This window comes from Trinickia sp. LjRoot230, assembly GCF_964253315.1.
Classification (GTDB): domain Bacteria; phylum Pseudomonadota; class Gammaproteobacteria; order Burkholderiales; family Burkholderiaceae; genus Trinickia.
The window spans coordinates 3,081,948-3,137,637 of sequence record NZ_CAXUQX020000001.1 but is presented as its reverse complement, the minus strand read 5'-3'; the positions used below and the strand labels follow the sequence as shown (position 1 = coordinate 3,137,637).

Annotated in this window: 52 protein-coding genes, 2 tRNA genes and 3 rRNA genes (2 of these 57 only partly in view); 36 read left to right on the top strand and 21 right to left on the bottom strand. The window is 61.2% G+C overall.

Features of this window, described 5'->3' with window-relative positions; genetic code table 11:
- The 16 genes from ACSQ20_RS14295 to ACSQ20_RS14220 all read left to right on the top strand — a co-directional run.
- Positions 1–73, top strand: the final stretch of a protein-coding gene (locus ACSQ20_RS14295) for an NADH-quinone oxidoreductase subunit D (protein ID WP_436020995.1). 1,181 nt of this gene lie to the left of the window's left edge; only the last 73 of its 1,254 coding nucleotides appear in the window; its start codon lies beyond the left edge, outside the window; it ends in the stop codon at positions 71–73.
- A gap of 79 nt (positions 74–152) precedes the next feature.
- The gene (gene nuoE, locus ACSQ20_RS14290; RefSeq protein WP_436020993.1) at positions 153–638 is read left to right on the top strand and encodes an NADH-quinone oxidoreductase subunit NuoE; all 486 of its coding nucleotides are present in this window, start codon (positions 153–155) and stop codon (positions 636–638) included.
- Positions 635–1,963 carry an NADH-quinone oxidoreductase subunit NuoF gene (nuoF, locus tag ACSQ20_RS14285; RefSeq protein ID WP_436020991.1) on the top strand — a complete coding sequence of 443 codons (1,329 nt, stop codon included), beginning with the start codon at positions 635–637 and terminating at the stop codon, positions 1,961–1,963. The genes nuoE and nuoF overlap by 4 nt, the downstream gene beginning before the upstream one ends.
- Before the next feature lie 109 nt (positions 1,964–2,072).
- Positions 2,073–4,427 carry an NADH-quinone oxidoreductase subunit NuoG gene (nuoG, locus tag ACSQ20_RS14280; RefSeq protein ID WP_436020989.1) on the top strand — a complete coding sequence of 785 codons (2,355 nt, stop codon included), beginning with the start codon at positions 2,073–2,075 and terminating at the stop codon, positions 4,425–4,427.
- The gene (gene nuoH / locus ACSQ20_RS14275) at positions 4,428–5,492 is read left to right on the top strand and encodes an NADH-quinone oxidoreductase subunit NuoH (protein ID WP_436020987.1); all 1,065 of its coding nucleotides are present in this window, start codon (positions 4,428–4,430) and stop codon (positions 5,490–5,492) included. It abuts the gene before it with no gap.
- Positions 5,493–5,505: 13 nt separating this feature from the next.
- Positions 5,506–5,994, top strand: a complete 489-nt coding sequence (nuoI, locus tag ACSQ20_RS14270; RefSeq protein ID WP_436020985.1) for an NADH-quinone oxidoreductase subunit NuoI — start codon at positions 5,506–5,508, stop codon at positions 5,992–5,994.
- Positions 5,995–6,105: 111 nt separating this feature from the next.
- On the top strand, positions 6,106–6,804 hold the full coding sequence (locus ACSQ20_RS14265; RefSeq protein WP_436020983.1) for an NADH-quinone oxidoreductase subunit J: 699 nt from the start codon (positions 6,106–6,108) through the stop codon (positions 6,802–6,804).
- A gap of 17 nt (positions 6,805–6,821) precedes the next feature.
- Positions 6,822–7,127, top strand: coding sequence for an NADH-quinone oxidoreductase subunit NuoK (nuoK, locus tag ACSQ20_RS14260; protein ID WP_436020981.1), 306 nt, complete (start codon positions 6,822–6,824; stop codon positions 7,125–7,127).
- A gap of 17 nt (positions 7,128–7,144) precedes the next feature.
- Positions 7,145–9,187 carry an NADH-quinone oxidoreductase subunit L gene (gene nuoL, locus ACSQ20_RS14255; protein WP_436020979.1) on the top strand — a complete coding sequence of 681 codons (2,043 nt, stop codon included), beginning with the start codon at positions 7,145–7,147 and terminating at the stop codon, positions 9,185–9,187.
- Positions 9,188–9,201: 14 nt separating this feature from the next.
- Entirely contained in the window at positions 9,202–10,692 is a 1,491-nt protein-coding gene (locus tag ACSQ20_RS14250; protein WP_436020977.1) for an NADH-quinone oxidoreductase subunit M, read from the top strand.
- Between the two features lie 25 nt (positions 10,693–10,717).
- Positions 10,718–12,199, top strand: a complete 1,482-nt coding sequence (gene nuoN / locus ACSQ20_RS14245) for an NADH-quinone oxidoreductase subunit NuoN (protein WP_436020975.1) — start codon at positions 10,718–10,720, stop codon at positions 12,197–12,199.
- Positions 12,199–12,495 carry a DUF2818 family protein gene (locus ACSQ20_RS14240; RefSeq protein ID WP_436020973.1) on the top strand — a complete coding sequence of 99 codons (297 nt, stop codon included), beginning with the start codon at positions 12,199–12,201 and terminating at the stop codon, positions 12,493–12,495. Before nuoN ends, ACSQ20_RS14240 begins: the two co-directional genes overlap by 1 nt.
- 44 nt (positions 12,496–12,539) lie before the next feature.
- The gene (locus ACSQ20_RS14235; RefSeq protein ID WP_436020971.1) at positions 12,540–13,145 is read left to right on the top strand and encodes an NUDIX domain-containing protein; all 606 of its coding nucleotides are present in this window, start codon (positions 12,540–12,542) and stop codon (positions 13,143–13,145) included.
- A 61-nt stretch (positions 13,146–13,206) separates the two neighbouring features.
- Positions 13,207–13,689 carry a DUF1178 family protein gene (locus tag ACSQ20_RS14230; protein WP_436020969.1) on the top strand — a complete coding sequence of 161 codons (483 nt, stop codon included), beginning with the start codon at positions 13,207–13,209 and terminating at the stop codon, positions 13,687–13,689.
- Between the two features lie 90 nt (positions 13,690–13,779).
- A complete protein-coding gene (locus ACSQ20_RS14225) occupies positions 13,780–14,253 on the top strand; it encodes a MaoC family dehydratase (protein ID WP_436020967.1) in 474 nt (157 codons plus the stop codon).
- Positions 14,250–14,714: a MaoC family dehydratase gene (locus tag ACSQ20_RS14220; RefSeq protein WP_436020965.1), complete on the top strand. Its 465-nt coding sequence runs from the start codon at positions 14,250–14,252 to the stop codon at positions 14,712–14,714. The genes ACSQ20_RS14225 and ACSQ20_RS14220 overlap by 4 nt, the downstream gene beginning before the upstream one ends.
- 25 nt (positions 14,715–14,739) lie before the next feature.
- On the opposite strand, the gene ACSQ20_RS14215 is transcribed toward ACSQ20_RS14220, so the two are convergent.
- From ACSQ20_RS14215 to ACSQ20_RS14185, 7 genes are all read right to left on the bottom strand, one after another.
- Positions 14,740–15,432 (bottom strand): glutathione binding-like protein, encoded by a 693-nt coding sequence (locus ACSQ20_RS14215; protein ID WP_436020963.1) that lies wholly within the window; start codon positions 15,430–15,432, stop codon positions 14,740–14,742.
- Positions 15,433–15,573: 141 nt separating this feature from the next.
- Positions 15,574–16,809 (bottom strand): acyl-CoA dehydrogenase family protein, encoded by a 1,236-nt coding sequence (locus ACSQ20_RS14210; RefSeq protein ID WP_436020961.1) that lies wholly within the window; start codon positions 16,807–16,809, stop codon positions 15,574–15,576.
- Positions 16,810–16,832: 23 nt separating this feature from the next.
- On the bottom strand, positions 16,833–17,945 hold the full coding sequence (locus ACSQ20_RS14205; RefSeq protein ID WP_436020959.1) for a phosphotransferase: 1,113 nt from the start codon (positions 17,943–17,945) through the stop codon (positions 16,833–16,835).
- A 67-nt stretch (positions 17,946–18,012) separates the two neighbouring features.
- Positions 18,013–18,732 (bottom strand): histidine phosphatase family protein, encoded by a 720-nt coding sequence (locus tag ACSQ20_RS14200; RefSeq protein WP_436020957.1) that lies wholly within the window; start codon positions 18,730–18,732, stop codon positions 18,013–18,015.
- 12 nt (positions 18,733–18,744) lie between these two features.
- The gene (locus ACSQ20_RS14195; protein ID WP_436020955.1) at positions 18,745–19,533 is read right to left on the bottom strand and encodes an oxepin-CoA hydrolase, alternative type; all 789 of its coding nucleotides are present in this window, start codon (positions 19,531–19,533) and stop codon (positions 18,745–18,747) included.
- Positions 19,534–19,616: 83 nt separating this feature from the next.
- Positions 19,617–20,795 carry a pyridoxal phosphate-dependent aminotransferase gene (locus ACSQ20_RS14190; protein WP_436020953.1) on the bottom strand — a complete coding sequence of 393 codons (1,179 nt, stop codon included), beginning with the start codon at positions 20,793–20,795 and terminating at the stop codon, positions 19,617–19,619.
- A complete protein-coding gene (locus ACSQ20_RS14185; RefSeq protein ID WP_436020952.1) occupies positions 20,792–21,301 on the bottom strand; it encodes a putative toxin-antitoxin system toxin component, PIN family in 510 nt (169 codons plus the stop codon). Before ACSQ20_RS14185 ends, ACSQ20_RS14190 begins: the two co-directional genes overlap by 4 nt.
- 57 nt (positions 21,302–21,358) lie before the next feature.
- Between ACSQ20_RS14185 and yaaA the strand changes: the two genes are divergently transcribed.
- On the top strand, positions 21,359–22,141 hold the full coding sequence (gene yaaA / locus ACSQ20_RS14180) for a peroxide stress protein YaaA (RefSeq protein ID WP_436020950.1): 783 nt from the start codon (positions 21,359–21,361) through the stop codon (positions 22,139–22,141).
- A gap of 45 nt (positions 22,142–22,186) precedes the next feature.
- Positions 22,187–23,350, top strand: coding sequence for a M14 family metallopeptidase (locus ACSQ20_RS14175; protein ID WP_436020948.1), 1,164 nt, complete (start codon positions 22,187–22,189; stop codon positions 23,348–23,350).
- Positions 23,351–23,477: 127 nt separating this feature from the next.
- On the opposite strand, the gene ACSQ20_RS14170 is transcribed toward ACSQ20_RS14175, so the two are convergent.
- The 4 genes from ACSQ20_RS14170 to ACSQ20_RS14155 all read right to left on the bottom strand — a co-directional run bounded on the left by ACSQ20_RS14170 (position 23,478) and on the right by ACSQ20_RS14155 (position 27,145).
- Positions 23,478–24,014 (bottom strand): BspC domain-containing protein, encoded by a 537-nt coding sequence (locus ACSQ20_RS14170; protein WP_436020946.1) that lies wholly within the window; start codon positions 24,012–24,014, stop codon positions 23,478–23,480.
- A 137-nt stretch (positions 24,015–24,151) separates the two neighbouring features.
- Positions 24,152–24,826 carry an energy-coupling factor ABC transporter permease gene (locus ACSQ20_RS14165; protein WP_436023114.1) on the bottom strand — a complete coding sequence of 225 codons (675 nt, stop codon included), beginning with the start codon at positions 24,824–24,826 and terminating at the stop codon, positions 24,152–24,154.
- A gap of 65 nt (positions 24,827–24,891) precedes the next feature.
- Positions 24,892–25,749, bottom strand: a complete 858-nt coding sequence (locus ACSQ20_RS14160; protein WP_436020944.1) for a LuxR C-terminal-related transcriptional regulator — start codon at positions 25,747–25,749, stop codon at positions 24,892–24,894.
- A 190-nt stretch (positions 25,750–25,939) separates the two neighbouring features.
- Complete coding sequence (locus ACSQ20_RS14155; protein ID WP_436020942.1) at positions 25,940–27,145, bottom strand: DUF2863 family protein; 1,206 nt, start codon at positions 27,143–27,145, stop codon at positions 25,940–25,942.
- Positions 27,146–27,745: 600 nt separating this feature from the next.
- Here ACSQ20_RS14155 and ACSQ20_RS14150 point away from each other — a divergent pair.
- The 6 genes from ACSQ20_RS14150 to ACSQ20_RS14125 all read left to right on the top strand — a co-directional run bounded on the left by ACSQ20_RS14150 (position 27,746) and on the right by ACSQ20_RS14125 (position 34,493).
- A 16S ribosomal RNA gene (locus ACSQ20_RS14150) occupies positions 27,746–29,276 on the top strand.
- Positions 29,277–29,341: 65 nt separating this feature from the next.
- Positions 29,342–29,418 (top strand) — tRNA-Ile (locus tag ACSQ20_RS14145).
- Between the two features lie 88 nt (positions 29,419–29,506).
- Positions 29,507–29,582 (top strand) — tRNA-Ala (locus ACSQ20_RS14140).
- 409 nt (positions 29,583–29,991) lie between these two features.
- Positions 29,992–32,875 (top strand): 23S ribosomal RNA (locus ACSQ20_RS14135).
- Between the two features lie 191 nt (positions 32,876–33,066).
- Positions 33,067–33,180: ribosomal RNA gene (gene rrf / locus ACSQ20_RS14130) — 5S ribosomal RNA — on the top strand.
- The 16S, 23S and 5S rRNA genes sit together here with 2 tRNA genes alongside, the layout of an rRNA operon.
- A gap of 206 nt (positions 33,181–33,386) precedes the next feature.
- Complete coding sequence (locus tag ACSQ20_RS14125) at positions 33,387–34,493, top strand: PA0069 family radical SAM protein (protein WP_436020940.1); 1,107 nt, start codon at positions 33,387–33,389, stop codon at positions 34,491–34,493.
- Between the two features lie 33 nt (positions 34,494–34,526).
- Here ACSQ20_RS14125 and ACSQ20_RS14120 read toward each other — a convergent pair whose 3' ends face one another.
- Positions 34,527–34,997: a hypothetical protein gene (locus ACSQ20_RS14120; protein ID WP_436020938.1), complete on the bottom strand. Its 471-nt coding sequence runs from the start codon at positions 34,995–34,997 to the stop codon at positions 34,527–34,529.
- Between the two features lie 207 nt (positions 34,998–35,204).
- Between ACSQ20_RS14120 and rpsP the strand changes: the two genes are divergently transcribed.
- The 6 genes from rpsP to ACSQ20_RS14090 all read left to right on the top strand — a co-directional run bounded on the left by rpsP (position 35,205) and on the right by ACSQ20_RS14090 (position 39,483).
- Complete coding sequence (gene rpsP / locus ACSQ20_RS14115) at positions 35,205–35,459, top strand: 30S ribosomal protein S16 (RefSeq protein WP_018441513.1); 255 nt, start codon at positions 35,205–35,207, stop codon at positions 35,457–35,459.
- A 71-nt stretch (positions 35,460–35,530) separates the two neighbouring features.
- On the top strand, positions 35,531–36,229 hold the full coding sequence (gene rimM, locus ACSQ20_RS14110; RefSeq protein ID WP_436020936.1) for a ribosome maturation factor RimM: 699 nt from the start codon (positions 35,531–35,533) through the stop codon (positions 36,227–36,229).
- A gap of 30 nt (positions 36,230–36,259) precedes the next feature.
- Positions 36,260–37,027 (top strand): tRNA (guanosine(37)-N1)-methyltransferase TrmD, encoded by a 768-nt coding sequence (trmD, locus tag ACSQ20_RS14105; RefSeq protein WP_436020934.1) that lies wholly within the window; start codon positions 36,260–36,262, stop codon positions 37,025–37,027.
- Between the two features lie 165 nt (positions 37,028–37,192).
- Positions 37,193–37,573 carry a 50S ribosomal protein L19 gene (gene rplS / locus ACSQ20_RS14100; RefSeq protein ID WP_436023112.1) on the top strand — a complete coding sequence of 127 codons (381 nt, stop codon included), beginning with the start codon at positions 37,193–37,195 and terminating at the stop codon, positions 37,571–37,573.
- Positions 37,574–37,746: 173 nt separating this feature from the next.
- Complete coding sequence (locus tag ACSQ20_RS14095; RefSeq protein WP_436020932.1) at positions 37,747–38,427, top strand: CoA pyrophosphatase; 681 nt, start codon at positions 37,747–37,749, stop codon at positions 38,425–38,427.
- 117 nt (positions 38,428–38,544) lie between these two features.
- On the top strand, positions 38,545–39,483 hold the full coding sequence (locus tag ACSQ20_RS14090) for a CobD/CbiB family protein (protein WP_436020930.1): 939 nt from the start codon (positions 38,545–38,547) through the stop codon (positions 39,481–39,483).
- A gap of 40 nt (positions 39,484–39,523) precedes the next feature.
- Here ACSQ20_RS14090 and ACSQ20_RS14085 read toward each other — a convergent pair whose 3' ends face one another.
- From ACSQ20_RS14085 to ACSQ20_RS14075, 3 genes are read right to left on the bottom strand one after another with little or no spacing between them, the layout of a single operon-like run.
- Positions 39,524–39,844 carry a DUF2007 domain-containing protein gene (locus ACSQ20_RS14085; RefSeq protein ID WP_436023110.1) on the bottom strand — a complete coding sequence of 107 codons (321 nt, stop codon included), beginning with the start codon at positions 39,842–39,844 and terminating at the stop codon, positions 39,524–39,526.
- Positions 39,845–39,874: 30 nt separating this feature from the next.
- Entirely contained in the window at positions 39,875–40,816 is a 942-nt protein-coding gene (rsgA, locus tag ACSQ20_RS14080) for a ribosome small subunit-dependent GTPase A (protein ID WP_436020928.1), read from the bottom strand.
- Entirely contained in the window at positions 40,813–42,072 is a 1,260-nt protein-coding gene (locus tag ACSQ20_RS14075; RefSeq protein WP_436020926.1) for a M48 family metallopeptidase, read from the bottom strand. The genes rsgA and ACSQ20_RS14075 overlap by 4 nt, the downstream gene beginning before the upstream one ends.
- Before the next feature lie 112 nt (positions 42,073–42,184).
- Here ACSQ20_RS14075 and orn point away from each other — a divergent pair, with 112 nt between their 5' ends.
- The gene (orn, locus tag ACSQ20_RS14070) at positions 42,185–42,796 is read left to right on the top strand and encodes an oligoribonuclease (protein ID WP_436020924.1); all 612 of its coding nucleotides are present in this window, start codon (positions 42,185–42,187) and stop codon (positions 42,794–42,796) included.
- 48 nt (positions 42,797–42,844) lie between these two features.
- Here orn and mog read toward each other — a convergent pair whose 3' ends face one another.
- Together mog and yjgA are read right to left on the bottom strand one after the other, a co-directional pair.
- Complete coding sequence (mog, locus tag ACSQ20_RS14065; RefSeq protein WP_436023108.1) at positions 42,845–43,468, bottom strand: molybdopterin adenylyltransferase; 624 nt, start codon at positions 43,466–43,468, stop codon at positions 42,845–42,847.
- Complete coding sequence (gene yjgA / locus ACSQ20_RS14060; protein ID WP_436020922.1) at positions 43,449–44,075, bottom strand: ribosome biogenesis factor YjgA; 627 nt, start codon at positions 44,073–44,075, stop codon at positions 43,449–43,451. Before yjgA ends, mog begins: the two co-directional genes overlap by 20 nt.
- Positions 44,076–44,236: 161 nt before the next feature.
- Here yjgA and pmbA point away from each other — a divergent pair, with 161 nt between their 5' ends.
- Positions 44,237–45,607, top strand: coding sequence for a metalloprotease PmbA (gene pmbA, locus ACSQ20_RS14055; protein WP_436023106.1), 1,371 nt, complete (start codon positions 44,237–44,239; stop codon positions 45,605–45,607).
- Positions 45,608–45,681: 74 nt separating this feature from the next.
- Here the strand turns inward: pmbA and ACSQ20_RS14050 are convergent, their stop codons facing one another.
- The gene (locus tag ACSQ20_RS14050) at positions 45,682–46,185 is read right to left on the bottom strand and encodes a dihydrofolate reductase (protein ID WP_436020920.1); all 504 of its coding nucleotides are present in this window, start codon (positions 46,183–46,185) and stop codon (positions 45,682–45,684) included.
- Between the two features lie 58 nt (positions 46,186–46,243).
- Positions 46,244–47,701 (bottom strand): sigma 54-interacting transcriptional regulator, encoded by a 1,458-nt coding sequence (locus ACSQ20_RS14045; RefSeq protein ID WP_436020918.1) that lies wholly within the window; start codon positions 47,699–47,701, stop codon positions 46,244–46,246.
- Positions 47,702–49,069: 1,368 nt separating this feature from the next.
- Between ACSQ20_RS14045 and ACSQ20_RS14040 the strand changes: the two genes are divergently transcribed.
- Both ACSQ20_RS14040 and ACSQ20_RS14035 read left to right on the top strand, forming a co-directional pair.
- A complete protein-coding gene (locus ACSQ20_RS14040) occupies positions 49,070–50,440 on the top strand; it encodes a sigma 54-interacting transcriptional regulator (RefSeq protein ID WP_436020916.1) in 1,371 nt (456 codons plus the stop codon).
- Positions 50,441–50,555: 115 nt separating this feature from the next.
- The gene (locus tag ACSQ20_RS14035) at positions 50,556–51,527 is read left to right on the top strand and encodes a thymidylate synthase (protein WP_436020914.1); all 972 of its coding nucleotides are present in this window, start codon (positions 50,556–50,558) and stop codon (positions 51,525–51,527) included.
- A gap of 101 nt (positions 51,528–51,628) precedes the next feature.
- Here ACSQ20_RS14035 and ACSQ20_RS14030 read toward each other — a convergent pair whose 3' ends face one another.
- Together ACSQ20_RS14030 and ACSQ20_RS14025 are read right to left on the bottom strand one after the other, a co-directional pair.
- Complete coding sequence (locus ACSQ20_RS14030; protein ID WP_436020912.1) at positions 51,629–54,109, bottom strand: DUF6600 domain-containing protein; 2,481 nt, start codon at positions 54,107–54,109, stop codon at positions 51,629–51,631.
- A gap of 163 nt (positions 54,110–54,272) precedes the next feature.
- Positions 54,273–54,995 (bottom strand): ArsR/SmtB family transcription factor, encoded by a 723-nt coding sequence (locus tag ACSQ20_RS14025; RefSeq protein WP_436020910.1) that lies wholly within the window; start codon positions 54,993–54,995, stop codon positions 54,273–54,275.
- A gap of 142 nt (positions 54,996–55,137) precedes the next feature.
- Here ACSQ20_RS14025 and ACSQ20_RS14020 point away from each other — a divergent pair, with 142 nt between their 5' ends.
- Positions 55,138–55,281, top strand: coding sequence for a hypothetical protein (locus ACSQ20_RS14020; protein WP_436020908.1), 144 nt, complete (start codon positions 55,138–55,140; stop codon positions 55,279–55,281).
- Between the two features lie 111 nt (positions 55,282–55,392).
- Positions 55,393–55,690, top strand: the 5' portion of a protein-coding gene (locus ACSQ20_RS14015; protein ID WP_436020906.1) for an acyl-CoA thioesterase. 206 nt of this gene lie beyond the right edge of the window; only the first 298 of its 504 coding nucleotides appear in the window; it begins with the start codon at positions 55,393–55,395; the stop codon falls past the right edge of the window.

Below are 55,690 nucleotides of genomic sequence, written 5' to 3'. Positions count from 1 at the left end.
TGGCCACATGATTGCCGACGCGGTCACGATCATCGGCACGCAGGACATCGTGTTCGGTGAAGTCGACCGCTAGCGTCAAGCGCCGTGCCTGCCGCCCTGAACATGGGTGGTGGGTTTTCGTTCGGTAGGTATTGAAAGAGTCGTGTCTGAAAATGATCTCAGCTGAAGGCCTGAAAGAAATCGATCGCGCGGTCGCGAAGTATCCCGCCGATCAGAAACAGTCCGCCGTGATGTCGGCGTTGGCCGTCGCTCAAGAAGAGCATGGCTGGCTGTCGCCCGAGCTCATGCAGTTCGTCGCCGACTACCTCGGCATGCCGGCAGTGGCCGTGCAGGAGGTCGCGACGTTCTACACGATGTACGAGACCCGGCCCGTCGGCAAGCACAAGATCACGCTCTGCACCAATTTGCCGTGCCAGCTCGGCCCCGCCGGCGGCGCCGATAGCGCGGCCGAATACTTGAAGCAAAAGCTCGGCATCGACTTCGGCGAAACGACGTCCGACGGCAGATTCACGCTGAAGGAAGGCGAATGCATGGGCGCGTGCGGAGATGCCCCCGTCATGCTCGTGAACAATCACCGCATGTGCAGCTTCATGAGTCGCGAGAAGATCGACCAGCTGCTCGAGGAGCTTTCGAAATGACGTCATTGCACGATCGTCACATCAAACCGTTGATTCTCGCGGGCCTCACCGGCGAGAACTGGCATCTCGAAGATTACGTCGCGCGCGGCGGCTACAAGCAGTTGCGGCGCATTCTCGAAGAGAAAATTCCCCCCGAACAGGTTATTGCCGATGTAAAAGCGTCGGGGCTGCGCGGCCGTGGCGGCGCGGGCTTTCCGACCGGTCTTAAATGGAGCTTCATGCCGCGCCAGTTCCCGGGCCAGAAGTATCTGGTCTGCAACTCGGACGAAGGCGAACCGGGCACGTTCAAAGACCGCGATATCCTGCGCTGGAACCCACACTCGCTGATCGAGGGCATGGCTATCGGCGCTTACGCGATGGGCATTACGGTCGGCTACAACTACATCCACGGCGAGATCTGGGAAGTCTACAAGCGTTTCGAAGAGGCGCTCGACGAAGCGCGCCGTGCGGGCTTGTTGGGCGCGAACATTCTCGGTACCGGTTTCTCGTTCGAGCTGTACGCGCATCACGGCTACGGCGCCTATATCTGCGGCGAAGAAACGGCGTTGCTCGAGTCTCTCGAAGGCAAGAAAGGTCAGCCGCGCTTCAAGCCGCCGTTCCCGGCGAGCTTCGGTGTGTACGGCAAGCCGACGACGATCAACAACACCGAAACATTCGCAGCGGTGCCGTTCCTGCTCGAGATCGGGCCGCAGGCTTACCTCGAACTCGGCAAACCGAACAACGGCGGCACGAAGATTTTCTCGATCTCCGGTGACGTCGAGCGTCCCGGCAATTACGAAGTGCCGCTCGGTACGCCGTTCCCCACACTGATGGAACTCGCCGGAGGCATGCGCGGCGGCAAGAAGCTCAAGGCCGTCATTCCGGGCGGCTCATCGGCGCCTGTCGTGCCGGGAGACATCATGATGCAAACCGATCTCGACTACGATTCGATCGCGAAGGCCGGCTCGATGCTCGGCTCGGGTGCGGTCATCGTGATGGACGAGACGCGCTGCATGGTGCGCTCGCTGTTGCGTCTGTCGTATTTCTACTATGAAGAGTCCTGCGGTCAATGCACGCCATGCCGCGAAGGCACCGGGTGGCTGTGGCGCGTCGTGAACCGCATCGAGCATGGAGAAGGGCGCCAGGAAGATCTGGATCTGCTGAATTCGGTTGCCGAGAACATCATGGGCCGAACCATCTGCGCGCTGGGCGACGCAGCGGCTATGCCGGTGCGCGGCATGCTCAAGCACTACTGGGACGAATTCGCCTATCACGTCGAGCACAAGCACTGTCTGGTCGGCCCGCACGCGGGTGCGCTGGCGGGGGCCGATGCGGTGCTCGCCTGACGCGGCGCGACAGCGCCAAGTATTTCATCGCCTCATCGAACGCGAGCGAACGATCGAGCGGTAATAGAGCGGTAATCGAGCGGTAATAGGTTAAGGACCATTCACCATCATGGTTGAACTTGAAATAGACGGGAAGAAGGTCGAAGTGCCCGAAGGCAGCATGGTGATCCAGGCTGCGCATAAGGTCGACACGTACATTCCTCACTTCTGCTATCACAAGAAGCTTTCGATCGCGGCCAACTGCCGGATGTGCCTCGTCGAAGTCGAAAAAATGCCGAAGGCCGTTCCCGCCTGCGCGACGCCGGTGTCGTCCGGCATGGTCGTGCGCACGACGTCCGACAAAGCTGTCAAGGCGCAGCAATCGGTGATGGAATTCCTGCTCATCAATCATCCGCTGGATTGTCCGATTTGCGACCAGGGCGGCGAATGCCAGTTGCAGGATTTGGCTGTCGGCTACGGTAAATCGGCCTCGCGCTACAGCGAGGAAAAGCGGGTGGTATTCCATAAGAATGTCGGCCCGCTGATCTCGATGGAAGAGATGACGCGCTGCATTCACTGCACGCGTTGCGTGCGGTTCGGCCAGGAAGTGGCGGGTGTCATGGAGCTCGGCATGCTGGGCCGCGGCGAGCATGCGGAGATCACGACGTTCGTCGGCAAGACGGTCGATTCCGAACTGTCGGGCAATATGATCGACCTGTGCCCGGTTGGCGCGTTGACGAGCAAGCCGTTTCGCTACAGCGCCCGCACCTGGGAGCTCTCGCGGAGTAAATCGGTGAGCCCGCATGACTCGGTCGGTGCCAACCTCATCGTGCAGGTCAAAAACAATCGCGTGATGCGCGTGCTGCCGCTCGAAAACGAAGCGGTCAACGAGTGCTGGATTTCCGATAAGGATCGCTTTTCGTACGAAGGGCTCAACAGCGAAGAGCGCCTCACGCAGCCGATGATCAAGCAAGGCGGGGAGTGGATCGAAACGGATTGGCAAACGGCGCTCGAATACGTCGCCAAGGCGATGAAGGGTATCGCCGCCGATCACGGGGCGAATGCGCTCGCCATGCTGGGCAGCCCGCACAGTTCGGTCGAAGAACTGTTCCTGCTCAAGCAGCTCGGAAAATCGCTCGGTACGCCGAACGTCGATTTCCGTTTGCGCCAGTCCGACTTTTCGGAGGCGCCCGCGGGCGCGCCGTGGCTCGGCATGCCGATCGCCGCGCTTTCGACGCTCGACGCTGCGTTCGTGATCGGTTCGTTCCTGCGTCGTGATCATCCGCTGCTGGCGGCTCGTTTGCGCTTCGCTGCGAAGACGGGCGCGCAACTGCATTTGCTGCAAGCGAGCGCCGACAATTCGTTGATTCCCACCGCGAAGACGATCGTCGCCGCGCCGTCGGCATGGCTCGATGCGCTCGCCGGCGTGGCCGCTGCGGTTTCGCAAGCACGTGGCGTCGCACTGCCCGAGGGCTTCGGCGGCGTCGAAGCCTCGGCCGAGGCGCAAGCGGTTGCTGCCGCGCTGACGAATGGCGAGCGCCGTGCGGTGCTGCTGGGCAACGCGGCCGTGCAGCATCCTGATTTCGCCAGCATTCATGCGCTGGCCCAATGGATCGCCGAACACACCGGCGCGACACTCGGCTTTTTGACGGAAGCGGCCAACACGGTTGGCGCGCACGTTGTCGGCGCATTGCCCGACGCGGGTGGTCTGAATGCACGCGAGGTATTCGCGCAACCGCGCAAGGGCTATGTGCTGCTCAACGTCGAGGCCGAGTTCGATACGGCCGACCCGATCCGAGCACTGGCTGCGCTGACGCAGGCGGAGACGGTCGTCATGTTGTCGGCGTTCAAGACGGGCATGGAGTACGCGGACGTGCTGCTGCCGATTGCGCCGTTCAGCGAGACTGCCGGCGCATTCGTGAATGCCGAAGGCACGGTGCAAGCATTTAACGGCGTGGTGCGCCCGCTTGGCGAAGCGCGCCCTGCGTGGAAAGTGCTGCGTGTACTCGGCAATGTGCTTGGCCTGCCCGGCTTCGAATACGACACGGTCGAAGATGTGCGTCGCGCGGCATTGCCCGAAGGGCTGAGCGGCCCTGAAGGCGCGCTCTCGGCGCGGCTGTCGAATTACACGGGCGGCACGCCGAAGCGCGCTGCGCGCGCGTTGGCAACACGCGCGGGCGCGCTCGAGCGCGTCGCCGATGTGCCGATCTACCACGCTGATCCGCTCGTGCGCCGTGCGCCGTCGCTGCATCTGACGTCGGCAGCACGCGTGGCGAACTCGGTCGGCTTGCCGGCCACGCTTTTCGATACGCTCGGATTGAAAGAAGGCGACGCGGTGCGTGTGCGGCAAGGCGAGCGCGTGATGCTCGCTGCGGCAACGCGCGATGCGGATCTGGCGCCGACGGTGGTGCGCGTTTCGGCGGCAACGCCCGCCGGCGCGGCACTCGGCGGCCTGTTCGGTGAACTGGTGGTGGAGAAGGCGTAAATGAGCTTGTTCGATACGATCAACGCGGGCGGCACTCAGGTGCTCGGTGCGGCATGGCCGACGGTATGGGCGCTCGTGCGCATTGTCGTGGTCTCCGTTGCCATCTTGCTGTGCGTGGCTTATCTGATTCTCTGGGAGCGCAAGCTCATCGGCTGGATGCACGTACGTCTCGGGCCGAACCGCGTCGGCCCCGCGGGTTTGCTGCAGCCGATTGCCGACGTGCTCAAGCTGCTGCTCAAGGAAGTCATTCAACCGAGCGCCGCGAGCCGCTGGCTTTATGTCATCGCGCCAATCATGACGGTCGTGCCGGCCTTCGCTGTGTGGGCGGTAATTCCATTCCAGGCGAAGGCGGTGCTCGGCGACATCAACGCGGGGCTGCTCTATGCGATCGCCATTTCGTCGGTCGGTGTATACGGCGTGATTCTCGCGGGCTGGGCGTCGAATTCGAAATACGCGTTTCTCGGTGCGATGCGCGCGGCGGCGCAAATGGTGTCTTACGAAGTGTCGATGGGCTTCGCGCTCGTCGTCGTGCTGATGACCTCGGGCAGTTTGAATCTGTCCGACATCGTCGGCTCGCAAGAGCGCGGCTTTTTCGCGGGCTACGGTATCAACTTTCTTTCGTGGAATTGGTTGCCGCTCTTGCCTGTGTTCGTCGTTTATTTCATTTCGGGCATTGCCGAAACGAACCGCCACCCGTTCGACGTCGTGGAAGGCGAATCGGAGATCGTCGCGGGCCACATGATCGATTACTCGGGGATGGGGTTCGCGCTCTTTTTCCTCGCCGAGTACATCAACATGATCGTGATTTCGGCACTGGCGGCGACGCTGTTTCTCGGCGGCTGGAGCGCGCCGTTCGGCTTCTTGTCCTTCATCCCGGGCATCTTCTGGCTCGTTCTGAAGGTGTTTTTCCTGTTGTCGGTGTTCATTTGGGCGCGCGCCACGTTCCCGCGTTACCGCTACGACCAGATCATGCGTCTCGGTTGGAAGATCTTCCTGCCCGTGTGCATTTTGTGGGTCGTCGTGGTCGGGTTCTGGATCATGTCGCCTCTGAACATCTGGAAATAATGGGCGAGCGAACATGAACGCAATCCAAAACTTCTTCAAGACGTTTTTTCTGATCGAGCTGCTAAAAGGGCTCGCGCTGACGGGCCGTTACACGTTCAAGCGCAAGTTCACCGTGCAGTTCCCCGAAGAAAAGACACCGATTTCGCCGCGCTTTCGTGGCCTGCATGCGCTGCGCCGTTACGAAAACGGTGAGGAGCGCTGCATCGCCTGCAAACTGTGCGAAGCCGTGTGCCCGGCGCTGGCCATTACGATTGAGTCCGAAACGCGCGCGGACAACACGCGCCGCACGACGCGCTACGACATCGATCTCACGAAGTGCATCTTTTGCGGTTTTTGCGAGGAAAGCTGCCCCGTCGATTCGATCGTCGAGACGCACATCCTTGAGTATCACGGCGAAAAGCGCGGCGACCTCTATTTCACGAAGGACATGCTGCTCGCGGTGGGCGATCGCTACGAGGCACAAATCGCTGCTTCGAAGGCGGCAGACGCGCCGTATCGGTAATACGCATTGAGGTTGGCCGTTGTTTTGTTGGTCTGATGCAACGCCATGCAACGCAACGTGCCGTCTCAGTAACCCGATGCCTGACGATGGGCTAACGATGAACCGGTAATCATGGAATTCACGACCGTACTGTTTTATGTCTTCGCGCTGCTTCTGACAGTGTCCGCGCTGAAGGTGATCACGTCGCGCAACCCGGTTGGGTCCGCGCTCTTTCTCGTGCTCGCGTTTTTCAACGCCGCGGCCATCTGGATGCTGCTCGAGGCTGAATTCCTCGCGATCCTGCTGGTGCTGCTTTATGTCGGCGCGGTGATGGTGCTGTTCCTGTTCGTCGTGATGATGCTCGACATCAATCTCGACGTCCTGCGCCGCGACTTCCGCCGCTTCGTGCCGATGGCGACGATCGTCGGCGCGATCATCGTGATCGAGACGGCGCTGATTCTCTGGCGCGGCTACGGCGCGACGACGACGCCCCTGCACGAAGCAACCGCTGCCGGCAGAGTAGGGGCAGCGGCGGCCATGCCGAACACCTACCTGATCGGCAAGGCCATCTATACCGAGTACATCTTTGCATTCGAAGTGGCCGGCCTTGTGTTGCTGGTGGCGATCATCGCGGCGATTGCGCTCACCGCGCGCAAGGGCAAGGACAGCAAGCGCCAGCGCGTGTCCGATCAAGTCAAGGTGCGCGCCAAAGATCGCGTGCGTCTTGTGAAGATGCCGTCCGAAAAGGCGCTCGAAACCGGCAAGGGCGCCGACGCGCCCGGCGAGGTGGGCGCGAACGTCGGCGCCGGCTCTGTCGGCAACAACGTTTGAGCGTCGAGGAGAAAAATATGTTGACCCTGGCTCATTATCTCGTGCTCGGCGCGATCCTTTTTTCGATCGGCGTCGTCGGCATTTTCCTGAATCGTCGCAACGTCATCATCATTCTGATGGCGATCGAACTGATACTGCTCGCCGTGAACACGAACTTCATCGCGTTCTCGCATTACCTCGGCGACGTGCATGGGCAGATTTTCGTGTTCTTCGTGCTGACCGTGGCGGCAGCCGAAGCGGCGATCGGCCTTGCGATTCTGGTGACTCTGTTCCGTACCCTCGACACGATCAATGTCGAGGATCTCGATCAGCTCAAAGGTTAAATTCAGGCACTGCGGTTATGTCCACGACACTCAATGAAAACCTGCTGCTGGCCATCCCGCTCGCACCGCTCGCCGGCTCGCTGATTGCCGGGCTCGCGGGCAAGGCGGTCGGGCGCAAGGGAAGCCACCGGGTCACGATTCTCGGCGTGCTGATCTCGTTCATCCTCTCGTCGATCGTTCTGGTCGATGTGATGAAGGGCGCAAGCTTCAACGCGACCATTTACGAATGGATGCGCGTCGGCACGCTCAAGTTCGAAGTCGGCTTTCTCGTCGATTCGCTCACGGCGATGATGATGTGCGTCGTGACCTTCGTGTCGCTGATGGTGCACATCTACACGATCGGCTACATGGCCGACGACGACGGCTACGAGCGCTTCTTCTCGTACATTTCGCTCTTCACGTTCTCGATGCTGATGCTCGTAATGAGCAACAACTTCTTGCAGCTCTTTTTCGGTTGGGAAGCGGTGGGTCTCGTGTCGTATCTGCTGATCGGCTTTTACTTCACCCGTGAAAGCGCGATCTACGCGAACATGAAGGCGTTCCTCGTGAACCGCGTAGGCGACTTCGGCTTCCTGCTCGGCATTGGCCTGTTGCTCGCGTTCGCCGGTTCGATGAACTACGGCGACGTCTTCGCCAAGCGCGCCGAACTCGCCGCGCTGAGCTTTCCGGGTACGCACTGGGGGCTCTTGACGGTGGCCTGCATTTGCCTGTTCATCGGCGCGATGGGTAAGTCGGCGCAGTTCCCGCTACATGTTTGGCTGCCCGATTCGATGGAAGGCCCGACGCCGATTTCCGCACTGATTCACGCGGCGACGATGGTGACGGCCGGCATCTTCATGGTCACGCGCATGTCGCCGCTGTTCGAATTGTCGGATGCGGCGCTCTCGTTCGTCATGGTGATCGGCGCGATCACGGCGCTCTTCATGGGCTTTCTCGGCATCGTCCAGAACGACATCAAGCGCGTGGTTGCTTACTCGACGCTCTCTCAGTTGGGCTACATGACCGTGGCACTCGGCGCGTCGGCCTATCCGGTCGCGGTCTTCCATTTGATGACGCACGCGTTCTTCAAGGCGCTGCTCTTTTTGGGCGCGGGCTCGGTCATCATCGGCATGCATCACGATCAGGACATGCGCAACATGGGCGGGTTGCGCAAGTACATGCCGATCACCTGGATCACGTCGCTCGTCGGTTCGCTCGCGCTGATCGGCACGCCGTTTTTCTCGGGCTTTTACTCGAAGGATTCGATTATCGACGTCGTGGGCCTCTCGCATCTGCCGGGAGCGGGCTTCGCGTACTTCGCGGTGGTCGCGAGTGTCTTCGTGACGGCACTCTATTCGTTCCGGATGTACTTCCTCGTCTTCCACGGCGAAGAGCGCTTCCGTCATCCGCGCGATTTTGGCAATGGCCACGGCGCGGAGTCGGCCGCACACGGCGACGAGCACGGTGACCATGCTCACGCGCACGAGCCGCATGAAACGCCGTGGGTTGTCTGGTTGCCGCTCGTGCTGTTGGCCATTCCGTCGGTCGTCATCGGCGCAATCGCAATCGGCCCGATGCAGTTCGGCGACTTTTTCGAGCATGGCGTGGCGTTCGAGAAGGTGATCTTCATCGGCGCGAATCACCCGGGCCTCGAGGAAATGGGCAAGGAGTTCCAAGGATGGTTCGCGATGGGGCTGCATTCGGTCTCCGCGCTGCCGTTGTGGCTGGCGCTCGCCGGCATCGTGACCGCTTGGTTCTTGTATCTGAAGCGTCCTGACTTGGCCGAAACGATCAAGCGGGCGTTCGGCCCGATCTACACGCTGCTCGATAACAAGTACTACATGGACAAGATCAACGAAGTCGTCTTCGCGAAGGGCGCGGTGCTGCTTGGCCGCGGGCTCTGGAAGGAAGGCGACGTCGTGGTCATCGACGGTATCGTCAACGGAAGCGCGCGCTTCATCGGCTGGTTCGCGAGCGTCATCCGCTTCTTGCAATCGGGTTATATCTATCACTACGCGTTCGCCATGATCATCGGCATGCTGGGGCTCCTTACCCTGTTTGTAACGCTCGGCGGCAAATAAGGCGGGGACACTTAATGCACTCTTTTCCGATTCTTAGCACAGCGATCTGGTTGCCGATCGTCTTCGGCTTGGCCGTTCTCGCTATCGGTTCCGACAAGAACCCCGCCCCTGCGCGGTGGCTTTCGCTGATCGGTTCGATTCTCAGTTTGCTCGTGACGCTGCCGCTGATCAGCGGCTTCGATTCATCGAGCGGCGAATTGCAGTTCGTCGAACAAGCGAACTGGATCGAACGCTTTCATATCACCTACCACCTCGGCGTGGACGGCATCTCGATGTGGTTCGTCGTGCTGACGGCGCTGATCACCGTGATCGTCGTCATCGCCGGCTGGGAGGTCATTACCGAGCACGTGGCGCAATATATGGCCGCGTTCCTGATTCTTTCGGGAATCATGGTCGGCGTGTTCTCATCGGCCGATGGTTTGCTCTTTTACGTCTTCTTCGAAGCGACGCTGATTCCGATGTACCTGATCATCGGCGTGTGGGGCGGACCCAACCGGATTTACGCGGCGTTCAAGTTCTTCCTCTATACGCTGGCCGGCTCGCTGTTGATGCTGGTGGCGCTGATTTACCTCTACGTTCACACCGGCACGTTCGATCTCGCCACGTGGCAAAAGGCGCCGATCGCGATGACGCCACAGGTGCTTATCTTCATTGCATTTTTCCTCGCGTTCGCGGTGAAGGTGCCGATGTGGCCGGTTCACACGTGGTTGCCTGATGCGCACGTTGAGGCGCCGACGGGCGGCTCCGTGGTACTGGCCGCGATCATGCTCAAGCTCGGTGCGTACGGTTTTCTGCGCTTTTCGTTGCCGATCGCGCCGGACGCGAGCCATGCACTTGCACCGGTCATCATCGCGCTGTCGCTGACGGCGGTGATCTACATCGGGCTCGTTGCGATGGTGCAGGCTGACATGAAAAAGCTCGTCGCCTATTCGTCGATCGCGCACATGGGTTTCGTCACGCTAGGCTTTTTCATCTTCAACGACCTCGGCATGGAAGGCGCGATTGTGCAGATGATCTCGCACGGTTTCGTTTCAGGCGCCATGTTCCTTTGCATCGGTGTGCTCTACGACCGGATGCATTCGCGTCAGATCGCCGATTACGGCGGCGTGGTCAACGTCATGCCGAAGTTCGCCGCGCTGGTGATGCTGTTCTCGATGGCCAATTGCGGCTTGCCGGGCACATCCGGTTTCGTCGGCGAATTCATGGTGATTCTGGCCACCGTTCAATACAACTTTTGGATTGCGTTCGGCGCGGCGTTCACGCTGATTCTGGGCGCCGCATACACGCTCTGGATGTATAAGCGGGTGTACTTCGGCGCAGTGACGAACGATCACGTGAAGTCGCTGACCGATATCAACAGCCGCGAGTTTCTGATTCTTGGCGTGCTTGCGGCACTGACGCTGTTCATGGGCCTGTATCCGAAGCCCTTTACCGATGTGATGCACGTGTCCGTGCAAAACCTCCTCTCCCACGTCGCGGCCTCGAAGCTGCCGCTGGCACAGTAACGCAGAGCGGAGGAACGAAACGATCATGCAAAACGCCTCTATGTCACTCCTGTTGCCCGACGCGCTGATCATGGCCGCCGCCGTTTTGGCGTGGCTGAACGAAACGTTCGTCGGCGATCGCGGCCGCCGCGTCACGTATCTGATTGCGGTGCTCGCGTCGCTCGTCTCGGGCATCTGGTTCGCGACGCTCGTCTTCAATCCGGCCGCGCAGTCGCAGTACTTCTTCTCGCGCATGTTCGTCGTCGACGGCTTTGCCAGCGCGATGAAGGCGGTGGTCTCGCTCGGCTACGCCGTGACGATGATCTACTCGCGCAAGTATCTCGAAGATCGCGACCTGTTTCGCGGCGATTACATGCTGCTCGGGATGTTCGCGTTGCTCGGCCAGCTCGTGATGATCTCGGGCAACAACTTCCTGACGCTCTATCTCGGCCTCGAGCTGATGTCGCTGTCGCTGTACGCGGCAATCGCGCTGCGTCGCGATGCCTCGCAGTCGAACGAGGCGGCGATGAAGTATTACGTGCTGGGCGCGCTGGCCTCGGGTTTCCTGCTGTACGGCATCTCGATGCTGTATGGTGCGACCGGCTCGCTCGATCTCGGCGAGGTGCTCAAGGCCGTGGCCACCGGGCGCATCAACGATGCGGTGCTGTTGTTCGGGGTGATCTTCGTCGTGGCGGGTATCGCGTTCAAGATGGGCGCCGTGCCGTTTCATATGTGGGTGCCGGACGTGTATCACGGCGCGCCGACCGCCATGACGCTGCTCGTCGGCGGCGGGCCGAAGGTGGCGGCGTTCGCGTGGGGTGTGCGCTTTCTCGTGATGGGACTCCTGCCGCTCGCAGTCGACTGGCAGGAAATGCTCGTGATTCTGGCGGCGCTTTCGCTGATCGTCGGCAACATTACCGGTATTGCGCAGCGCAACGTGAAGCGCATGCTTGCCTACTCGGCAATCTCGAATATGGGCTTTGTATTGCTCGGCTTGTTGGCGGGCGTCGTCGACGGCAAGGCCGAGGGGATGGCCAACGCTTACAGCGCGGCCATGTTCTACAGCATCATCTACTTCCTCACGACGCTAGGCTCGTTCGGCATCGTGATGCTGCTCGCCCGGCGCGACTTCGAAGCCGAAACGCTGGACGACTTCAAAGGCTTGAACAAGCGCAGCCCGGTGTTTGCGTTCGTGATGATGGCGATGATGTTCTCGCTCGCCGGTATTCCGCCGACGGTCGGCTTTTACGCGAAGCTCGCCGTGCTCGAGGCGACGATGAACGCCGGTCTGACGTGGCTGACGGTGCTGGCCGTCATTACCTCGCTGTTCGGCGCGTTTTACTACCTGCGTATCGTCAAGCTGATGTATTTCGATGCACCGCAGGACAACACGCCGATCGCAAGCCCGATTGCGAACCGCTGGCTGCTGACCGCCAATGGTGTCGTGGTGCTGATGCTCGGTATCATCCCGGGCCCGCTGATGACGCTCTGCCTGAACGCAGTCGCGCATACGCTGCCGGCGCTCTGATGTCCGCAGCCGGTTGGTTCATCGTGCTGTTGGCGTTCGTGTCCGCCAACCTGCCGTTTCTGAATCAGCGGCTCTTTGCGCTCGTGCCGCTCGGCGCGGCGAGAAAGGGCGGCTGGATTCGCATCGGCGAATTGATCGTCCTTTATTTTGTCGTGGGCGCGCTCGGCTTTATGCTGGAAGCGCGCGCCGGCAACCGCTTCGACCAGGGCTGGCAGTTCTACGCGATCACGTTTTGCCTGTTTCTCGTGTTCGCGTTTCCCGGCTTCACGTTTCAATATCTCGTCAAGCGCCGCTGACGGCCCTCATGGCCGTACTGCGGCCGGTTTCCGGAGGACCGCAGATGGCCCAATTGCCCGATCACGATCACGATGCATCGCTGACGGAAGCACGCATCGCCAGTCAAACCATCCACGAGGGCTCGTTTTTACTCGTCAAACGCGACACGGTGCGCTTGCCCGACGGCAAGACAGCGACGCGCGAGTACATCGAGCATCCCGGCGCCGTGATGGTCATTCCAATGTTCGACGATGGGCGCGTGTTGCTCGAACGCCAGTATCGCTACCCGATCGGCCGCGTGATGATCGAGTATCCAGCCGGCAAGCTCGATCCTGAAGAGGGTTCCCTCGCTTGCGCCAAGCGCGAACTGCAGGAGGAAACCGGCTATACGGCGCGCGATTTCCTGTTCCTCACCCGCATCCATCCGATCATTTCGTATTCCACCGAATTCATCGACCTTTATTTGGCGCGCGGGTTGACGGCCGGCGAGGCGACGCTCGATGAAGGCGAGTTTCTCGATACGTTCGTGACTGACGTGCCGCAGATGCTCGAATGGGTCCGCACGGGCGCCATTAGTGACGTGAAAACGATCATTGGCACGATGTGGCTCGACAAGTTGCTCTCGGGGGCGTGGCAGCCCGACGAGGCGCTGCCGTCGGCCGTCCCGTGAACGTTATTCGCCGATAACGATTTCGCGCTACACTTAGCCCGATATTCGCTCACGATTCCGTATGAAGGTCCTCGATTTGCAATGCCCGCATTGCCATCGGTTCGAAGGCTGGTTTGCCTCCGTCGATGACTTCGAATCTCAGTTGTCGCGCAAATTGATCGAATGCCCGATTTGCGCGGCTACTGCGGTGAGCCGTGTGCCGTCCGCACCACGGTTGAACTTGTCCGGTGCGACCAGTGCACCTAACGAGGCGCGGCGGAGGACCGACGAATCTGGCGCACCAGCGGACCCGCGCGGGATGCCCGCCGAGCGAATGCGCGAGATCGAGGCGAAGGCACTCCGCGCGTTGCGCGAGGTGCTCGAAAAGACGGAGAACGTCGGCGAGCGCTTTGCCGAAGAGGCACGACGGATTCACTATAACGAGGCACCGGCTCGCAGCATCCGCGGCGTGGCATCGCCTGACGATGCGCGTTCGCTGGCGGAAGAAGGCATCGATGTCTTGCCGCTGCCAGGGCCGTGGGTGCCCAAAGAGTCGCTGCAGTAGGCCGTTCGGTATGTTGCGCATTAGCGCAGCCCTGTTCCATACTGTTTCCCGATATTGGCAGTGAGCCTTCGGCCACGGGAGACAAAAGAAATGGGCTTCAGCTTTGAAGATTTGGAAGTCGGCTCGCGCGCCGAAGTCGGCGCGCATACGTTCACGGCCGAAGAAATCGTCGAATTTGCCACGCAGTACGATCCCCAACCGTTTCATCTCGACGAAATTGCCGCGCGCGCGTCACCGTTTTGCGGACTGATCGCGAGTGGATGGCACACGTGCTCGGTGCTGATGGGCATATTTGTGCGCAAGATGCTGGCGGGGTCCACATCGATGGGCTCGCCCGGCATCGACGAAATTCGATGGCTCAAGCCGGTCCGCCCCGGCGACACGCTCCATCTGTTCAACTCGGTGGTCGACAAGCGCATCTTGTCAAGCCGTGCTGACTGCGGCATCGCGACGCTGCTGTGGGAGGGCATTAACCAGAACGGGGAAACGGTGGTCACCGTTCGTTCAAAGGTGTTGTTCGGTTTGCGCGATGTCGATCAGGCGTCGTCTGGAGCGGCGACGTGACAGGCGCCGTGGGAATTACCAACGCGGAGCAACTGCGCGCGCTCGTTGGTGGCGAGCCCTTCGTCAGCGCAGCGTTCACCGTCGATCAAACACGCATCGACGCATTCGCCGAAGCGACGGGCGATCATCAATGGATTCACGTCGACCCCGAGCGCGCGCGTCGCGAATCGCCTTTCGGCGGGCCGATCGCACATGGCTTCCTGACCCTATCGCTGATACCGGCGCTGCTGATGGCTACCGTGGATATTCGCCAGCGCTTGGGGCTCAACTACGGCATGAATCGCGTCCGATTCACGGCGCCCGTGCCGGCCGGCTCACGCGTGCAAGCATGTTTTCGCGTTGCGCAGACGAATGATCTGCCGGACGGCGGTGTGCAAGTGACGTGGGACGTCGCGCTGACGATTGAAGGGGCGGCCAAACCCGCATGCGTTGCCGAGTTCATCACCCGGCATTACTTCTAGCTTCTAGCCGCGCCCTGCTCGCGACTCAATGCTTGGCGTATTGGGTCGCGCCGAACAGCATCTCTCTCGCCTTGTCGTCCGTCAGCGCTTGCCGCGCCGATGCAAGGACGTCGACGCCGCGTATCACAGCCGGGCGCGCCGCGATCGCCTCGTGCCAGCGCTTGACGTTCGGGAATTCGGCAAGCTCGATGCCTTGGTTTTGCCACGAGCGCGTCCACGGGAAGCTCGCGATATCGGCAATCGTGTAGTCGTTGCCTGCCATGTACTGTGTTTTGCCGAGTTGCGTGTCCATCACGCCATAAAGCCGCTTTGCTTCGTTCGTATAGCGGTTGATGGCGTAGTCGATCTTCTCGGGCGCATAAATACGAAAATGATGCGTCTGGCCGAGCATCGGGCCTAGCCCGCCCATCTGGAACATCAGCCACTGCAAGGTCGCATAGCGTGCGCCGGCCTCGGTCGGCAAGAACTTAGCCGTTTTCTCGGCGAGGTAGATCAGGATCGCGCCTGATTCGAACAGTGACAGCGGCTTTCCACCGGGGCCGTCGGAATCGACGATGGCGGGAATCTTGTTGTTCGGACTGATACCGAGAAAATCGGGTTTAAATTGATCTCCGGCGCCGATGTTGACCGGATGGACACGATACTCGAGGCCCGTCTCCTCGAGCATGATGTGAACTTTATGGCCGTTCGGGGTGGCCCAGCTGTACACGTCGATCATTGCCGCTCCTTCATGAGGCTGGCGCCGCAACAAGCGGCACCGGACTGCGGCAAATTAGCATAGAACCCGCAGCGTCGCAGGGCGCCGGGCATTGCCCATAACGCCAACGCGGATCTCGGCGTTGAGCGTTGGCGCGCGCATTCATGCCGACTCACGTGGCCGTGGCGCGTGGCGAGCCAGCTCGAGCTTGGCGATGGCGTTGCGATGTACCTCGTCCGGCCCGTCCGCGAAACGCAGCGTGCGGGCGCAGGCATAGGCGTAGGCGAGTGGAAAGTCGCCGCTCACACCGCCGCCGCCATGAGCTTGAATCGCCCAATCGATGACCTGGCACGCCATATTCGGCGCGATGACCTTGATCATCGCGATTTCAGCGCGCGCTGCCTTGTTGCCGACGGTATCCATCATGTACGCCGCTTTGAGCGTGAGCAGGCGCGCCTGTTCGATCGCGCAACGGGCGTCGGCGATGCGCTCTTGCGTGATGGTTTGTGCAGCGATCGGCTTGCCGAATGCGACGCGTTCGGCCGTGCGCCGGCACATTAGTTCGAGCGCGCGCTCTGCCAGCCCGACGAGACGCATGCAGTGATGAATGCGGCCTGGCCCGAGACGCCCTTGCGCGATCTCGAAGCCGCGGCCTTCTCCGAGCAGGACGTTGCTCGCCGGTACCCGCACGTTGTCGAGCGAGATCTCCATATGGCCATGCGGGGCGTCGTCGTAGCCGAACACGCTGAGCGGTCGATGGACGGTGACACCCGGTGTATCGGCGGGCACAAGCACCATTGATTGCTGCGCGTGCCGGTCCGCGTCCGGGTTCGTCTTGCCCATTACGATATAGAGCTTGCAGCGCGGGTCCCCCGCGCCCGAAGACCACCATTTGCGGCCATCGATGACGTAGTCGTCCCCGTCACGCACGATGCGCGTGCGGATATTGGTTGCGTCCGAGGAAGCCACTTCGGGCTCGGTCATCAGAAACGCCGAGCGGATCTCGCCGGCGAGCAGCGGCTCGAGCCATGTACGTTTGTGGTCGTCCGTGCCATAGCGCTCGAGCGTTTCCATGTTGCCGGTATCGGGCGCATTGCAGTTGAATGCTTCCGGTGCCCAGGGCACGCGCCCCATGATTTCGGCGAGCGGTGCGTATTCGAGATTAGTGAGCCCGGCGCCGCGCGCGGAGGCGGGAAGAAAGAGGTTCCACAGTCCGGCGTCACGCGCATGTCCCTTTAACGTTTCGATGAGCCGCGTCGGCACCCATGGGTCGCCGTTGAGGCGGTTTTGCGCCACTTCGTCGAGAAACGCTTGCTCATTCGGATAGATATGAGCGTCGAAGAACGCGAGCAGCTTCGCGCGCAACGCTTGAACTTTCGGGGAGTAGTCGAAGTTCATCAAGACCTCGCGTAAATCATCAGTTAACGGACCTTCTGTGCGTATGACCAGGCCAACTCGGCCATTGGCTGTGCTCGCCGGCCGGCGTCGATGGCCTGCGCGCTCGCGGCTGTGCCGAGCGCCACGCGTTTCATGATGCCCTGCAGGATTGCCGCAATGCGGAACATGTTGAAGGCGAGATAGAAGTTCCAGTCGCCGGCAATCGAAAAACCTGTTCGTTCACAGTAGCGTTCGACGTAGCTGCGCTCGTCGGGGATGCCGAGCGCCGCCCAGTCCAGTCCCGCGATGCCGCGAAATGCGTGCGGGTCCACGTGCCAGGTCATGACGTGATAGGCGAAGTCGACGATCGGGTCGCCGAGTGTCGACAGCTCCCAGTCGAGCACAGCCAGCACGCGCGGTTCGCTCGGGTGGAAGATCAGGTTATCGAGCCGGTAGTCGCCATGCACGATTGCGAGCGGCGCTTCACTGCCGCCGCCGGCCGGTATGTGAAGCGGCAGCCATTCGATGAGCCGATGCATCGCCGCAATCGGAACCGTCTCCGACGCCTGGTACTGCTTGCTCCAACGCGCGATCTGACGGGCGAGATAGTTGCCGGCCTTGCCGAAATCGGCCAGCCCGGCGGCGTCTATATCGACCTTGTGCAGCGTGGCAATCACTCGGTTCATCTCGTCGTAGATCGCACCTCGCTGCGCGGCAGACATGCCAGGCAGCGATGGGTCCCACAGCACGCGGCCTTCAACATACTCCATCACATAAAAAGCCCGGCCGATCACCGCTTCGTCCTCGCACAGCGCGAGCATTCGGGCAACGGGCACACCGTGCTCAACAAGCGCGTGCATCACGCGGTACTCCCGCTCGATTGCATGTGCGGAAGGCAGCAGCTTCGCGGAGGGGCCGGGTTTCGCACGCATGACATAGCTTCGCCCGGGCGTCACGAGCCTAAAGGTCGGATTCGATTGCCCGCCAGCGAATTGTTCGACTGAAAGGGGGCCGCTAAAGCCGTCCAGATGTGCGCGCAGCCACGCGGCGAGGGCATCGATATCGAAACGCTGACGCTCGGCGACCTCGTGTGTGCCGGTGAAGGCCGAATAGTCCTGTTGTTGAGTGGAGCGCTCATGTTGCGGGCTGGTTTCCATCTCTGTCTCCCTTTCCCTCTCCTTCGATCGGTGGGCACCGCGCTTCGCTTCGCGCTGCCGGGTCGGCTTAGTCGCTTGATCGATAGCGCAAATACTGCGCGTAGAGCATTTCCATCGTCGTATGCCGTACCTCTCGAAAAAGCGGCGTGGGCGGCGAGTAGTTGAGTGCGCGAATAACCCAATCGCGCGGCTCGCTGCCGACATCGAGCGCGTTGATGCAGCCCGTTGCCTGGGCAAGATGGCCGAAAAAAGGGCGGCCGCCCGCGGTGATGGCATGCGAGAGCAGCGCGCGATTCACGCCGCCGTGCAAGACGAGCAGTACCGTATCCCACGACGTGTCGGCGCGCAGCCGGGCGAGTGCGGGGAGCACGCGGTCGAGCAGCTCGCCTATCGTCTCGCCGCCTAGAAAGCGCGTTTGCTCGGGCACAACGCCGTCGAAGATGCTGAGAAAGGCGCGTTCGAGTTCGGCCGGCGCAAGATCGGGCAGACGTCCCGAACGAATCTCGCGCCATTCGGGCCAGGCTTCGATCTCGACTCGCTGGCCCGTTCTCTCGAGCACGCATTGCGCGGTTTCGATCGTGCGCGGCAGGCCGCTTACGATCACACGATCGAACCGGACGGCGTCCGCTGCAAATGCTTCACCCGCCGCGCCAGCCTGCGCACGGCCGTGCTCGTTGAGAGGCACCGTGTCGGGGTCGATCGCACGCGCGGTGTCGTCGAAATAGGTCACGTCGCCATGGCGCATCAGGAAGATGCGTCGACGTTTGGGCAGCGCGAATTCGGCCATCGTGGTGCTCGCTTATCGATAGCGCGGCGCGCGCTTTTCCAGGAAGGCATGGATGCCTTCGAGCGCATCGCTGTGCTGCAGCGATGCGATGAAATGATCGCGCTCGTCGCTCAGATGATCGGCAAGCGGCTGTTCGCGAGCGGCAGCGACGAGTGTTTTAATGCGTGCGAACGCGTTGGGAGAGCCTCGGCCGAGTTCGTCGGCCCAGGCAAGCGCCGTGTCGCGCGCCTTGCCCGGCTTGACGAGCCGGTTGACGACACCCAGCGCGTGCAGGCGCTCAGCGGCGATCGGCTTTGCCTCCAGCAGCATTTCGGTGGCCAGCTGCCGCGGCAGCGCTTGCGCGAGAAACCACGAGCCACCGCCGTCGGGCGTGAGCCCCACGCGCGCATACGACATCACGAATTTCGCATCCTCGGCCGCGACGATCAGGTCGCAGGCGAGCGCCAGCGAAAAGCCGGCGCCGGCAGCCGCGCCTTCGACCGCGGCGATAACCGGCTTCGTGCACGTGCGCAGCGCGACAATCCACTGGGCCAGCAGGTCGATGCTCTGCGCCTGGACTGACGCATCCTTCGCGCGGTTTTCGAGCAACCGGTGCAGATTGCCGCCTGCGCAGAAGAAATCGTCAGCGCCGGTCAGCACGACAGCGCGGATCGACGTGTCGCGCTCGGCAGTCTCGAGTGCAACGATGCCGGCCGCGTACATATCGGGGTGCAGCGCGTTGCGGGCGCCGGGATTCGACAAGGTGAGAACGAGCGTCGACTCGCTTTCGGGCGGCCGCGACGCCAGCAATTCTGCGCTCATGAAGTCTCCTTTGAACGGATCCAACGGTACGCCGGCGCGGGTGGTTCAACCCATCGCCAAGACAAGACCTTTGCGTGGCAGCGCTAAAGGCGCGCCAAGCGCTCGAGGGCGGTCGCGAGCGTCGTCTCGCGCTTGGCGAAGCAAAATCGCACGATGCCCGACTCGTGCGGTTCGTGATAGAAGGCCGAAACCGGGATCGCCGCAACGCCGATCTCACGTGTCAACCAAGTCGAAAACTCGGCTTCGGGCAAGTCGCTGATGGCCGAATAATCGACGCACTGGAAATACGTCCCCTCGCACGGCAGCAACTTGAAGCGGGTGTGCGCCAAGCCTGCCCGAAAAAAGTCACGTTTGCGCTGATAGAAGGCAGCAAGCTCGAGGTAAGGCGCCGGGTCTTGGAGATAATTGGCAAGCCCGATCTGCATCGGCGTGTTTACCGTGAACACATTGAATTGATGGACTTTGCGGAATTCCTCCGTGAGCGCGGCGGGGGCGGCGACATAGCCGACTTTCCATCCCGTGACGTGAAACGTCTTGCCAAAGCTCGATACCACGAAGCTGCGCGCGGCGAGTTCCGAATAACGCGCGACGCTTTCGTGCGGGGCGCCGTCATAGACCATATGCTCGTAGACTTCATCCGCGACGATCAACACGCGCGTATCGCGCACGATGGCTTCGAGCTTGCGCATGTCGTCGGCGTGCCAGACTCTGCCGGTCGGATTGTGCGGCGAGTTGATGATCAAGAGCCGTGTGCGGGGCGTGATGGCGGCCGCAAGCGCGTCGAATGGAATCGCGTAGTCGGGCGCGTTGAGCGTGACGAACACGGGTTTGCCGCCCGCCAACTCGATCGAGGGCACATAGCTGTCGTAGGTCGGCTCCAGAACGATGACCTCGTCGCCGGGGTGCACGGTCGAGAGAATTGCCGTCAGCAGCGCTTGCGTCGCGCCTGCCGTGACGGTGATCTCGGCTTGCGCGTCGTAGCGGCGCCCGTGGACTGCCTCGATCTTGCCGGCGATGGCCTCGCGCAGCGCGAGCGTGCCCGCCATCGGCGGATATTGATTGTGGCCGTCGCGCATGGCCTTGGTCACGGCGTCGATGATGCGGGCGTCACACTCGAAATCGGGAAACCCCTGGCCGAGATTGACCGCACCATGTTGTGCAGCCAGCGCGCTCATCACGGTGAAGATCGTCGTGCCGACATTCGGCAGACGCGAGGCAAGCGCGAAGGGCGCGGGGTTCGTCGATTCGGGGAGAGCGTTCATGGCGCGATCGGAAAAAGAGGCGATGGCTGCTGCTGCAGGACACAGGCCACGGTGAACGGCTCGGGTGGCGTGATCCTGAAGCCGAAATCACGTGAGGTGCGCTTGTCGAGCTTGAGCAACGCGCGGTCCTTTGAGACGAGCCAGCTTGCGCCGCTGGCGTAGGCGAGTTCGAGGAATTTCTGATCGTCGCGGTCCTTGCATTTGGGCAGCATTGCGGCGCCTTCCGGCGACGCGGCGAGCTCGGTCATCGAGCAAAGCTGCCCGACCGACGCGAGCAAGGCAGCCTTGTCGAGCACCCGAGAGGCGAATTGCGGGTAATCGAGCACACGTGAAAGCTCAGCCAGACAGCGCGCGTTGATGACGGCATCAAGCGCACCGCCGGTCAATGCCGCATGGATGGGCCGCGTGGCAGGGTCGTCGAAGACGAGGATGTCGATCCACACATTGGAGTCGAGCACCACGCGCTGCGCGCCGCGCGCACTACGGGAATCAGGAACACTAGGCATTCGCTACAATCGGGGTTTTCGCTTTCAACGTTCGGCACGGCGTGCCGTCAAGGCTCCATGATAATTGTTTTGTCTCCGGCGAAGTCGCTCGACTACGAGACGCCACCTCACATCGAACATCACACGATTCCCCATTTTATCGACGATGCCAGCGAACTCATCGACGATTTGCGTCGTCTATCGCCGCAGCAATTGGCGTCGCTAATGGGCATTTCGGACTCACTCGCCCGCTTGAATTTTCAGCGTTACGTCGATTGGTCGCCCCGTTTTGGCAAGCACAACGCGAAGCAAGCCGTACTGGCATTCAACGGTGACGTGTACGAAGGATTTGACGCGAAGTCGCTTGGTGCGGCCGAACTCGAGTACGCGCAACATCACGTTCGCGTGCTGTCGGGGCTATATGGCGTCTTGAGGCCGCTCGATTTGCTGCAGCCGTACCGCCTCGAAATGGGCACGCGCCTGCCGAATGCGCGCGGTAAGGATCTCTACGCGTTTTGGGGCGGGCGTATCACCGACGCGCTCAACGCGCAGTTGCGAAAAAACGAGCACGCCGCGCGCGTGCTCGTCAACTGCGCGTCGGGCGAATATTTCAAGTCGGTGAAGGTCCGTCAACTGGACGGCTCGGTGATTACGCCCGTGTTCCAAGACTGGAAGGGCGGGCGCTACAAGATCATCAGCTTTTACGCCAAACGCGCACGCGGGCTGATGGCGCGCTTTGCGGTCGAGCATCGGCTCGATACTCCCGAAGCGCTGAAGGCGTTTGCCGTCGAAGGTTATACCTTCGACAAAGCCGCATCGAACGATGCCACCTATGTATTTCGCCGCCGAGTCGGCGGTTGAAGCCGTAACACGGTTATTGCCCTGCACACCGGGCCGAGGAAAACCATGACGCTTTCGATTACGAGCAATTTTGACGGTGGTGCCATCGAGGTGCTGGCCTGCGAGCAGGCTGCCGATATCCGCTTGCGCATTCGCCCCGACAGCCACAGCGATTTCGCGCAGTGGTTCTATTTCAGGCTTTCGGGCGCGCGTGACGAGCTTTGCTCGATGACGTTCGAGAATGCGTCCCAATGTGCGTTCGAGCAGGGCTGGGTCGACTATCGCGCGGTGGCGAGCTACGACCGCGTGCATTGGTTCCGCGTGCCCACTCGCTACGATGGGCATGTGCTGACCATCGAGCACACGCCGGAGTTCGATGCGGTGTACTACGCTTACTTCGAGCCCTACTCGGAGCAAAGACACGCGGAGTTTCTCGGCACGGTTCAGCAAATGCCGCATGCCACGCTGGTCGAGCTCGGTACGACGGTCGAGGGGCGCCCCGTTTCGCTGCTGACGCTGGGCACAACAGAGCAAGCTGAAAGCGGGTTACCGCCAAAAAAGAAGGTGTGGATCATCGCACGCCAGCATCCGGGCGAAACGATGGCCGAATGGTTTGTCGAGGGGCTCGTGAAACGGCTTCTTGGATGGGGCGACTGGGCGGGCGACCCGGTGGCGCGCAAGCTGTACGAGCACGCGGCGTTTTACATCGTGCCCAATATGAATCCGGACGGTAGCGTTCACGGCAATCTGCGGACCAATGCTGCTGGTGCCAATCTGAACCGCGAATGGATGGAGCTCGACGCCGGGCGCAGTCCCGAAGTGCTGGCCGTGCGCAATGCGATTCACGCGAGCGGCTGCGACCTGTTCTTCGATATTCACGGAGACGAGGCATTGCCGTATGTGTTCGTCGCCGGTTGCGAGATGTTGCCGGGCTTCACGCCACGCCAAGCGGCCGAGCAAAAAGCGTTTATCGACGCGTTCAAGCTCGCAAGCCCGGACTTCCAGGATACGTACGGCTACGAGTCCGGGAAATACCGGGAAGACGCGCTCAAGCTCGCGTCAAAGTACGTGGGCCACGCGTTTGGGTGTCTGTCGCTGACGCTCGAGATGCCGTTCAAGGACAACGCGAACCTGCCAGACGAGCGCGTTGGATGGAGCGGCGAGCGCAGCGCTGCGCTCGGTGCGGCGATGCTCGGTGCCGTGCTGCATCATCTCGAAGCGTTTCCCTGAGACCCAGGAGGCCCGAAAGCGGAGGGCGCTGCGAGGTTGCGTTTCGCGGCGCAGCTGACCTCGTAGGCGCAGGCGAATTCGATGGCGGCTTCCCGTTTGCGGCGGGTTGCCGTTTCCATCGCAGCGCCTATTGGTTTGTCGACTTCTTCACGGCGCGCGTCTTAGCGCCGTGCTTCGTCTTGCCTTTCTTGGTCGAGCGCTCGGCGCGCGGTTTAGCGGATGGAACTGGATCGTTCCAGTTGAACGCGAGCATTTGCGAGCCCACATAGCCGCAGCGAAACGTGAGCGCATAAGGCGCACGGTTTTTATCGCGCGCGATGCCCTGGCCGTCGACCGTGACGACGTTGTCCACTTTCACGCGCTGCTTGCCTTCGTCGAACGGCTCGTTCCATGGCTTGATTGAGGCGTGGGCGCTATCGAAGGCGTCGGGCGGGAATTCGACGCGTTCGATCACGCTCGAAGTGCTTGCGACGAATTGGCCATGCGCCGCGCAATCCGCGACGAGCGGATCGGCGTGCATTTCGTTGATGAATTTGGCGACCATTTCGTTGCGATCGTCGATGAGATCTGCTCGGGCCGGAAGGGCGAGGGGCAGGCTGGCCACCGCTGCCGTCAGCCAGCGAACGAGCTGCCGCAGGCGGCGCGAGGTGTTGGAGCTATCCATCCAAATGTTATTAAACGAGACATCAGGCACGTAAGATGCCGTATTCCGTTGCGGAGTTCAATCGGCGCGTAAATATTTCGGCCGATCGGATGCGGCCAGCGGAGCAATGGGACACATGTTGCGTGCGAGCGGCTCGCTCAGGTGCGCGGTCCGCCGAGGCGGTAGCGTCGCACATCATTGGTCGTCACCCACGCCGGCCGGTAGACGGCGATCAGCGCAGTGGCCATACCGGTAAACCATGCTTCGCCCAACGCCAGCAGAAGCACGCTGAAAGCATAGCCGGCCGGCACGACTGAGTCGGAGCCACCCGCAAGCGCGATGTGTGCTCCGGCCGCGGCGCCCGATGCAAGCGCCACGGCGATAGTCGGTGATACGAAGCCTTGCGCACCGATGAAGACGAACAAATTGCGCGGTAGCCATGCGCTCGAGGCACGCTGAAAAAGCGCGGAAATGCCCACGGGCATTGCGCCGTAGATGAGGAACGTCAGCGCGACCCCGAGCCAAGCCGCATCGAACACAACGGCGGCGATTCCCGAAATGACCGCCATCGCGATAAGCGCGAGCGCCCAGTCGAACAGCGTGACGAACAGCGTTGCGCCGAGCAGATGCATGACCGGCCCGTCGTCCAGCCAGGCGTTGGTTGCCCAAAGCACCGAGATGGCGACGGTAATGGCGAGCCATACGTGCTGAAGCGTCGCATCCTGCAGACGCCTGAACGGCCTGCGCATCAGTGCGAGCGCGAGCAACCCCGCCGCGGTGATCCAGGCACCGACGGCAACCCATATCGGAAGCGGCGTATAAAGGAAACCCATATCGTCCATATTACTCGTTGGAATGCCGAACGTGGGAACGCTGCGCGCGGATGACCGCGTTGCCGTCAGCCGGCACGCGATATCGTCTTGCGAAACGGCGTCTCCGGTTCGGCGGCGATTGGCAAAGCGCTCGCCTCCTCGGTCCCCGGCATTGCATATGGGTACGTCGCGCCCGGGCGCAGCGGAACCGGTCCGCTTTGTCCGAGCGCGGGCCTTGGCGCGCGCTCGCCCTCGCGGCGTAGCACCTCCAGGTGTGGCGTCAGCCAGCCGTTGTAAATCGCCACTGCGGCTGCGCGATTGGGTGCGCCCAGTTGTTGGAAGATGCTAGCCAGATGAATCTTGACCGTGCCTTCGCTGATGCCGAGCGTGCGCGCGATCATCTTGTTGGTGCTGCCCATGTGAACGCAACGCATAATTTGCTCCTGACGTGGCGACAGCATTGATGAAAGTCGCATACGACGTGCCGGCGGTGTGAGCTCCCGCACGCGTGCCGGGGTGGGCACCGGTACTGGCGCCGAGTTCGGATTGTGCTCGCGCAAGAACGCGGTATGCGGCGCGTAAGAGCCGCCGGCCAAGACGAGTTCGAGCAGCCGTACGATCAGCTTCGGGTTGGTCGTGCGCGGAATGACGCCATGTGCGCGACCTTCGTCCATGAGCGGGCGCACGCGGCCGGGTGAGGCGTCGTCGACGAATATCGCCACCCGCATCCCGGGGTGCTCCACGATTACCGCGCGAACGTCTGACACGCGCATTCCGTCGTGCCAGTCGATGACCAGCAGCTCTGCGGGCATGCGCCGCAATGCTCGGCACGACTGTGCCCAATCCCTTGCTTCACAAAAACGCGCCTGCCGATTGATTTGTCGCAACAACGCCTTAAGGCCATCGCGTCGTTCTGCTTCTGCACTGAGAACTGCGAACCGCATGCTTGCCTCCGTATAGTCCGATGAGGCGGTGCGGGTGCAGCATGCCGGATAAGCCGGCTGGGCTTGGCGCACCGCCGACGCAATAATGACAAATTCCTTACGTCGAGGCGGCTAGCCTGATGGCATAGGACGGACGGCGACTGCCGCCGCGCGAGGCGGAGGCGCGTTCAAAAGCAGACGCGGCCGTGAATCAATGAAAGTGCGGTTGCGCCGGCTCGGCGTCTTCGGGCATCTCGGCGTGAACGATTTCGCCGAGCGGATCGGCGTATAGCGGCACGCCGCAATCGTCGCAATATTCCGGTTCGAAGCGTCCCGCGTGGCGCCGAATCTCCGTCACGCCTACTTCCTTGAGCAGCGCGATGATCTCTTCGAGCGGGCCGTCGATTTCTTCGGCGTCCTCGTCCATTGCGAGTTCGCCGTTTTCTCGCCCGTAAAGCGGCCACACGACGCCGTAGATGACGTCATTGCTGCCGCGACGCGTGAATCCGATCCGGTATTCGTCAACGCGCCGCTCGCCGAAGCCGGCCACGACAGCCCGCAGTTCCTGCGGTGCTGCGCCTGTGGTGTCGAACAGATAGCGGATGGCCGTGCGCACGGTATGCGGGCGCACGCGCTCGTCGGCGTCACGACAGGCCGAATAGTACGCGTCGGGCAACAGCGATTCGAATTCGCAACCGGGCAGCACGAGCGCCAGATTGGCGCCGCCTTGCTCGGCCCATTGCTCGAGGCACTGACCGCGCTCGATACGCGTGCCGTTTTCTTCTTCTTGCCAGCGAAAAAGCGGCGCGCCCACAGGCGCCAGCACCACTGCCAGCAAAAAGCGCGGATCGGCGAGGATTGGCGATGTTTCGGGTAGATCGCCAAAATTGATTTTAGCGGCGGCACCGTTGACGGCGGCTTGAATGAGTTGCTGGGCGACACGATAGGTTTCGACGTGATGCCGTGGCAACTGATCGATGCTGTAGAGAAATGGCGCGAGCGCGACACGCGTATCGGCGGCGAGCACATGCGCTTGAAGGTGGGCGCGCAGCGCGTCGACCGAATCCGCCTTGAGCGGGCCGGACGGTATCGCGTAGCGAGTCCAGGCCAATACGGGCGCGGCGATTAGCAGCGCTTCGTATGGCGTGCCTTCGTGTTCTATGACGAACGATTCGCTGTGTGTTTCGGCCATGTCGGCCAGCGCGCCATAAGCGTCGGGATGGTTCTGCTGGAGGTGATCGAGCGCGGCGTCGAGCGTGGTCTGGTTACCGTTGCGGACGATTTTCGCCAGCAAGGTATCGAGCTTCACTTCCCAAAAACGGTCTTCGACGCGGCTGCCCGACGCAAAAAGTGCCAGGGACAGACCGACGAGCTTATCGGCATCGGGGGGAAGGCGTTTGGCGATTCGCGAGCGCATAAGGGGGCTGGAAACACGTGGTTGGATTCGATGAACCCTCCATTCTAGACGCTTCCGCCGCGCTTTTAATTCAGGCGTGCAGCCGGGCGTCGACGGCAGCGCCAAACCCCGATGCGCGCCCGCGTTTTTCACTTGCGCGGCTGCGGGAAGGGCACTAGAATTGCGCCCTTTCGCGCGTTCGTCAGGGCGCGGGGGAAGAAGGGAAGCGAGGCTGCGGTGCGTGTTGGATAGTTGTCGGGTGGGGAGCGCGAGAGTTCAGGAAGCGCTAAAAACCAGTTGACGATAGTAGTAACGGGCCGCATAATCTCGCTTCTGTGCTGCAAACGCAGCGACGCAAGACAGGCAAGGCGCTGGAGGGGCAACCCGAAGGAGGGCTGGGCTGGTTAAGCGGTGCGATCTTTAACAATTCACAGTCGATAAGTGTGGGCGCTTGATGGCGAGTGCGCAGTTGGGCCTTTCGGGGTTCGACGGTAAAGCGAAAGCATCAAGTCTCACACAGTATTGAGGAAGGTTTAGAGCCGTTGAAAGACGGTTCGAGAACTGTCAGTACGTTGAGTGAGCGACCGATTCTGAGAAGAATCGAAAACAGTAACAGGTATTGAACTGAAGAGTTTGATCCTGGCTCAGATTGAACGCTGGCGGCATGCCTTACACATGCAAGTCGAACGGCAGCACGGGGGCAACCCTGGTGGCGAGTGGCGAACGGGTGAGTAATACATCGGAACGTGTCCTGGAGTGGGGGATAGCCCGGCGAAAGCCGGATTAATACCGCATACGCTCTGAGGAGGAAAGCGGGGGATCTTCGGACCTCGCGCTCAAGGGGCGGCCGATGGCGGATTAGCTAGTTGGTAGGGTAAAGGCCTACCAAGGCGACGATCCGTAGCTGGTCTGAGAGGACGACCAGCCACACTGGGACTGAGACACGGCCCAGACTCCTACGGGAGGCAGCAGTGGGGAATTTTGGACAATGGGGGCAACCCTGATCCAGCAATGCCGCGTGTGTGAAGAAGGCCTTCGGGTTGTAAAGCACTTTTGTCCGGAAAGAAAACCTTTGCCCTAATACGGTGGAGGGATGACGGTACCGGAAGAATAAGCACCGGCTAACTACGTGCCAGCAGCCGCGGTAATACGTAGGGTGCAAGCGTTAATCGGAATTACTGGGCGTAAAGCGTGCGCAGGCGGTTTGCTAAGACCGATGTGAAATCCCCGGGCTTAACCTGGGAACTGCATTGGTGACTGGCAGGCTAGAGTATGGCAGAGGGGGGTAGAATTCCACGTGTAGCAGTGAAATGCGTAGAGATGTGGAGGAATACCGATGGCGAAGGCAGCCCCCTGGGCCAATACTGACGCTCATGCACGAAAGCGTGGGGAGCAAACAGGATTAGATACCCTGGTAGTCCACGCCCTAAACGATGTCAACTAGTTGTTGGGGATTCATTTCCTTAGTAACGAAGCTAACGCGTGAAGTTGACCGCCTGGGGAGTACGGTCGCAAGATTAAAACTCAAAGGAATTGACGGGGACCCGCACAAGCGGTGGATGATGTGGATTAATTCGATGCAACGCGAAAAACCTTACCTACCCTTGACATGGACGGAATCCTGCTGAGAAGTGGGAGTGCTCGAAAGAGAACCGTCGCACAGGTGCTGCATGGCTGTCGTCAGCTCGTGTCGTGAGATGTTGGGTTAAGTCCCGCAACGAGCGCAACCCTTGTCCTTAGTTGCTACGCAAGAGCACTCTAAGGAGACTGCCGGTGACAAACCGGAGGAAGGTGGGGATGACGTCAAGTCCTCATGGCCCTTATGGGTAGGGCTTCACACGTCATACAATGGTCGGAACAGAGGGTTGCCAACCCGCGAGGGGGAGCTAATCCCAGAAAACCGATCGTAGTCCGGATTGCACTCTGCAACTCGAGTGCATGAAGCTGGAATCGCTAGTAATCGCGGATCAGCATGCCGCGGTGAATACGTTCCCGGGTCTTGTACACACCGCCCGTCACACCATGGGAGTGGGTTTTACCAGAAGTGGCTAGTCTAACCTTCGGGAGGACGGTCACCACGGTAGGATTCATGACTGGGGTGAAGTCGTAACAAGGTAGCCGTATCGGAAGGTGCGGCTGGATCACCTCCTTTCTCGAGCGAAGTGCGCTTAAAGTTGAGCGCTCACGCTTATCGACTGTGAAGATAGACAGACTCAGGGGTCTGTAGCTCAGTCGGTTAGAGCACCGTCTTGATAAGGCGGGGGTCGTTGGTTCGAATCCAACCAGACCCACCATGTCGATGATCGTTAGTGCTTTAGCACTTGCGAGCATCCCATCCCCGTAGGGGGTGCGGCGGATGCCCTGGGAATGCATTGGTTATGCGGGGGCATAGCTCAGCTGGGAGAGCACCTGCTTTGCAAGCAGGGGGTCGTCGGTTCGATCCCGTCTGCCTCCACCACCCCCTCTATCGTTAGCGCTTTAGCGCTTACGAGAGCGCGGTCCCCGAAGGGGATGGGGCGTCTCCAATGACAAGTGTTTGTGCCAAGTGCGGCCCGAGTCTTTGTCATTGGCGATTGAGCCATTGAGTACGGCACGCGAGTGTCGACTGTCGATCTTTAACAATCTGGAAGAAGAAGTAATGGATATTGGACGCATCTATGAGATGGATGCGAAAGATATCAGGGTAGTGATTGTATCAGTATGAAAAGTTATCGAAAGATGGCTTGGAATACGGCAAACGCAAAACTCAAACCTGTAGCGAAGTGGTTCTCACCCCGCAGGTGGTACCTCATAGGTGCCCCGCAAGGGGGCGGGCTCAGCGTAAGCGCTAAAGCGCTAACGCTGAGCGCGAAACGCTCTCGTTATAGGGTCAAGCGAACAAGTGCATGTGGTGGATGCCTTGGCGATCACAGGCGATGAAGGACGCGGTAGCCTGCGAAAAGCTTCGGGGAGCTGGCAAACGAGCATTGATCCGAAGATGTCCGAATGGGGAAACCCACTCCGAATGGAGTATCCATGACTGAATCCATAGGTCATGAGAAGCGAACGCGGCGAACTGAAACATCTAAGTAGCCGCAGGAAAAGAAATCAACCGAGATTCCCAGAGTAGTGGCGAGCGAAATGGGATCAGCCGGTACACGTTATCTTCGACGTTAGCCGAACGCTCTGGAAAGTGCGGCCATAGCAGGTGATAGCCCTGTAGGCGAAAACGACGAGGAAGGACTAGGTGTACGACAAGTAGGGCGGGACACGTGAAATCCTGTCTGAAGATGGGGGGACCATCCTCCAAGGCTAAATACTCGTGATCGACCGATAGTGAACCAGTACCGTGAGGGAAAGGCGAAAAGAACCCCGGGAGGGGAGTGAAATAGATCCTGAAACCGCATGCATACAAACAGTCGGAGCCTGGAAACGGGTGACGGCGTACCTTTTGTATAATGGGTCAGCGACTTACGTTCAGTAGCAAGCTTAACCGAATAGGGCAGGCGTAGCGAAAGCGAGTCCGAATAGGGCGTTCAGTTGCTGGGCGTAGACCCGAAACCAAGTGATCTATCCATGGCCAGGTTGAAGGTGCGGTAACACGTACTGGAGGACCGAACCCACTAACGTTGAAAAGTTAGGGGATGAGCTGTGGATAGGGGTGAAAGGCTAAACAAACTTGGAAATAGCTGGTTCTCTCCGAAAACTATTTAGGTAGTGCCTCGTGTGTCACCTTCGGGGGTAGAGCACTGTCATGGTTGAAGGGTCCATTGCGGATTACTTCGCCATAGCAAACTCCGAATACCGAAGAGTGCAATCACGGGAGACAGACATCGGGTGCTAACGTCCGGTGTCAAGAGGGAAACAACCCAGACCGCCAGCTAAGGTCCCGAAATATAGCTAAGTGGGAAACGAAGTGGGAAGGCTAAAACAGTCAGGAGGTTGGCTTAGAAGCAGCCACCCTTTAAAGAAAGCGTAATAGCTCACTGATCGAGTCGTCCTGCGCGGAAGATGTAACGGGGCTAAGCTATATACCGAAGCTGCGGATGCGCACGCAAGTGCGCATGGTAGGAGAGCGTTCCGTAAGCCTGCGAAGGTGCACCGAAAGGTGTGCTGGAGGTATCGGAAGTGCGAATGCTGACATGAGTAGCGATAAAGGGGGTGAAAGGCCCCCTCGCCGTAAGCCCAAGGTTTCCTACGCAACGTTCATCGGCGTAGGGTGAGTCGGCCCCTAAGGCGAGGCAGAAATGCGTAGCTGATGGGAAGCAGGTCAATATTCCTGCACCATTGTGAGATGCGATGGGGGGACGGATCGCGGAAGGTTGTCCGGGTGTTGGACGTCCCGGTCGCTGCATTGGAGAAGGCGCTTAGGCAAATCCGGGCGCGTAATTCAAGGGTGTGGCGCGAGCGGCTTTAAGCTGCGAAGCAATCGGAAGGGGTCCCAAGAAAAGCCTCTAAGCTTCAGTCTCACAATGACCGTACCGCAAACCGACACAGGTGGGCGAGATGAGTATTCTAAGGCGCTTGAGAGAACTCGGGAGAAGGAACTCGGCAAATTGGTACCGTAACTTCGGGATAAGGTACGCCCCTGTAGCTTGACTGGCCTGCGCCAGAAGGGTGAAGGGGTTGCAATAAACTGGTGGCTGCGACTGTTTAATAAAAACACAGCACTCTGCAAACACGAAAGTGGACGTATAGGGTGTGACGCCTGCCCGGTGCCGGAAGATTAAATGATGGGGTGCAAGCTCTTGATTGAAGTCCCGGTAAACGGCGGCCGTAACTATAACGGTCCTAAGGTAGCGAAATTCCTTGTCGGGTAAGTTCCGACCTGCACGAATGGCGTAACGATGGCCACACTGTCTCCTCCCGAGACTCAGCGAAGTTGAAGTGTTTGTGATGATGCAATCTCCCCGCGGCTAGACGGAAAGACCCCATGAACCTTTACTGTAGCTTTGCATTGGACTTTGAACCGATCTGTGTAGGATAGGTGGGAGGCTATGAAGCGTGAACGCTAGTTTGCGTGGAGCCGTCCTTGAAATACCACCCTGGTTTGTTTGAGGTTCTAACCTTGGGCCCTGAATCGGGCTCGGGGACCGTGCATGGTAGGCAGTTTGACTGGGGCGGTCTCCTCCCAAAGCGTAACGGAGGAGTACGAAGGTACGCTAGGTACGGTCGGAAATCGTGCTGATAGTGCAATGGCATAAGCGTGCTTAACTGCGAGACCGACAAGTCGAGCAGGTGCGAAAGCAGGTCATAGTGATCCGGTGGTTCTGTATGGAAGGGCCATCGCTCAACGGATAAAAGGTACTCTGGGGATAACAGGCTGATACCGCCCAAGAGTTCATATCGACGGCGGTGTTTGGCACCTCGATGTCGGCTCATCTCATCCTGGGGCTGTAGCCGGTCCCAAGGGTATGGCTGTTCGCCATTTAAAGAGGTACGTGAGCTGGGTTTAAAACGTCGTGAGACAGTTTGGTCCCTATCTGCCGTGGGCGTTGGATATTTGAAGGGGGCTGCTCCTAGTACGAGAGGACCGGAGTGGACGAACCTCTGGTGTACCGGTTGTCACGCCAGTGGCATCGCCGGGTAGCTATGTTCGGAAGAGATAACCGCTGAAAGCATCTAAGCGGGAAACTCGCCTTAAGATGAGATATCCCCGGGGCTTCGAGCCCCTTGAAGGGTCGTTCCAGACCAGAACGTTGATAGGTCGGGTGTGTACACGCAGTAATGCGTTCAGCTAACCGATACTAATTGCCCGTAAGGCTTGATCCTATAACCGGAGCGTTTTGCGCTCAGAGTTATCGCTTTAGCGATTACTCTGGGCTCACCCCCGTCAGGGGGCCACACGCCAACCCAGGTTTGAGGCGCGTTTGCCAACCACAATCACCACCCCGCTGTAACCATTACTCTTCTTCCCAGATTGGCTGGCCCGTGCTCACCCAAGCACCCAGCTACAAGTCATGCCTGATGACCATAGCGAGTCGGTCCCACCCCTTCCCATCCCGAACAGGACCGTGAAACGACTCCACGCCAATGATAGTGCGGATTGCCCGTGTGAAAGTAGGTAATCGTCAGGCTCCCTATGCCGTATCCAACCCCCCGTTCAGCCACAGCGCTCACGGGGGGTTGTTGCTTTTGGGCGCAAAAGCTGGTTCGCCGTTCCCTTGACTGCTGTATGTATATACAGTAAAAGAGCAAATGAAGAACGTTGGACCCGCACGCGTCAATTGATGCTTTCTTGCCTTGAGAAAAGGCGAATTGCGCGTGCCAAGAGAGCTGGACAATGGACGATCTCGACGCCGAATATCCCATTGCGCCCCCTGCGCCCCGAAAGGGACGGGGCGCCGTTACCAATCTTCAAGGCCGCTATGAGCGCGAGGTGCGCGAGACAGCTGACGATGGCTGGGGGGTGCCGCTCGAAGACGATGGCTCCACAGTTTTACGAACCGAGGTCTTCGAAGAGCGCGCGAAGAGCATCCTGACGCGCAATGCATCGCCCGATATTCCTTTCAGCGTTTCACTCAACCCATATCGCGGTTGCGAGCACGGGTGCATCTATTGTTTTGCCCGTCCAACGCATAGTTATCTTGGTCTCTCGCCGGGTCTTGATTTTGAAAGCCGCATTTACGCAAAGATCAATGCGCCTGAATTGCTTGAGCAAGCGCTGTCGAAAAAAGGCTACGTGCCCGAGCCCATCGCACTCGGCGTGAACACCGATGCATATCAACCCGTCGAGCGCGAGCTGCGCATCACGCGCCGGGTAATCGAAATCCTGCACAAGCACGGACACCCCTTCGCGGCGATTACCAAATCATCGTTGATCGAACGCGATCTCGATCTGCTCGCGCCCATGGCCGCACGCGGGCAAGTCATGGCAGCAGTCACATTGACCACGCTCGATACGGAGATCGCACGCACTCTGGAGCCCAGAGCTGCCGCCCCCGCCCGCCGGCTGCGCACGATTCGCGCATTGAGCGAGGCGGGCGTGAACGTCGGCGTCAGCATCGCGCCTGTCATCCCTTTCGTGACAGAACCCGACCTTGAACGGCTGTTGCAAGCATGTGCGGAGGCCGGCGCGACAAGCGCCAGCTATATCGTGCTGCGGCTGCCATGGGAGGTCGCGCCGCTTTTCAAGGACTGGCTCCTTGCGCATTTTCCGCAGCGAGCCGAGCGCGTCATGGCGCGAATCCACGATATGCGCGGCGGCAAAGACTACGACGCTTCATTTGCTCATCGAATGAAGGGCGAGGGCGCGTGGGCCCAGTTGCTCAAACAGCGTTTCGACAAAGCAGCCAAACGGTTCGGGCTCAACGAGCGGCGGCACGGCATACTCGACATGTCGCATTTCAGGCCGCCCGCGGCGTCGAACCCGCAGTTGAGCCTTTTCTGAGTCCGGCGTGTGGCTGTAACGGGCGGCTGCCGGCTACTGGCCAAGCGATCTCGCGACATCGCCCTGCGACTCGAAGTAAGTCTGAAACGTCACCGCAAGGCCCGCCATCAGCAGCAGTGCGCCAATAAAGAGCGAAAAAATGACGACGAACACGACCGCCCAGCCAGAGCGGCTCTGTTTGTTCGACCCGGCATTGAATTGCGCATCCCACTTTGGGTCGGGGCGCAGGCCGTAGACGATGGCAGTCAATAGGCCGATCAGCAAGGAAAGTGCGCCCGGCACAGCGAGCCCCCAGCCCAATGCCGATGTGCGGGCGGTTGCTATCAGCAGCAACGCGCCGGGAACACCCATCAACGTTCCGACGACGTGCGCCCAGCCGAAGAGGTCACGCATTCCGTAGAGATAGAAGCGATGTAGGCCGAGGCTGCCAAACAGAAAAGCAAACGTCGCCGTAAGCGTTTTGGATCGGAAGCGCGGTGCGTTTGTTAAGGAATGGGCGGACATAAGGCAAAAAAGGTTCTGGCTTCGTGGGCCTGGCTTCGTCTCGTACCAGATGGCGAGGCGAGGGCCGGTGTGCCGAAGCGCGCATTCTACGCCGTCTGATTCGGGACGGCGCTTTTCGGACCGACGTAAGTGTTTGTTATGGTTTCAGTTTCCCGCTATAATCGAGCGTTTCAGTGGTTCCGAACCCCGGTTTTCAAGGATTACAGCATGGTCATCATCCGCTTGGCACGTGGCGGCTCGAAGAAGCGCCCGTTTTACAACATCGTTGCAACGGATTCGCGTAGCCGCCGCGATGGTCGCTTCATTGAGCGCGTCGGTTTTTATAATCCGGTCGCGACCAAAGGCGAATCGCTGCGCATCGCACAAGATCGCCTGACCTATTGGCAAGGCGTTGGCGCACAACTGTCGCCGACGGTCGAGCGTCTCGTGAAGCAAGCGCAAAAGGCGCAGCCGGTTGCTTGAGTGCTGTCTGCGTGGTGTCGGTGGCTTGCCATCGATATGCACGGCATTGTCTAACGCGCTGAGGTCCGCCGATGTCAGTTGATGATACGGACGGCGCGAGTCGAGCCAAGTCCAGTTCGCGCGTAGCACCCTCATTCGGGGCGTTCGTTCGCAAGCCCGCCCAACCGCGGGTAGCCGAAGCCGATACTACGGCATCGGATGCGTCCGAGTCCGGTGATGCGGCCCAAGCCTGGCCCGAGGATGCGGTGGAAGTCGGCGCAATTGTTGATGCCTACGGCCTCAAAGGGTGGGTCAAGATTGCGGCCCATGCGAACGCCGGCCAAGGCGGCGACGCCCTGGTGCATACCAAGCGATGGTGGTTGGTCAAAGGGCAGGACCGCAAATCAGCGGTGGTGAAGCAGGCGAAAGTGCATGCCGATCACGTCGTTGCGCAGTTGGCCGGTGTAACCGACCGCGACGCTGCGCTCGCGTTGCGCGGTACCGCCGTGTCCGTGCGCCGCGCCGATTTCCCGGCGCTCGGCGCCGACGAGTTTTACTGGGTCGACCTGGTCGGCCTCGATGTCGTCAACGAGGCGGGTATCGCGCTCGGCCGCGTCGCCGACTTGATCGACAACGGCGCGCATGCCGTGTTGCGCGTCGAATATCCGTCGGTTGGCAAGGATGGTCAGCCAGCTAGCGGCGAACGGTTGATTCCGTTTGTCGGCGTATATGTGAAAACGGTGGACCAGGCGGCGAAGCGGATCATCGTCGACTGGGAAGCCGATTACTGAGTTCGAGCGAGCGAGACAACGGAGCGCGCGATGCAGTTCGATGTCATCACGCTCTTTCCCGAGATGTTCCGCGCGTTGACCGAGTGGGGCATTACGAGCCGCGCGGCGAAACAACAGCGCTTCGGGCTGCGTACGTGGAATCCGCGAGATTTCACAACGGACAATTACCGTACGGTCGACGATCGCCCCTACGGCGGTGGTCCCGGTATGGTGATGCTGGCCAAACCGCTCGAAGCTGCCATCGACGCGGCTAAAGCGTCACAGGCACAGCAAGGCATTGCGAGCACACGCGTGGTGATGATGTCGCCGCAGGGCGACAAGCTCGATCATGAGCGCGTCATGCAGTTCTGCCAGCAACCCGGGCTCGTGCTGCTATGCGGGCGCTACGAGGCGATCGATCAGCGGCTTGTCGAGCGCTGCGTCGATGAAGAGGTGAGTCTGGGAGACTTCGTTCTGTCCGGCGGAGAGTTGCCCGCGATGGCGCTGATGGACGCAGTGGTCCGCCAGTTGCCCGGTGTACTGAACGATGCGCAATCGGCCGTTCAAGACAGCTTTGTCGATGGCTTGCTCGATTGCCCGCACTACACGCGCCCCGAGGAGTACGAGGGAATGCGTGTGCCGGATGTGCTGCTCGGTGGCCATCACGCCGAAATCGAGCAGTGGCGGCGCCGCGAGGCGCTGAGAAACACAGCAGCCAAGCGGCCCGATCTGATCGCGCGCGCGAGGCGCAACAAGATGTTGAGCCGGGCCGACGAGGCCTGGCTCGCAAGTCTTGCCAAGGAAGCATCAAAGGCTTGATCGCAACGTCGACGAGCTTTCGAGGCAGCAGGCAAGACGAGGAGGCGTCGCACGCAGGTGTGCGGCGTCAGACGTGAACCCATCCTCTATCGGGGCCACGCCAGCGCAATCGGATAACGCGTCAGGGCAGGCAGAACGCCGACAAGATGGCATTAGGAGTCAATGATGGATTTGATTGCAAAACTCGAGCAGGAAGAAATCGAGCGCGTGCTCGCAGGCAAGACCATTCCGGAATTCGCCCCTGGCGATACCGTGATCGTCAACGTGAACGTGGTCGAAGGTACCCGCAAGCGCGTTCAGGCCTACGAAGGCGTCGTGATCGCGAAGCGCAACCGCGGTCTGAACTCGTCGTTCATCGTTCGCAAGATCTCGTCGGGCGAAGGTGTCGAGCGTACGTTCCAGACTTACTCGCCGCTGCTGGCGAGCATCGTGGTGAAGCGTCGCGGCGACGTGCGTCGCGCGAAGTTGTACTACCTGCGCGAGCGTTCGGGCAAGTCGGCGCGTATCAAGGAAAAGCTGGTTTTCAAAGACCGCAAAGCTTCCTGAGCGCAAGGCAAGCAGCCCCGAAGAAGTCGGCCTTCGGCCACGGGGCGGCAAACGTGGGGCAACCCGGCGTTTGCCTGAAAGTTGTAAAAAAAAAGCACCCATCCGGGTGCTTTTTTGTTTGCCGGGCCACAATGCCACAATAACGGTATCCGTCTAGTGCTGCGAGAGCTCAGTTGATCCGCCCCGTTTTTGAACCCGAGGTGCTACCCGTCGAGTCTACCGGCGCCGACCTGCCGGCTGTTGCAGCTTCACGCCTAACTCCCGCCGGGCTGCGCGCACGATTCACACAGCGCCTGGTCTGGGCGCCCGAGCCTACCGACATCTATTGGCAAGAGCCCGGTGACCCGCGCGCCGCAGCGGTGCTGATGCCGCTCGTGGTACGAGCCGAGGGGCTCTCAGTTTTGCTTACGCAGCGAGCCGATCACCTGAGCGACCATGCAGGACAAGTCAGCTTTCCTGGAGGGCGACGTGAACCCGATGACGCCAATGCGATTGCGACGGCATTGCGCGAAGCGCACGAGGAAGTTTCGCTCGCGCCCGAGCACGTCGAGATTCTCGGTGCGCTGCCGGATTACCTCACCGGCACCGGTTTTCGGGTGACGCCCGTCGTGGGCCTGGTGCATCCGCCCTTCACGGTAGCAGCGGATACGTTGGAGGTAGCTGAGATATTCGAAGTGCCACTCGCCTTCGTCATGAATCCAGCGAATCATGAGGTCCGGGTGCTGCAATGGGAAGGCCGGGAGCGCCGTTTTTTCGCGATGCCCTATCCGCGCCCGGGAACGGGCGGCCATTATTTCGTTTGGGGCGCAACGGCAGGCATGTTGCGCAACCTGTATCGGTTTCTTGTGGCATGACACACGTGTGACCTTGGCCATTCCGCTTATCTTCGTGTCGTACACGTTCCGGCGCTGCGGCCCTGTGCTATCGTTACGCGACAAATGTAAAAAACTCGAATTGGTACGGCGCGTCGCATGACCTTTTTCTCAGTATTGCTGGCTCTCGTTATCGAACAGTTACGTGCGCTTTCGCCGAACAATCCGGTGTTCGCGCTGCTTCAGCATCATGCGCAATGGGCAGCGCAAGGCTTCGATGCAGGCAAGAAAAAACACGGCATACTTGCCTGGCTCGTCGTTACGGTGCCTTGGACGCTTGCCGTCGCGATAATCTATTACCTCCTTTTTCGAGTTAGCTTCGTGTTGGCGTTTCTCTGGAACGTCGTGATCGTTTATTTCACGCTCGGCTTCCGGCAATTCAGCCATTACTTCACCGATATTCACCTAGCGCTCAATAATGACGATGTACCGCGCGCCAGGGAAATTCTCAATGAATGGACAGGCCTCGATACGGTCGATATGCCGGTTGTCGAAATCGTTCGCCATACATTGATTCACGCAGTCGTGGCCTCGCATCGGCACGTGTTTGGCGTGTTCTTCTGGTTTCTCGTGCCGATCGGCCCGGCGGGCGCGGTGCTTTATCGGATTTCGGAGTACCTCGCACGAACGTGGTCGACCCCGGCGGCGGACCGGACCGTCGCTTTTGGCACATTCGCTCAACGCGCTTTCTTTGTCATGGACTGGGTGCCGGCCCGGCTGACCTCGCTCGGCTTTGCCATCGTCGGTAATTTCGAAGATGCGATCTATGCGTGGCGCAATCACTCGCGCCAGTGGCCCGATGCCAACGATGGCGTGTTGCTCGCGGCGGGCAGCGGTGCCCTCGGAGCCCGCCTTGCCGGCCCGCTCGCCGAGCCGTCGAGTCTCGACGCCTTGGGCGCATCTGACGGCGGCCCCATTTCCGTTGGCGACGACTGCACGCCCCGCACGCTCCAATCCGCGGTCGGATTGGTCTGGCGAGCCGTTATTCTGTGGATGATCCTGCTGTTGATGCTGACTATCGCTGTGTGGCTCGGCTGAGCCTGAACGAACGGCGCCGCGGCCTTCCGCGTTCGCCTAGTCAGTCATCGAGCGGGTCACGCGCGGTGCCGCACTGCCAGCAGACAGTGAATTGCGCTTCCAGCATCTCGCCGCAATGCGCGCATCGCCAAAGCGGGCTGCCCGCGGGCGGCCCGTGCACCGCCGCTTCAATCACCTTTCTTGCGATCGCCTCGTCGCGCTCGTCGACGAGCCAAAGCTCCGGCGCGCACTGTTCCGCAGGGATCTCTCCGAGCGCGCCGTTCAAGTAGCGGTTATGCAGCTCGCAGTGAATGCCGGCGACCGCCAACAGGTTGACCCAGTGTTGTCCGGTCACGGTGTTCGGGGCGAGCATCAGTTTCAGCATGGGCCAGCCTTTCGGGCTTTGGATAATTCAACGCACGATCTGGCTGGCCTCGTGCACGAGTTGCGCATAAAGCGCGTGCCGCCCGTGTCCGATGCGACCGTCGTCACGCGCTTGCAGGATCGCGCACCCGGGCTCATGCAAGTGATGGCAATTGTAGAAGCGGCATTGCCCAAGCAACGGACGAAACTCGGGGAACGCGCGTTCGAGCCGGCCTTCTGTCAGATGGTGCAGCCCGAACTCCTGGAACCCGGGCGAGTCGATCAGCGCGCCGCCGCTAGGCAGCGAATAAAGGCGCGTAAAGGTGGTCGTATGGCGGCCGCTATTCAAAGCCGTCGAGATCTCGCGCGTGGCCACCTCGGCGTCGGGCACGAGCAGATTCACGAGCGTCGATTTGCCCATCCCCGATTGACCGAGCAGCAGCGTTGCGTGGCCCGTGAGCCGCGCGCCGAGAAGGTCGCGCGCGGCATCCGGATCGGTCTTGATCGATAGCTCCAACACGTCGTAGCCGAGCGCGCGGTATGGCGCCAGCCGCGCTCGCGTGGCCGGCAGGGCTGCCTGCAGGTCGGTCTTGTTCAGCACGATGAGCGGGGTCAGCACGTTTGCCTCCGCAGCCACGAGCGCCCGGCCCAGCAAGTCTTCGCTGAAATGCGGTTCGGTCGCCAGCACAATCAGTAATTGGTCGAGGTTGGCCGCGAAGAGCTTCGATTTGTATTGGTCGGATCGATAAAGCAGATTGCGCCGCTGGCCGATCTCGACGATGACGCCCTGGTCGGCGGAACTCGGCTCGTAGGTGACGCGGTCGCCGACGGCCACTTCGCTTTTCTTGCCGCGCGGAAAGCACTGCACGAGCATGCGCGTGTCGCCGCCCGGAGCGACGAGGTAGTGGCGCCCATGCGCTGCAACGACGAGCCCCTCGATGCGCCCGGCCGCAGCGGGGCGCCTGGCTGCCTTGACGGCGCGACTCGTCATGCTTGGCGCAGCAATCGGTCGATCCGCTGGGATGCCGGCGGATGCGAATAGTAGAAGGCGGTATAGAGCGGATCGGGCGTGAGCGTGGACGCGTTGTCCTCGTAGAGCTTCACCAGCGCATTGACGAGCTCTTGCGCGTCGGTTTGGCTCGCCGCGAACGCATCGGCTTCGAACTCGTGCTTGCGCGAACTGAGACTGCCAAGGGGCGTGACGAAAAAGAGAAACACGGGCAAGGCCAGGAAAAAGAGCACGAGCGCCAGCCCGTCGTTGCTGGCCGATAGCGAGGGCTCGACGCCGAGGCCCTGGTAGAACCAGGTGCGCTGCGAGAGCCACCCGAGCAACGCGAACAGCACGAGGCTGACCGCGAACGTCACAATCATGCGTTTGATGACGTGACGGCGCTTGAAATGGCCGAGTTCGTGGGCAAGCACGGCCTCGATCTCGCCGCCGGTCAGACGCGCGAGCAGCGTGTCGAAAAAGACGATGCGCTTGGCGGCGCCGAAACCGGTGAAATACGCATTGCCGTGTGCAGAGCGGCGGCTGCCATCCATCACGAAAAGACCTTTCGCCGCGAAGCCGCAGCGCCGCATCAGTGCTTCGATCCGGTCCACAAGGGCTTGGTCGGTGAGTGGCTCGAACTTGTTGAAAAGCGGCGCGATCAGTGTGGGATAGAGCACGAGGACGAGCAACTGGAAAAAGACAATCACGACCCACGCCCATAGCCACCATAGGCCGCCTGCCTGCTTCATGAGCCACAGCACGACGAACACGAGCGGCAGCCCGAAGACGGCGCCGAGTGCTGTGCTCTTTGCCAGATCGGCGAAGAAAATGCCCTTCGTCATGCGGTTGAAGCCAAACCGCTCTTCGACGACAAATTGCCGGTAGTAGTCAAACGGCAGATCGACCGCGCTCGTGATGCCGACGACGAGCGCGACCAGCGCGATCTGCGCCGCGTAGCCGTTGCCAAGCAGCCCAGCCACCGCAACGTTGAGCGCCTGGACGCCGCCCAACAGCGTGAGGCCGATGGTGAGCGCCGCGCCGACGACGACTTCGAACATGCCGAGCCGCGTACGCTCGACGGTGTAGTCCGCCGCGCGCTGGTGTCCGCTGAGCGCAATCGTGCCCGCGAATTGTTTCGGCACTTCGCCCCGATGCGCGGCCACAAAGCGGATCTGGCGCGAGGCGAGCCACAGTTTCGTGCCGACCATGGCAAGCACGGCGGCGGCGAACAGGACAGTGAAGTAAAAGGAGGGCATCGGGGAGTCCGTTGTATCTATGCGAGAATTATAGAGTTTCGCCGCATCGGCGAGTGCGCCCGCCGGCATGCGGCTGTGCGCCTTGAATCACTTCGTCTTTTGGATCACCTTCATGACTGACATTCTCGAACCTCTCGTCGGCGAGCCGGCACTCGCGCGCAGCGACATGAACCTGGTGTGGCTCGACATGGAAATGACGGGGCTCGAGCCGGATACCGACCGTATTATCGAAATCGCCGTTGTCGTGACGAATTCCACGCTCGACAAGATCGTTGAAGGCCCCGTGCTCGCGATTCACCAGAGCGACGCGACGCTCGACAAAATGGACGATTGGAACAAGAACACGCACGGCCGCTCGGGGCTCATCGAACGGGTGCGCGCCTCGAGCGTCACCGAAGCCGACGCCACGGAGCAGATCCGCGCGTTCCTGGGCGCCTACGTGCCGCCCGGCAAATCGCCGATGTGCGGTAATTCGATCTGTCAGGACCGGCGTTTCATGGCGCGCTGGATGCCTGAGCTCGAACGCTTTTTCCACTACCGCAACCTCGATGTGAGCACGCTCAAAGAACTGTGCCGGCGCTGGCAGCCGACGATCTACAAAGGCTTCCAAAAACGTGCGATGCACACGGCGCTTGCCGATATCCACGAGTCCATCGACGAACTCAAATATTACCGCCAGCATTTCCTCGTCGCCGCCCCGGCCGCGCCCGTCGAAGGCAACTGATCCAGCGCCAGTGCCCGCGTCCGGCGGCGTATCGGCGTGTCAGGTGTGTCAGGTGGGCGCGGCGCGCCGTGCGCTCTTCGGCCGGAACGCAGCGACTACTTCCTCGCGGGTGCTGATGTAGGGGCCGCCAATGAGGTCGATACAGTACGGCACCGCCGCGAAAATACCGGGCACGCTGACAGCGCCCGACTCGTCGCGCAGCCCTTCGAGCGTTTCCTCGATCGACTTGGGCTGGCCCGGCAGGTTGACGATCAATGCGGCATGCTGCGCAGTTTCGCGTATGACGGCGACTTGGCGGGAAAGGATCGCTGTCGGCACGAAATGGAGGCTGATCTGGCGCATTTGCTCGCCAAAGCCGGGCATCTCTTTCGTTGCAACCGCCAGCGTGGCCTCCGGGGTCACGTCGCGCCGCGCGGGGCCTGTCCCGCCCGTCGTCAGCACGAGGTCGCAGCCGATTTCATCGACGAGCTCGCAAAGCGTGGCCGAAATCGTCGTGGCGTCGTCCGCCACGAGCCGATTCACCGTTTGCCAAGGCGAGGCGAGCGCCTTTTGCAGCCAGCTTTGCAGCGCGGGAATGCCCTTGTCTTCGTAGACGCCGCTCGTTGCGCGATCGCTGACCGACACCAGGCCGATGACGATCTCGTCAGGGTGGCTACGCGTGGCGCTCGTCATCGTCATGGCCTTCGTCGTCGTTTTCATCGGCGTGCTCGTCGATAGCCGTCTTGCCGCTCGCGGCGCCGGCTTCTTTGACCCACTGGAACAACTCGCGGAAATAACGCGGCGGTTTGTCCTGCTGCGCCTCTTTCCTTGCGTTGCGTATCAGCGTGCGGCCCATTTGCGCATCGGCCTGCGGGTGCGCGCGCAGGAAGGCAGTCAGTGCTTCGTCGTCGGCCAGCAGTTGCTCGCGGGTGCGCTCGATCCAGTGCAGCCGTGCTGTCTCGGCCTTGTTCACGCCGCGGTGCGTATCCAATGCGGTGCGCAAGGCGGCCGTTTCCACATCGGTCAACGATCGCATGACGCGGCCGACGTACTGCAGCTGGCGGCGCTTGCCTTCGTGATCGGTAATGCGCCGCGCATCGCGCACGGCGTCCGCGAGCGCTTCGGGCATCGGCATGCGTTTTAGCGCATCCTTCGGAAGTTCGACGAGCTCGACGCCCAGCGTTTGCAGCGCGAGCATGTCGCGCTTCATCTGCGATTTGCTCGGGCGGTCGTAGCCGGTCTCTTCGTCGAGCTCGGGCTCGGCCGGCGACATGGGTTGAATGCGGGTTTTGCGTGTCATGCGCGCCATTGTAGCGCGCCGCCTGCGGCTGGTGAGGTAGCCGCCATGCGGGCGCGTCTTGCCCATTCCGACAACGGCGATATGTTTCGCCGCGGACCTTGCTATGATCGCGGGATACAACGGCGCCTCAACCGAAGGATCGACACCAAATGGCAACGACGATGGCAGCGGACACCGATAGCGCGCAACGCTTTTTCCCGCATACGCAAGACGCACTGCAGGAGATCGCGTCCGACATTCTTCGCCATGCGAAATCGCTTGGGGCGACTGACGCCGCCACCGAAATTTCCGAAGGCGATGGCTTGTCCGTCTCGGTGCGGCGCGGCGAAGTCGAGACCATCGAGCACAATCGCGACAAGATGGTCGGCGTTACCGTCTTTATCGGCGCGAAGCGCGGCAACGCCAGCACGTCGGATTTTTCGAAGGCAGCGTTGCGCGATACCGTCGCGGCCGCCTATAACATCGCGCGTTTTACCGCAGAAGACCCGTGCGCCGGCTTGGCCGAGGCTGAGTTGCTCGAACATCAACCGCCTGAGCTCGATCTTTATCATCCGTGGCAGCTGAGCGCTGACGAAGCAGTCGAGATTGCCCGCCGTGCCGAAGACGCCGCCTTCGCAACCGACAGCCAAATCCGCAATTCCGAAGGCGCAAGCGTATCGGCGCAGCATTCGCAATTCGTGCTGGCGACCACGCGCGGCTTTCTTGCCGGCTATCCGTACTCGCGTCACTACATCGCCTGCGCGCCCATTGCCGGCAGCGGCCGTCACATGCAGCGCGACGATTGGTATTCGTCCAAACGCAGCGCCGGCGAGCTCGCGGCACCTGAGGCAGTGGGCCGGTATGCGGCCCAGCGTGCATTGGCGCGGCTCAACGCGCGGCGTCTCGATACGCGAAAGGTGCCGGTTTTGTTCGAGGCGCCTCTTGCAGCAGGACTGCTCGGTGCCTTTGTGCAGGCGACGAGTGGCGGGGCGCTTTATCGGAAGACGTCGTTTTTGGTCGACAGCCTCGGCAAACCGGTGTTCGCGCCTCACGTGCAGATCGTCGAAGATCCACATGTGCCGCGCGCGATGGGCAGCGCGCCTTTCGATGAAGAAGGGGTGCGCACGAAGCAGCGCGCCGTTGTCAAAGATGGCGTGGTGGAGGGTTACTTTCTTTCGACTTACTCGGCGCGCAAGCTCGGCATGCAGACGACGGGCAATGCGGGCGGTTCACATAACCTGTCGCTCGCGAGTTCGGAGACGCGTCCCGAGGACGATTTCGAAGCGATGCTGAAGAAGCTGGGGACCGGCCTGTTGCTGACCGAGCTGATGGGGCAGGGCGTCAACTACGTGACGGGCGACTATTCGCGCGGTGCCTCGGGTTTTTGGGTCGAAAACGGCAAGATTCAGTACGCCGTGGAAGAGATTACTGTGGCGAGCACGCTCCAGGAAATGTTTCGGCATATCGCCGCAATCGGCGCCGACACCATCGTGCGCGGCACGAAGCAGACGGGCTCCGTGCTGATCGAGCAGATGACGGTGGCGGGGCAGTAACGACTCACGCCTAACGCTTAACCCCGTTGCAATGCAATGCACGTCGACGTGTTCGGTGCGGCGTTTATGCGGCTTTATGCGCTGCCGGGAGCGATGCGCTTGTACACCACTCGAACGTAATCGAACCCGTCTGGCCCTTCCTTGCGATGCGGCTCTCGCGAGACGGCTTGCCAGTGCGCTGGGTCGGGCGCGGGGAACGTGGCGTCGCCGTCGAAGTCGGCCGCGATTTCGGTGACGATGAGTTTGTCCGCGTAAGCGATGCCTTCCTGGTACAGCGCCGTTCCGCCGATCAGGAAGGCTTCCGGTGCATCGCCTGCCGCCGTCAGCGCCTCCCGCATGCTCGTCGCGGTCTCGCAACCATCGAAGCGCCGCGAGCCGTCGCGCGTCACCACGATGTTGCGCCGCCCCGGGAGGGGGCGGCCGATCGACTCATGCGTCTTGCGGCCCATGATGATCGGTGCGCCCATTGTCGTGCGCTTGAAAAAGCCGAGATCCTCGGGCAGATGCCAGGGAAGTTGGTTGTCGCGGCCGATCACGCCGTTGCGGGCGCGCGCGACGATTAGCGTCAGCGTCGTCATCTAAAAGCGAAATGAATGTGAAAGCGAGAGTGCGCCGATTTTACGCGACGCGCGTACTTCATTCGCTTTTTTCATGGGCTGTGACGTCGCGTAGCCCATGTGCGCCCATCAGGCGGTAAAGCGTCACGCGCGAAATACCGAGGTCCATCGCCGCTTCGTTGAGCCGATGCCGATGGCGCAGCAGGGCCGCCTCGATCGCGAGTTTTTCCGCACTGTCGCGCGCTTGGGCAAGCGTCATGGTCTCTTGCGCCGTGAACTGCGCAAGCCCGAGGTCCTGAGCCGACACGAGCTTGCCATCTGCCATGACGATCGCCCGCCGCACCCGGTTGATCATCTCTCGCACGTTGCCCGGCCAACTGTAGCTGTGCATTGCCTCGATCGCCGAGGGCGCGAACCCTCTAATCTTGCGCGAACTGTCAGTCTTGAACTTGTGCAACATGTGATGCGCGAGGATCTCGATGTCTTTGCCGCGTGCACGTAACGGGGGTTCGTCGATACGCAATACGCACAGGCGATGAAAGAGGTCCGCACGAAAGCCACCCTCGCACATCGCTCGTTCGATATCGATATGCGTGGCCGAAATTACGCGCACGTCCACCGATATTGATTCGCGCCCGCCGAGCCGCTCAATCCTCCCTTCTTGCAAAAAGCGCAGCAGACTTGCCTGGCTCTCAAGCGGTAAATCGCCGATTTCGTCAAGAAAAAGGGTGCCGCCGTGCGCGGCTTCGACGCGCCCGATCTTGCGTTGGCTCGCGCCCGTAAATGCGCCACGCTCGTAGCCAAACAATTCCGACTGCAACAAGTGATGCGGAATGGCGCCGCAATTGATCGCAATGAACGGCGCTTTGCGGCGTGGGGAGCGCTCGTGTATCGCAAGCGCGGTCAATTCTTTACCGGTACCGGATTCGCCCGAGACGAATACGGCGGCGTCGGTGTTGGCGACTTTGCGAATCGTGCGAAAAAGCTGCTGCATCGCCTCGCAGGTGCCGACCATCTCGTCTTCGCCCGCTGCCGCGACGCCCGCCACCATATCGAGGTCGCACAGCGTGACCATCCCGAACGCGTGAGTCACCAGGTAGTCAATCATTGCGTGCTCGACCGGCAGCTTGACGTAGTCGAAACAGTAATTGCGGATGAGCCGCCGGATGTCGGGCTCATCGAGCCGCACCGGGCTCGCCAGTGCGATCCACCCGATCTGCGGCTGGCGCAGGCTCGGTTCAAGCGCCGCGAAATCGCGTGCATCGAGCCGCGTGATATCGATGATGCCAGCGTACGCGCGGTCCGTGCGCGTCAGCCGTGCGGCTTCGCTTGGCGAGCGCGCGATCAACACGTTCCAGCCGCGCTCGGCAAGGTGTGCGACGAGCGTGTTGTCCGGCGCGTGCGCGACATAGATCAACTCGCGGTCGTTGATATCGCTGATCCCGTCGCCTTTCGAGCGCGCGCTCGGCAAACGCGGCGTGCCAGGTACAAACGTCGCCACCGCAGCCACTGCACTCAGAGTAGTGGATTCGCGCACGTTGCCCCCGCCTGTCCGAACGTCGTACCTTCATCGTTTCCGAAACCCGCGGCGCCGGACGCCCGGCGAGCGGCTACTACCGTGGCGAGCCGATGCGAGCGCTGGCGAAATCGCGCGTCTATCGTGACGAGAATGGCAGCGAACGATGCGGATGCATGCCGTCCGTCTGACGTAACAACGGTTGCGTCGCGACGATTGGGCACGTCCCGTGGTGACATGCAGGACATTTTTCTTCCCCCGGTTTTGCGGCGCCGCTTTCGCGAGCGCGCTTTCAACTGCGTTTCGCTACCTTTCTCGCATCGCGACGGCGATTGTTACCGCTACTGCTACTGCTCGGCTGTGCGGCATTGGATGGGCCGCATCGTTTGTTCACACCGGTCGCATGTCTGCACGATAGAGGGATCGCAGGCGCTCGCGCGTTACTTGGCGCACAGTTCGCGCAGCATGCGTTGATCGGTGCGACGCATAACTGCGTGCGAATGTGCGACTGCCGACATATCGTGCGGCAGTCGCCCGTTCGTTGGTTCGTCCAGTCGCTTGGCCTGCAAAGTTGCGCGACGTTGAAAAAAAGTGCCCGCCGGGGGACGGAGCACAACCGGTCAGGCACGCCGCGACAGACGCTAGCTGTCTGTCGCCAATCGCGACGCGCATAGATACGGACCACGGATGAAGCTGTTCACTGTGCGGGGCGCGCTGTCCGGCGCTGGAAGCGGGACCGGCACCGATCGCGCGAATTCGTCCCACAACGTCACGCAAACAATGCGCGGGCCTCTGCATGGCGCCGCGAGCAGCGCAGCAATCGAGAGCTTGGACACCCTCTGGCGCATGCGTTCGTCCCTACGAAAAAAGCGACGCCGTTGCATGGCCGTGCCTCCATTCTCGCATGGCGATAAGAGCGAAAGGCATGCCATCGCCGCGAGAACATTGCGGCAATTGCCTTTGCTTTGCATTGACTGCAATAGAACAACGAGGAATGAGGGAAAGTGTTTCAGTCTTGAAACGGATAAGCAAAATATGACAAATGCCGATTGTTTGCGCGTAAAAAAACGCTTGTCGCAAAAGAGCCACGTCGTTGTCTCCGCGCGAAGCGCTCCGGCTCGCGGAGCCTTTTGCAGCGAGCTTCGTGCGCGCGCTGCCAATTTGTTACACCCGTCTGGGTCACTCGTTGCGGGCGCTATAGTAAGCTATCTCTCTGGTTTTTGAGGCTGGGAAATCAGCATCGTTGCGGCCATTGCTATTAGCAATTCTTTCGAGGGTCTTGGTTTTTCACGGGAGAAAGACAGAGCGGCCAATACTCCGTTCATATGGGGTATTGGCGTAGCGAGCGTATCGCCGTCGCCAAGTTCGTCATAGTAAGAGGTCAGATCAATGGAACCCGCTGCACGACAATTGATTTATGTCACGCGAGAGGCAAATGCGCAATTGAGTGCGCAATTCCATCAACGCGGCTGGCAGGTCGAAGTGGTCACCAATGCCCGCGATGCGCGCCGTGCCATGCGCGGCGAGATAACGGCGGGCGGTCTGCTCGATTTAGAGAGCCGGTTCGACGAAGAGGAAATCGGTGCACTGGAAGCCTGCCTTACCGCACCGCACGTCGGCTGGGTCGCCGTCACTGCGCCAGGGCAAATGCAGGACGCCGCGTTGCGCCGCATCGTGCGCGACTATTGTTTCGATTATGTGACGATGCCCTACGAAGGGCGGCGCATTGTCGATTCGGTCGGCCACGCTTATGGCATGGTCGTGCTGTCCGAAACCGAGGATGCGTTTTCGACGCGGGTAGGCGAGGGCCAAATGGTCGGCTCCTGCGAGGCGATGCTCACGCTCTTTCGTTCGATCCGGAAAGTGGCCATGACCGATGCCCCGGTGTTTATTTCGGGCGAATCGGGTACCGGCAAGGAGTTGACGGCAATCGCGATTCATGAGCGCTCGACGCGGCGCGATGCGCCATTCGTCGCAATCAATTGCGGAGCGATTCCACCGCATCTGCTGCAATCGGAATTGTTCGGCTACGAGCGCGGCGCGTTTACGGGCGCGAGTCAACGCAAGATCGGGCGCATCGAAGCGGCGCACGGCGGTACGCTTTTTCTCGACGAAATCGGCGACTTGCCGCTCGAATCCCAAGCGAGCCTGCTGCGGTTTTTGCAGGAGGGCAAGGCCGAGCGGCTGGGCGGTCACGAAGCGGTAGACGTCGATGTGCGGGTGATTTCGGCAACGCACGTGGATATGCATCGCGCGATGGCGGATGGCCGCTTTCGTGCCGACCTTTATCACCGGCTGTGCGTACTGCAAATCGATGAGCCGCCGCTGCGCGCGCGTAGCAAGGACATCGAATTACTCGCCCAGCATATGTTCGAGCGCTTCAAAAAAGATGCGAGCAGGCGCTTGCGCGGCTTCTCGGCGGATGCGATTGCCGCGCTTCATAACTACCGCTGGCCGGGCAATGTGCGCGAACTCATCAATCGCGTGCGCCGCGCCATCGTGATGACTGAGGGCCGGCTCATTACGGCGCGCGATCTCGAGTTGGCGGATTATGTCGATATCGTGCCGGTGTCGCTCGCGCAAGCGCGCGAGGCGGCGGAGCGACAGGCGATCGAGTTGGCGTTGCTGCGTCATCGCGGGCGCCTCGGCGATGCGGCGCAGGAGCTCGGCATTTCGCGCGTTACGCTGTACCGGCTGCTCGGCTCGCATGGCATGCGCCATATCGAAGTCCATCAAGGCTCGCAGCAAATGACGAGCTGATAACGAGCGAACCTTCGCTCGCCTCGCACGAAGCGCTTACCGTCGATGCCTTGGTAGAATCGCGTATTACCGCGAACCGATGCATGCGGTGCTTGCTCCCCGCTTGAGGAAACCAATGAAACAGTATCTCGACCTGGTCCGCACGATTCTCGAGACGGGTACGTGGCAGGAGAACCGCACGGGCATTCGAACGATCAGCATGCCGGGCGCGATGCTGCGTTTCGATATGCAAGATGGTTTTCCAGCGGTGACGACCAAAAAGCTTGCGTTCAAATCGGCGATCGGCGAGTTGGTCGGTTTTTTGCGCGCTTCGCGCAGTGCCGCTGATTTTCGCGACCTCGGCTGCAAGGTATGGGATGCGAACGCCAATGACAATCCGCAATGGCTCGCTAATCCCTATCGCGAAGGACCGGACGACCTCGGCAGCGTCTACGGTGTCCAGTGGCGCCAGTGGCCGGCGTACAAGGTGCTCGACATCGGCGCATCGGCCCGGATCGACGACGCGCTCGCTCGCGGTTACCGCATCGTCACGCAGTTCGAGGAGAGCGGCATTGAGAAGGTGCTGCTCTACAAGGCGATCGATCAACTGCGTCAGTGCCTGGATACGATCATCCAGAACCCCACTGACCGACGCATTCTGTTTCACGGCTGGAACCCGGCAGTGCTCGAGGAGATCGCGCTGCCCGCGTGCCATTTGCTGTACCAGTTTTTGCCGAACGTGACGCGTCGCGAGATTTCGCTGTGCTTGTTCATTCGCAGCAACGATGTCGGCCTTGGTACGCCTTTCAATCTCGCGGAAGGTGCGGCGCTGCTTGCGCTCGCCGGGCGATTGACGGGCTACACACCGCGCTGGTTCACCTATTTCATCGGCGACGCTCACATCTACGAAAACCAGCTCGACATGCTGCAGCGGCAACTCGAACGCACGCCATATGAAAGCCCGAAACTTGTCATTGACGAACGGGTGCCGGCGTACGCCGAGACGGGCCGCTATGAGCCGGAGTGGCTGGAAAAAATCGAGCCGTCGGATTTTTCGCTGATCGGCTACCGTCATCACGAGCCGTTGACGGCGCCTATGGCCGTCTGAGAAAAACGTCTCCGATTCACCGGATCTTGCGCCGAGCAAGTAAAAGCCCGCCGTGTAAAAAACACCGGCGGGCTTTTTGATTGGGCGCTGGTACCTATCGGCTACCCTTGATGATGTCCTTCGCGACTCTGCTGAGCCTGCGGACGCGGTTCATGCTGCTGTGGTTGTGGCCTAGGCTGTTCGACATGCGGTTGCGGTTGCGGTTGCGGCTGCGGTCTCGGTTGTTCGAAATGAGGCTGTGGTTGCGGCTGCGGCCTCGGTTGTTCGAAATGAGGCTGTGGTTGCGGCTGCGGTCTCGGTTGTTCGAAGCGCGGTTGCGGTTGCGGCTGCGGTTGCGCACGGGGCTCGATCCGCGGTTGCATTGGCTGCTGGGCCGGCACCCTCGGCTCGATTCGTTCCTGCGGCTGCGGGCGCGCTTCGGCCGGCACTCGTGTCGATTGCGCCGGTTCGCGAGCGGCTGGTTGCGGCACGTGCGGTGTCGGCTGCCGTTCGATGCCGGCGTTCGCCGCGGGCGGGGACTGCGTCACCTGCGGTGAGCGTTCCGGCTGGTGCGATAGGGCTGCTCCGGGCTGCTGCGCGGCAGGCGCGCCGCCCCGTACGCCAGGTTGCGCCGCGGGCTCGCGCTGCTGAGCAATCGGCGCGTGCGGTTGCGTCCACGACGGCTCGTGCCTTGCTGCGCCCGCCGCTGGCGCAGTCTGCGCGGCTTGCGCGGCCGGCGCGGCGCCGCGCTCGGCTGGCGGCCGAGGCACGCCATTCGTCTGCGGGCGGATTGGCGCTTCGCCCACCAATGCACGCGACTGTTGCTCCGGCCCGGGCCGCGGCGCGCCGCCGCCCGGCGTCACCGGGCCGGCGGCAGCAGGGCGAGGGCGTCCCGCTGCCGGCTCGGCCCCCGCGCGTGGCGTGACGATTGGAGACTGGCGCTCGACGAGGCGGACATTGCGCGCTGCCGCAGGATTGGCCGCCGTCGGATGCGCCATTTGCGCCGCCACGCTGCTTGGCGGCGTCATTCTGACGACCGCGCGGCCGGCGCCGGGCACGAGCGCTCCGCTTTGCGCGAGGCGCTGCGCGAGCGGGTCGTGATAGACGGCCGGTATCGCCGGCGCTCGCGTGGCGACGACGCGGCGCTGAGCCAGATCGGTCGGCGGGCGAATCGCCGCTGAGCGCTGCCCCGGTGCATAACTCTCGCGCACCGGCGCGATTCCTGGCGCGCCCGGGTGGATCTGAGCATTGCGCCACTGTTGCGGGTCGACGCGCTGAGCGGCGTGAGCGACTGGGCGGCCTTGCACGAACGCGGTGGCCGGCACAGCGGTGACGGCACCCGGCGCGCGATAGTTCACATACGTGTTATGGATGTTGTTGATGTTGATATTCGTGACGTTGACGTTCCGATTGTTAATGACGGTCTGATTGACTCGCTCAAAATAACGGGGGCTCCAGCCGCCGTATCGGGGCCGCCAGACTTCTCCGGGGCCGAGCGGAAACCAGGCAACGCCCGGCGCCGCCGCACCGCCTATCGTCAGCCCGACGCTCCAGCTCGATCCGCCGCCTCCGCCGCCGACGAACGCAACCAGCGCGGGCGCGTAGACGGGCGGCGCGCTGGCCATGGGGCCCGGCACCCAGCACCATGACGACTGGACGTACGCCCACCGGCCATAGTGATAGGGCGCGAAGCCCCACGGCGCATCGTCGACCCACGTCCAGCCCCACGGAGCCACCCAGGCCCAATGGCCGTCGTGATAGGGCGCCCAGCCCGTCGGCACGGCGCTCGGCACCCATACGGAACCGTACTGCGGATCGTTGCGCCAGGTGCCGTTGGCGTCGAGGTCCTCGTAGCCCGGCATTTCGCGCGACACATAGCGCGCCGAAGCCGAGCGGTCCGCAGCTGCGTCGCGCGCTGCCGCCCATTGATCGAACGCATCGGGCGGCGGGGCTTCCGTGCTCGCGGCCGTCTGCAAATTGGTGCCTGAAAAGGTGATCTGCTGGCCCGCAGCAAGCGGCATTTGGCCGTTGTCGCCATAGGCATTCAGTTGACCGCGCCGCACGGTGACCGTGGTGGTGCTGCCGTCCGGGGCGACATCGATTCGATAGTCGCCCGCTTGCGTAGCCGCCAACGCGACGTTCGGCGTATCGATTTCGTATGACGAGCCCGGTGCGAGTTCGCGCACGCGAGTCGACAGCGTACCTTGCGTGACCTTCAGCTGCGCGTTGGTGTCGTCGAGGTTGAGGACGTCGAGATTGGTCGATGCACCGAGCCGCACGGCAGTCGAGCCGATGTGCAGTTCCGAGCGTGCGTTGGCGTCGTTCCAGAGCTGATCGCCGGTCGTCAGCGGACGGTTCAGCGACGCATAGGACCAATCACTTGCGCCCGCAGGCTCGGTCGTCACCGTGCCCGCCATATAGTTCAGCCGTGCCACCCGGCCGGGCGGATCGACGCTTTGCCCGGCGCTTTGCGCCTCGGGCGACGGCGCGGCTTGCGCGTAAGCGCCGTTCGCGCCGAGCACAAACGGTGCGGCGGCGATAAGCATGCAACTGGTCAGGCAGCGGAATGTAACGAGGGGGGAGGTGGTGGTCCGCGTTGTCATAATGATCCGATCTCGAAGGCAAATGCGAATGGTGCGCATCTGTGAGATCAATGTATCGCCATCCCCTGTATCAAGGCTCTGTCTTTTGTAAATTCGCCATCGCCGCGTGTAACCAAACATGTCCGCGTGTGCTGCTCGACGCCGGAGGTTCGTAGGAAGCAGCTCAAGGCGCGAGCAGTGCCTCGAAATGCTTCCGTCCGGCGGGCGTGATACGCAGCACACGCGGTTTTTCCGCTCGCTCGACGCAACCTTGCGCACACCAGTGTTCAAGGAGCGCAGCGCCCAGTGCGCCGCCCAAATGCGCGCGTCGTTCGCTCCAGTCGAGGCAGGTGCAGGCGAAACGCCGCCTGCGTGCGCGAGGCTGCGCGAGATCGATACCCCAACGTGCGAGCGCTTGCGTGCCGGCGTCGGTTGTCTCGACGAGGCCATCGCGTTCGATGAGCCAATCGCGCGTCAGCAACCGATCGAACACACGTACCGCCAATTCGCCAGCCATATGGTCGTAGCAAGTGCGCGCATAGCGCAAATCGAGAGGAACGGTCCGTGCGGGACGCGGCGACATGCGCTGCGGCGCGCTTGCTTGCGCAAGGTTCGCGAGTGCTTCCACCGCGGTCGCGACCTCAGCGCTTGCGATTCGATAATAGCGGTGGCGCCCACGCACTTCGAGCGAGAGCAGGCCGCCTTCCGTGAGGCGCGCGAGATGAGCGCTTGCAGCGGATGGCGAAAGACCGGCAATCATTGTGAGTTCGCCGGCCGGGCGCGCGCTGCCGTCCATCAACGCCCACAGCATGGCCGCGCGTCCCGGGTCGGCAAGCAGTGCGCCGATCCGGCTCAAGCCCGGGAAATGGCCGCTTTCGCGTGGATCGCCGTCAAAGAGGGCAGACATAACCGTCTCCAAAAAACCGATAAGAAACGTCTACTTTAATCGTCTTCGGTATTCGACGTTTCCGTTTGTCATGAAACGTCGAATGCGTCTGGCGCGCCAGCTAGAATGTCGAATTCATGCAGCGCGGAAAAGCGAGGTTCGAATGAAAGCGTGGCTAGCGGCGCTTGCGGTTGTCTGGCTTTGCGCCGCCTGCGCGCAGGGCGGCGCGTCGGCGAGCGCAGACGAGCACCCCAGCGGCATCACGATGTACGGCACGATCGACAGGGGTGTCACTTTTCGCAAATAGCGCATGGATACGTAGGTAGATTGATGCGCCGGGTCGCGCGCGTCTGCCGGAATATTGCGCCCGTATAATCGGCTGCTTTTACGCGCGTATTTGTCGCACTACGGAGCCCCGATGCAAACCCCGATCGCCCCGCTGGATCGCTCGGAAACGACGTTTCGTTTCCTGGCCGAGCCGACCTCCGTCAACTTCGGCGGCAAAGTGCATGGCGGTGCACTGATGAAGTGGATCGACGAGACCGCCTATGCTTGCGCGGCCGTTTGGTCAGGACGATATTGCGTGACCGTCAGCGTCGGCAATATCCGCTTTCGGCGCCCGATTCTGGTCGGCAATCTCGTCGAGTTGCGTGCACGCGTCGTTGCCACGGGCCGCACCAGCATGCACATTCACGTGAGCGTTCATGCGGGCGACC

Excerpts from the sequence above, each read along its gene's own strand:
- nuoE (WP_436020993.1), top strand. The coding sequence starts at position 153 with ATGATCTCAGCTGAAGGCCTGAAAGAAATCGATCGCGCGGTCGCGAAG.
- nuoF (WP_436020991.1), top strand. The coding sequence starts at position 635 with ATGACGTCATTGCACGATCGTCACATCAAACCGTTGATTCTCGCGGGC.
- nuoG (WP_436020989.1), top strand. The coding sequence starts at position 2,073 with ATGGTTGAACTTGAAATAGACGGGAAGAAGGTCGAAGTGCCCGAAGGC.
- nuoH (WP_436020987.1), top strand. The coding sequence starts at position 4,428 with ATGAGCTTGTTCGATACGATCAACGCGGGCGGCACTCAGGTGCTCGGT.
- nuoI (WP_436020985.1), top strand. The coding sequence starts at position 5,506 with ATGAACGCAATCCAAAACTTCTTCAAGACGTTTTTTCTGATCGAGCTG.
- ACSQ20_RS14265 (WP_436020983.1), top strand. The coding sequence starts at position 6,106 with ATGGAATTCACGACCGTACTGTTTTATGTCTTCGCGCTGCTTCTGACA.
- nuoK (WP_436020981.1), top strand. The coding sequence starts at position 6,822 with ATGTTGACCCTGGCTCATTATCTCGTGCTCGGCGCGATCCTTTTTTCG.
- nuoL (WP_436020979.1), top strand. The coding sequence starts at position 7,145 with ATGTCCACGACACTCAATGAAAACCTGCTGCTGGCCATCCCGCTCGCA.
- ACSQ20_RS14250 (WP_436020977.1), top strand. The coding sequence starts at position 9,202 with ATGCACTCTTTTCCGATTCTTAGCACAGCGATCTGGTTGCCGATCGTC.
- nuoN (WP_436020975.1), top strand. The coding sequence starts at position 10,718 with ATGCAAAACGCCTCTATGTCACTCCTGTTGCCCGACGCGCTGATCATG.
- ACSQ20_RS14240 (WP_436020973.1), top strand. The coding sequence starts at position 12,199 with ATGTCCGCAGCCGGTTGGTTCATCGTGCTGTTGGCGTTCGTGTCCGCC.
- ACSQ20_RS14235 (WP_436020971.1), top strand. The coding sequence starts at position 12,540 with ATGGCCCAATTGCCCGATCACGATCACGATGCATCGCTGACGGAAGCA.
- ACSQ20_RS14230 (WP_436020969.1), top strand. The coding sequence starts at position 13,207 with ATGAAGGTCCTCGATTTGCAATGCCCGCATTGCCATCGGTTCGAAGGC.
- ACSQ20_RS14225 (WP_436020967.1), top strand. The coding sequence starts at position 13,780 with ATGGGCTTCAGCTTTGAAGATTTGGAAGTCGGCTCGCGCGCCGAAGTC.
- ACSQ20_RS14215 (WP_436020963.1), bottom strand. The coding sequence starts at position 15,432 with ATGATCGACGTGTACAGCTGGGCCACCCCGAACGGCCATAAAGTTCAC.
- ACSQ20_RS14210 (WP_436020961.1), bottom strand. The coding sequence starts at position 16,809 with ATGAACTTCGACTACTCCCCGAAAGTTCAAGCGTTGCGCGCGAAGCTG.
- ACSQ20_RS14205 (WP_436020959.1), bottom strand. The coding sequence starts at position 17,945 with ATGGAAACCAGCCCGCAACATGAGCGCTCCACTCAACAACAGGACTAT.
- ACSQ20_RS14200 (WP_436020957.1), bottom strand. The coding sequence starts at position 18,732 with ATGGCCGAATTCGCGCTGCCCAAACGTCGACGCATCTTCCTGATGCGC.
- ACSQ20_RS14195 (WP_436020955.1), bottom strand. The coding sequence starts at position 19,533 with ATGAGCGCAGAATTGCTGGCGTCGCGGCCGCCCGAAAGCGAGTCGACG.
- ACSQ20_RS14190 (WP_436020953.1), bottom strand. The coding sequence starts at position 20,795 with ATGAACGCTCTCCCCGAATCGACGAACCCCGCGCCCTTCGCGCTTGCC.
- ACSQ20_RS14185 (WP_436020952.1), bottom strand. The coding sequence starts at position 21,301 with ATGCCTAGTGTTCCTGATTCCCGTAGTGCGCGCGGCGCGCAGCGCGTG.
- yaaA (WP_436020950.1), top strand. The coding sequence starts at position 21,359 with ATGATAATTGTTTTGTCTCCGGCGAAGTCGCTCGACTACGAGACGCCA.
- ACSQ20_RS14175 (WP_436020948.1), top strand. The coding sequence starts at position 22,187 with ATGACGCTTTCGATTACGAGCAATTTTGACGGTGGTGCCATCGAGGTG.
- ACSQ20_RS14170 (WP_436020946.1), bottom strand. The coding sequence starts at position 24,014 with ATGGATAGCTCCAACACCTCGCGCCGCCTGCGGCAGCTCGTTCGCTGG.
- ACSQ20_RS14165 (WP_436023114.1), bottom strand. The coding sequence starts at position 24,826 with ATGGGTTTCCTTTATACGCCGCTTCCGATATGGGTTGCCGTCGGTGCC.
- ACSQ20_RS14160 (WP_436020944.1), bottom strand. The coding sequence starts at position 25,749 with ATGCGGTTCGCAGTTCTCAGTGCAGAAGCAGAACGACGCGATGGCCTT.
- ACSQ20_RS14155 (WP_436020942.1), bottom strand. The coding sequence starts at position 27,145 with ATGCGCTCGCGAATCGCCAAACGCCTTCCCCCCGATGCCGATAAGCTC.
- ACSQ20_RS14125 (WP_436020940.1), top strand. The coding sequence starts at position 33,387 with ATGGACGATCTCGACGCCGAATATCCCATTGCGCCCCCTGCGCCCCGA.
- ACSQ20_RS14120 (WP_436020938.1), bottom strand. The coding sequence starts at position 34,997 with ATGTCCGCCCATTCCTTAACAAACGCACCGCGCTTCCGATCCAAAACG.
- rpsP (WP_018441513.1), top strand. The coding sequence starts at position 35,205 with ATGGTCATCATCCGCTTGGCACGTGGCGGCTCGAAGAAGCGCCCGTTT.
- rimM (WP_436020936.1), top strand. The coding sequence starts at position 35,531 with ATGTCAGTTGATGATACGGACGGCGCGAGTCGAGCCAAGTCCAGTTCG.
- trmD (WP_436020934.1), top strand. The coding sequence starts at position 36,260 with ATGCAGTTCGATGTCATCACGCTCTTTCCCGAGATGTTCCGCGCGTTG.
- rplS (WP_436023112.1), top strand. The coding sequence starts at position 37,193 with ATGGATTTGATTGCAAAACTCGAGCAGGAAGAAATCGAGCGCGTGCTC.
- ACSQ20_RS14090 (WP_436020930.1), top strand. The coding sequence starts at position 38,545 with ATGACCTTTTTCTCAGTATTGCTGGCTCTCGTTATCGAACAGTTACGT.
- rsgA (WP_436020928.1), bottom strand. The coding sequence starts at position 40,816 with ATGACGAGTCGCGCCGTCAAGGCAGCCAGGCGCCCCGCTGCGGCCGGG.
- ACSQ20_RS14075 (WP_436020926.1), bottom strand. The coding sequence starts at position 42,072 with ATGCCCTCCTTTTACTTCACTGTCCTGTTCGCCGCCGCCGTGCTTGCC.
- orn (WP_436020924.1), top strand. The coding sequence starts at position 42,185 with ATGACTGACATTCTCGAACCTCTCGTCGGCGAGCCGGCACTCGCGCGC.
- mog (WP_436023108.1), bottom strand. The coding sequence starts at position 43,468 with ATGACGAGCGCCACGCGTAGCCACCCTGACGAGATCGTCATCGGCCTG.
- yjgA (WP_436020922.1), bottom strand. The coding sequence starts at position 44,075 with ATGACACGCAAAACCCGCATTCAACCCATGTCGCCGGCCGAGCCCGAG.
- pmbA (WP_436023106.1), top strand. The coding sequence starts at position 44,237 with ATGGCAGCGGACACCGATAGCGCGCAACGCTTTTTCCCGCATACGCAA.
- ACSQ20_RS14050 (WP_436020920.1), bottom strand. The coding sequence starts at position 46,185 with ATGACGACGCTGACGCTAATCGTCGCGCGCGCCCGCAACGGCGTGATC.
- ACSQ20_RS14040 (WP_436020916.1), top strand. The coding sequence starts at position 49,070 with ATGGAACCCGCTGCACGACAATTGATTTATGTCACGCGAGAGGCAAAT.
- ACSQ20_RS14035 (WP_436020914.1), top strand. The coding sequence starts at position 50,556 with ATGAAACAGTATCTCGACCTGGTCCGCACGATTCTCGAGACGGGTACG.
- ACSQ20_RS14030 (WP_436020912.1), bottom strand. The coding sequence starts at position 54,109 with ATGACAACGCGGACCACCACCTCCCCCCTCGTTACATTCCGCTGCCTG.
- ACSQ20_RS14025 (WP_436020910.1), bottom strand. The coding sequence starts at position 54,995 with ATGTCTGCCCTCTTTGACGGCGATCCACGCGAAAGCGGCCATTTCCCG.
- ACSQ20_RS14020 (WP_436020908.1), top strand. The coding sequence starts at position 55,138 with ATGAAAGCGTGGCTAGCGGCGCTTGCGGTTGTCTGGCTTTGCGCCGCC.